The organism is Paucibacter sp. B2R-40 (assembly GCF_025717555.1).
Lineage (GTDB): Bacteria > Pseudomonadota > Gammaproteobacteria > Burkholderiales > Burkholderiaceae_C > Paucibacter_A.
On the sequence record NZ_JAJIRP010000015.1, the window covers coordinates 1 to 56,027 of the forward strand.

The 56,027-nt window shown below is 62.0% G+C and carries 54 protein-coding genes and 1 riboswitch (1 of these 55 running past the window's edge); of the genes, 23 read left to right on the forward strand and 31 right to left on the reverse strand.

From position 1 onward, the window contains the following. A partial coding sequence (locus tag LNV09_RS23060; protein ID WP_263559413.1) for a hypothetical protein occupies positions 1-187 on the reverse strand: 187 nt, incomplete at its 3' end. Here LNV09_RS23060 and LNV09_RS23065 point away from each other — a divergent pair. Together LNV09_RS23065 and LNV09_RS23070 are read left to right on the forward strand one after the other, a co-directional pair. Continuing rightward, positions 186-1,697 (forward strand): integron integrase, encoded by a 1,512-nt coding sequence (locus LNV09_RS23065; RefSeq protein ID WP_505191001.1) that lies wholly within the window; start codon positions 186-188, stop codon positions 1,695-1,697. The two genes, LNV09_RS23060 and LNV09_RS23065, sit on opposite strands and share 2 nt — an antisense overlap. After that, complete coding sequence (locus LNV09_RS23070) at positions 1,694-1,948, forward strand: MbcA/ParS/Xre antitoxin family protein (RefSeq protein ID WP_263559414.1); 255 nt, start codon at positions 1,694-1,696, stop codon at positions 1,946-1,948. Before LNV09_RS23065 ends, LNV09_RS23070 begins: the two co-directional genes overlap by 4 nt. 455 nt (positions 1,949-2,403) lie before the next feature. On the opposite strand, the gene glmS is transcribed toward LNV09_RS23070, so the two are convergent. Next, the gene (gene glmS, locus LNV09_RS23075; RefSeq protein WP_263559415.1) at positions 2,404-4,275 is read right to left on the reverse strand and encodes a glutamine--fructose-6-phosphate transaminase (isomerizing); all 1,872 of its coding nucleotides are present in this window, start codon (positions 4,273-4,275) and stop codon (positions 2,404-2,406) included. A gap of 166 nt (positions 4,276-4,441) precedes the next feature. Between glmS and LNV09_RS23080 the strand changes: the two genes are divergently transcribed. After that, positions 4,442-4,909, forward strand: coding sequence for an Lrp/AsnC family transcriptional regulator (locus LNV09_RS23080; protein WP_263559416.1), 468 nt, complete (start codon positions 4,442-4,444; stop codon positions 4,907-4,909). 49 nt (positions 4,910-4,958) lie between these two features. On the opposite strand, the gene LNV09_RS23085 is transcribed toward LNV09_RS23080, so the two are convergent. The 6 genes from LNV09_RS23085 to dapF form a co-directional block, all read right to left on the reverse strand. Further along, positions 4,959-6,074, reverse strand: coding sequence for a trypsin-like serine protease (locus LNV09_RS23085; protein WP_263559417.1), 1,116 nt, complete (start codon positions 6,072-6,074; stop codon positions 4,959-4,961). A 193-nt stretch (positions 6,075-6,267) separates the two neighbouring features. Beyond that, positions 6,268-7,449 carry a class I SAM-dependent rRNA methyltransferase gene (locus LNV09_RS23090; RefSeq protein WP_263559418.1) on the reverse strand — a complete coding sequence of 394 codons (1,182 nt, stop codon included), beginning with the start codon at positions 7,447-7,449 and terminating at the stop codon, positions 6,268-6,270. A gap of 16 nt (positions 7,450-7,465) precedes the next feature. Continuing rightward, positions 7,466-8,998, reverse strand: coding sequence for a hypothetical protein (locus tag LNV09_RS23095; protein WP_263559419.1), 1,533 nt, complete (start codon positions 8,996-8,998; stop codon positions 7,466-7,468). Further along, positions 8,995-9,987, reverse strand: coding sequence for a tyrosine recombinase XerC (locus LNV09_RS23100; RefSeq protein WP_411969338.1), 993 nt, complete (start codon positions 9,985-9,987; stop codon positions 8,995-8,997). Before LNV09_RS23100 ends, LNV09_RS23095 begins: the two co-directional genes overlap by 4 nt. After that, positions 9,965-10,693 carry a DUF484 family protein gene (locus LNV09_RS23105; protein ID WP_263559420.1) on the reverse strand — a complete coding sequence of 243 codons (729 nt, stop codon included), beginning with the start codon at positions 10,691-10,693 and terminating at the stop codon, positions 9,965-9,967. The genes LNV09_RS23100 and LNV09_RS23105 overlap by 23 nt, the downstream gene beginning before the upstream one ends. Continuing rightward, positions 10,690-11,553: a diaminopimelate epimerase gene (dapF, locus tag LNV09_RS23110; protein ID WP_263559421.1), complete on the reverse strand. Its 864-nt coding sequence runs from the start codon at positions 11,551-11,553 to the stop codon at positions 10,690-10,692. The genes LNV09_RS23105 and dapF overlap by 4 nt, the downstream gene beginning before the upstream one ends. A gap of 120 nt (positions 11,554-11,673) precedes the next feature. Here dapF and LNV09_RS23115 point away from each other — a divergent pair, with 120 nt between their 5' ends. The 3 genes from LNV09_RS23115 to LNV09_RS23125 all read left to right on the forward strand — a co-directional run bounded on the left by LNV09_RS23115 (position 11,674) and on the right by LNV09_RS23125 (position 16,568). Continuing rightward, a complete protein-coding gene (locus LNV09_RS23115) occupies positions 11,674-13,428 on the forward strand; it encodes a hypothetical protein (RefSeq protein WP_263559422.1) in 1,755 nt (584 codons plus the stop codon). A gap of 72 nt (positions 13,429-13,500) precedes the next feature. After that, complete coding sequence (locus LNV09_RS23120; RefSeq protein WP_263559423.1) at positions 13,501-14,664, forward strand: phosphatase PAP2 family protein; 1,164 nt, start codon at positions 13,501-13,503, stop codon at positions 14,662-14,664. Continuing rightward, positions 14,661-16,568 carry a S8 family serine peptidase gene (locus LNV09_RS23125; RefSeq protein WP_263559424.1) on the forward strand — a complete coding sequence of 636 codons (1,908 nt, stop codon included), beginning with the start codon at positions 14,661-14,663 and terminating at the stop codon, positions 16,566-16,568. The genes LNV09_RS23120 and LNV09_RS23125 overlap by 4 nt, the downstream gene beginning before the upstream one ends. Before the next feature lie 104 nt (positions 16,569-16,672). On the opposite strand, the gene LNV09_RS23130 is transcribed toward LNV09_RS23125, so the two are convergent. Together LNV09_RS23130 and LNV09_RS23135 are read right to left on the reverse strand one after the other, a co-directional pair. Then, on the reverse strand, positions 16,673-17,560 hold the full coding sequence (locus LNV09_RS23130) for an LpxL/LpxP family acyltransferase (protein ID WP_263559425.1): 888 nt from the start codon (positions 17,558-17,560) through the stop codon (positions 16,673-16,675). A gap of 2 nt (positions 17,561-17,562) precedes the next feature. After that, the gene (locus tag LNV09_RS23135) at positions 17,563-18,447 is read right to left on the reverse strand and encodes a lysophospholipid acyltransferase family protein (protein ID WP_263559426.1); all 885 of its coding nucleotides are present in this window, start codon (positions 18,445-18,447) and stop codon (positions 17,563-17,565) included. Positions 18,448-18,623: 176 nt separating this feature from the next. Here LNV09_RS23135 and metK point away from each other — a divergent pair, with 176 nt between their 5' ends. After that, complete coding sequence (gene metK, locus LNV09_RS23140; RefSeq protein ID WP_263559427.1) at positions 18,624-19,805, forward strand: methionine adenosyltransferase; 1,182 nt, start codon at positions 18,624-18,626, stop codon at positions 19,803-19,805. A 196-nt stretch (positions 19,806-20,001) separates the two neighbouring features. Here the strand turns inward: metK and LNV09_RS23145 are convergent, their stop codons facing one another. Continuing rightward, on the reverse strand, positions 20,002-20,373 hold the full coding sequence (locus LNV09_RS23145) for a response regulator (protein ID WP_263559428.1): 372 nt from the start codon (positions 20,371-20,373) through the stop codon (positions 20,002-20,004). A 47-nt stretch (positions 20,374-20,420) separates the two neighbouring features. Beyond that, on the reverse strand, positions 20,421-21,386 hold the full coding sequence (locus LNV09_RS23150) for a chemotaxis protein CheX (protein WP_263559429.1): 966 nt from the start codon (positions 21,384-21,386) through the stop codon (positions 20,421-20,423). Between the two features lie 239 nt (positions 21,387-21,625). On the opposite strand from LNV09_RS23150, the gene LNV09_RS23155 reads away from it, so the two are divergent. The 3 genes from LNV09_RS23155 to LNV09_RS23165 all read left to right on the forward strand — a co-directional run bounded on the left by LNV09_RS23155 (position 21,626) and on the right by LNV09_RS23165 (position 24,983). After that, positions 21,626-22,639, forward strand: coding sequence for a GGDEF domain-containing response regulator (locus tag LNV09_RS23155; protein ID WP_263559430.1), 1,014 nt, complete (start codon positions 21,626-21,628; stop codon positions 22,637-22,639). After that, entirely contained in the window at positions 22,611-23,711 is a 1,101-nt protein-coding gene (locus tag LNV09_RS23160) for a DNA glycosylase AlkZ-like family protein (protein WP_263559431.1), read from the forward strand. Before LNV09_RS23155 ends, LNV09_RS23160 begins: the two co-directional genes overlap by 29 nt. Positions 23,712-23,909: 198 nt before the next feature. Further along, positions 23,910-24,983, forward strand: coding sequence for a PEP-CTERM sorting domain-containing protein (locus tag LNV09_RS23165; protein ID WP_263559432.1), 1,074 nt, complete (start codon positions 23,910-23,912; stop codon positions 24,981-24,983). A gap of 17 nt (positions 24,984-25,000) precedes the next feature. On the opposite strand, the gene LNV09_RS23170 is transcribed toward LNV09_RS23165, so the two are convergent. Next, positions 25,001-25,795 (reverse strand): HAD-IIB family hydrolase, encoded by a 795-nt coding sequence (locus LNV09_RS23170; RefSeq protein ID WP_263559433.1) that lies wholly within the window; start codon positions 25,793-25,795, stop codon positions 25,001-25,003. A gap of 69 nt (positions 25,796-25,864) precedes the next feature. Continuing rightward, positions 25,865-25,984, forward strand: a riboswitch (S-adenosyl-L-homocysteine riboswitch). A gap of 110 nt (positions 25,985-26,094) precedes the next feature. Between LNV09_RS23170 and ahcY the strand changes: the two genes are divergently transcribed. The 4 genes from ahcY (at position 26,095) to LNV09_RS23190 (ending at position 30,091) form a co-directional block, all read left to right on the forward strand. Beyond that, entirely contained in the window at positions 26,095-27,525 is a 1,431-nt protein-coding gene (gene ahcY, locus LNV09_RS23175) for an adenosylhomocysteinase (protein WP_263559434.1), read from the forward strand. A gap of 142 nt (positions 27,526-27,667) precedes the next feature. After that, entirely contained in the window at positions 27,668-28,444 is a 777-nt protein-coding gene (locus LNV09_RS23180; RefSeq protein WP_263559435.1) for a TlyA family RNA methyltransferase, read from the forward strand. Further along, positions 28,441-29,292 carry a methylenetetrahydrofolate reductase [NAD(P)H] gene (gene metF / locus LNV09_RS23185; RefSeq protein WP_263559436.1) on the forward strand — a complete coding sequence of 284 codons (852 nt, stop codon included), beginning with the start codon at positions 28,441-28,443 and terminating at the stop codon, positions 29,290-29,292. The genes LNV09_RS23180 and metF overlap by 4 nt, the downstream gene beginning before the upstream one ends. A 130-nt stretch (positions 29,293-29,422) precedes the next feature. After that, the gene (locus tag LNV09_RS23190) at positions 29,423-30,091 is read left to right on the forward strand and encodes an OmpW/AlkL family protein (RefSeq protein WP_263559437.1); all 669 of its coding nucleotides are present in this window, start codon (positions 29,423-29,425) and stop codon (positions 30,089-30,091) included. Positions 30,092-30,151: 60 nt separating this feature from the next. Here the strand turns inward: LNV09_RS23190 and pepQ are convergent, their stop codons facing one another. Beyond that, a complete protein-coding gene (pepQ, locus tag LNV09_RS23195; protein WP_263559438.1) occupies positions 30,152-31,459 on the reverse strand; it encodes a Xaa-Pro dipeptidase in 1,308 nt (435 codons plus the stop codon). A gap of 10 nt (positions 31,460-31,469) precedes the next feature. After that, positions 31,470-32,033, reverse strand: a complete 564-nt coding sequence (locus tag LNV09_RS23200; protein WP_263559507.1) for a 5-formyltetrahydrofolate cyclo-ligase — start codon at positions 32,031-32,033, stop codon at positions 31,470-31,472. Positions 32,034-32,163: 130 nt separating this feature from the next. Between LNV09_RS23200 and LNV09_RS23205 the strand changes: the two genes are divergently transcribed. Continuing rightward, positions 32,164-32,538 (forward strand): TfoX/Sxy family protein, encoded by a 375-nt coding sequence (locus tag LNV09_RS23205; RefSeq protein ID WP_263559439.1) that lies wholly within the window; start codon positions 32,164-32,166, stop codon positions 32,536-32,538. A 26-nt stretch (positions 32,539-32,564) separates the two neighbouring features. Continuing rightward, positions 32,565-33,494, forward strand: coding sequence for a class I SAM-dependent methyltransferase (locus tag LNV09_RS23210; RefSeq protein ID WP_263559440.1), 930 nt, complete (start codon positions 32,565-32,567; stop codon positions 33,492-33,494). On the opposite strand, the gene LNV09_RS23215 is transcribed toward LNV09_RS23210, so the two are convergent. Continuing rightward, positions 33,463-33,750, reverse strand: coding sequence for a DUF2917 domain-containing protein (locus LNV09_RS23215; RefSeq protein WP_263559441.1), 288 nt, complete (start codon positions 33,748-33,750; stop codon positions 33,463-33,465). The genes LNV09_RS23210 and LNV09_RS23215 overlap by 32 nt on opposite strands. A 113-nt stretch (positions 33,751-33,863) precedes the next feature. Here LNV09_RS23215 and LNV09_RS23220 point away from each other — a divergent pair, with 113 nt between their 5' ends. Next, positions 33,864-34,847: a LysR substrate-binding domain-containing protein gene (locus LNV09_RS23220; RefSeq protein WP_263559442.1), complete on the forward strand. Its 984-nt coding sequence runs from the start codon at positions 33,864-33,866 to the stop codon at positions 34,845-34,847. Here the strand turns inward: LNV09_RS23220 and LNV09_RS23225 are convergent. Further along, positions 34,844-35,458: a 5-formyltetrahydrofolate cyclo-ligase gene (locus tag LNV09_RS23225; protein ID WP_263559443.1), complete on the reverse strand. Its 615-nt coding sequence runs from the start codon at positions 35,456-35,458 to the stop codon at positions 34,844-34,846. The genes LNV09_RS23220 and LNV09_RS23225 overlap by 4 nt on opposite strands. Positions 35,459-35,565: 107 nt before the next feature. On the opposite strand from LNV09_RS23225, the gene LNV09_RS23230 reads away from it, so the two are divergent. The 3 genes from LNV09_RS23230 to LNV09_RS23240 all read left to right on the forward strand — a co-directional run bounded on the left by LNV09_RS23230 (position 35,566) and on the right by LNV09_RS23240 (position 39,304). Continuing rightward, positions 35,566-37,557: a lytic transglycosylase domain-containing protein gene (locus tag LNV09_RS23230; RefSeq protein WP_263559444.1), complete on the forward strand. Its 1,992-nt coding sequence runs from the start codon at positions 35,566-35,568 to the stop codon at positions 37,555-37,557. Continuing rightward, positions 37,557-38,528 (forward strand): complex I NDUFA9 subunit family protein, encoded by a 972-nt coding sequence (locus LNV09_RS23235; protein WP_318023320.1) that lies wholly within the window; start codon positions 37,557-37,559, stop codon positions 38,526-38,528. The genes LNV09_RS23230 and LNV09_RS23235 overlap by 1 nt, the downstream gene beginning before the upstream one ends. Positions 38,529-38,623: 95 nt before the next feature. Then, positions 38,624-39,304, forward strand: coding sequence for a glutathione S-transferase family protein (locus LNV09_RS23240; protein WP_263559445.1), 681 nt, complete (start codon positions 38,624-38,626; stop codon positions 39,302-39,304). Positions 39,305-39,401: 97 nt separating this feature from the next. On the opposite strand, the gene LNV09_RS23245 is transcribed toward LNV09_RS23240, so the two are convergent. Continuing rightward, positions 39,402-39,905 carry an FxDxF family PEP-CTERM protein gene (locus LNV09_RS23245; RefSeq protein WP_263559446.1) on the reverse strand — a complete coding sequence of 168 codons (504 nt, stop codon included), beginning with the start codon at positions 39,903-39,905 and terminating at the stop codon, positions 39,402-39,404. A gap of 171 nt (positions 39,906-40,076) precedes the next feature. Here LNV09_RS23245 and LNV09_RS23250 point away from each other — a divergent pair, with 171 nt between their 5' ends. Next, the gene (locus LNV09_RS23250; protein ID WP_263559447.1) at positions 40,077-41,315 is read left to right on the forward strand and encodes a multifunctional CCA addition/repair protein; all 1,239 of its coding nucleotides are present in this window, start codon (positions 40,077-40,079) and stop codon (positions 41,313-41,315) included. Here the strand turns inward: LNV09_RS23250 and LNV09_RS23255 are convergent. The 9 genes from LNV09_RS23255 to purE form a co-directional block, all read right to left on the reverse strand. After that, positions 41,301-42,419: a class I SAM-dependent methyltransferase gene (locus tag LNV09_RS23255; RefSeq protein WP_263559448.1), complete on the reverse strand. Its 1,119-nt coding sequence runs from the start codon at positions 42,417-42,419 to the stop codon at positions 41,301-41,303. The two genes, LNV09_RS23250 and LNV09_RS23255, sit on opposite strands and share 15 nt — an antisense overlap. Further along, the gene (locus LNV09_RS23260; RefSeq protein ID WP_263559449.1) at positions 42,416-44,473 is read right to left on the reverse strand and encodes a sensor domain-containing protein; all 2,058 of its coding nucleotides are present in this window, start codon (positions 44,471-44,473) and stop codon (positions 42,416-42,418) included. The genes LNV09_RS23255 and LNV09_RS23260 overlap by 4 nt, the downstream gene beginning before the upstream one ends. Next, positions 44,470-45,288, reverse strand: coding sequence for a uracil-DNA glycosylase (locus LNV09_RS23265; protein ID WP_263559450.1), 819 nt, complete (start codon positions 45,286-45,288; stop codon positions 44,470-44,472). Before LNV09_RS23265 ends, LNV09_RS23260 begins: the two co-directional genes overlap by 4 nt. After that, positions 45,285-45,779 (reverse strand): ribosomal protein S18-alanine N-acetyltransferase, encoded by a 495-nt coding sequence (rimI, locus tag LNV09_RS23270; protein ID WP_263559451.1) that lies wholly within the window; start codon positions 45,777-45,779, stop codon positions 45,285-45,287. The genes LNV09_RS23265 and rimI overlap by 4 nt, the downstream gene beginning before the upstream one ends. After that, a complete protein-coding gene (gene tsaB / locus LNV09_RS23275; RefSeq protein ID WP_263559452.1) occupies positions 45,776-46,504 on the reverse strand; it encodes a tRNA (adenosine(37)-N6)-threonylcarbamoyltransferase complex dimerization subunit type 1 TsaB in 729 nt (242 codons plus the stop codon). Before tsaB ends, rimI begins: the two co-directional genes overlap by 4 nt. An 82-nt stretch (positions 46,505-46,586) precedes the next feature. Then, positions 46,587-47,555, reverse strand: a complete 969-nt coding sequence (locus LNV09_RS23280; protein WP_263559453.1) for an SGNH/GDSL hydrolase family protein — start codon at positions 47,553-47,555, stop codon at positions 46,587-46,589. Positions 47,556-47,588: 33 nt separating this feature from the next. Then, positions 47,589-48,566 carry an L-threonylcarbamoyladenylate synthase gene (locus LNV09_RS23285; protein ID WP_263559454.1) on the reverse strand — a complete coding sequence of 326 codons (978 nt, stop codon included), beginning with the start codon at positions 48,564-48,566 and terminating at the stop codon, positions 47,589-47,591. An 18-nt stretch (positions 48,567-48,584) separates the two neighbouring features. Further along, entirely contained in the window at positions 48,585-49,835 is a 1,251-nt protein-coding gene (locus LNV09_RS23290; protein ID WP_263559455.1) for a 5-(carboxyamino)imidazole ribonucleotide synthase, read from the reverse strand. Further along, a complete protein-coding gene (gene purE / locus LNV09_RS23295; protein WP_263559456.1) occupies positions 49,835-50,338 on the reverse strand; it encodes a 5-(carboxyamino)imidazole ribonucleotide mutase in 504 nt (167 codons plus the stop codon). The genes LNV09_RS23290 and purE overlap by 1 nt, the downstream gene beginning before the upstream one ends. A 138-nt stretch (positions 50,339-50,476) precedes the next feature. On the opposite strand from purE, the gene LNV09_RS23300 reads away from it, so the two are divergent. Further along, positions 50,477-51,430 (forward strand): tetratricopeptide repeat protein, encoded by a 954-nt coding sequence (locus tag LNV09_RS23300; protein ID WP_263559457.1) that lies wholly within the window; start codon positions 50,477-50,479, stop codon positions 51,428-51,430. 3 nt (positions 51,431-51,433) lie between these two features. Here LNV09_RS23300 and LNV09_RS23305 read toward each other — a convergent pair whose 3' ends face one another. From LNV09_RS23305 to fba, 3 genes are all read right to left on the reverse strand, one after another. Continuing rightward, a complete protein-coding gene (locus LNV09_RS23305; RefSeq protein ID WP_263559458.1) occupies positions 51,434-52,534 on the reverse strand; it encodes a hypothetical protein in 1,101 nt (366 codons plus the stop codon). Continuing rightward, a complete protein-coding gene (locus LNV09_RS23310) occupies positions 52,531-53,433 on the reverse strand; it encodes a phosphoribosylaminoimidazolesuccinocarboxamide synthase (RefSeq protein ID WP_263559459.1) in 903 nt (300 codons plus the stop codon). The genes LNV09_RS23305 and LNV09_RS23310 overlap by 4 nt, the downstream gene beginning before the upstream one ends. A gap of 103 nt (positions 53,434-53,536) precedes the next feature. Further along, the gene (gene fba / locus LNV09_RS23315) at positions 53,537-54,601 is read right to left on the reverse strand and encodes a class II fructose-bisphosphate aldolase (protein ID WP_263559460.1); all 1,065 of its coding nucleotides are present in this window, start codon (positions 54,599-54,601) and stop codon (positions 53,537-53,539) included. Positions 54,602-54,857: 256 nt separating this feature from the next. Here fba and LNV09_RS23320 point away from each other — a divergent pair, with 256 nt between their 5' ends. Beyond that, positions 54,858-55,877 (forward strand): ATP-binding protein, encoded by a 1,020-nt coding sequence (locus LNV09_RS23320; RefSeq protein WP_263559461.1) that lies wholly within the window; start codon positions 54,858-54,860, stop codon positions 55,875-55,877. Between the two features lie 11 nt (positions 55,878-55,888). On the opposite strand, the gene LNV09_RS23325 is transcribed toward LNV09_RS23320, so the two are convergent. Then, positions 55,889-56,027, reverse strand: the 3' end of a protein-coding gene (locus LNV09_RS23325) for a substrate-binding periplasmic protein (protein WP_263559462.1). Its footprint extends 671 nt past the window's final position; only the last 139 of its 810 coding nucleotides appear in the window; its start codon lies off the right edge, out of view; it ends in the stop codon at positions 55,889-55,891.

A 56,027-nucleotide genomic window follows, 5' to 3' on the forward strand; every position in this document is an offset into this window, starting at 1 on the left:
GGCAATCATTGTGGCGAATGCTTGCATTGGAGACGGCTATGCGCCCATAACTGAAAGTGGGCGCAGCAGATTCCTGCTTGGCGTCAAATTTCACAATCGTGCGCGGCAAAGTCTTTTCTTGAAGAATAACTTGGCATCTCATAGACTGTATAAATAAACAGCTATTGAATTTGGCATGTAAGACCATGTCTACCTCACCAAGCCCGACATTTGGATTTTCCAAAGCAAAAGTCCGCCGTAGCCTGCCGCCGTTGCTATCTAGTCGTCTCATCGATCAGGTTCGTGAGCGAATCAGATATTTGCACTACAGCGACCGAACGGAAGAGGCCTATGTCCATTGGATTCTAAGTTATGTCCGATTCCACCACAAACGACACCCGGCTGAGATGGGCCAAGCTGAAGTCGTGGCCTATTTGACGTGGTTGTCCAATGAGCGAAAAGTAGCAACCAATACACACCGCTTGGCCCTGGCGGCCTTGCTATTCATGTACCGGAGCGTGTTGGGACAGGAATTGCCATGGATGCTGGATCTTGATCGACCAAAGACCAATCGCCGCTTACCGGTGGTGCTGGACCGGGATGAAGTCGCAAGGATTCTTGGCGCATTGCCAGCCGAGCATCGCCTCTTTGCTTGTTTGCTGTACGGAACGGGGCTTCGGCTCATGGAGGGCTTGACGCTACGCGTCAAGGATCTCGATTTTTCGCGTCTGACGCTCTACATTCGCCATGGCAAGGGCGACAAGGATCGGGTCGTGATGCTTCCGCAAAAGCTTGTGCTGGAGCTTCGACTCCAGTTGCAGAGGGCTCGCGGCTTGTGGGAGTTGGATCGTATGGAAAGTCAGAGCGCTTTGAAGGTGAAGGCGGAGCGCGAATTGGCTCAGCCTGCATCTTGCCGGCCCCCTGTCCGGACCTGCTCATGGGCTGACTTTTGGGTGTTTCCTCAGGCGCAGAGGTCAGTGGATTCGCAAAGCGGCGAAGCATCCCGCCATCACGCCTTTGACCAAGCTTTCCAGCGAGCGTTCAAGCGGGCTTTGGCGCAGGCCAAGATCGACAAGCCGGCAACACCCCACACTTTGCGCCACGCATTTGCGACTCACTTGCTGCAAGATGGGTATGACATCCGAATCGTTCAGACACTTCTTGGGCACTCCGATGTCGGCACCACAATGATTTACACCCACGGACTGGCGGTAGAACGGGGTGCCATAAGCAGCCCGCTGGATCAACTACGCGCGGCTGAGCGGAACATCTCCACCGGCCTGCGATTCGAAGACGGCTTCACCTGGCTCGGCTACCTGGCCGCGCAGGCGTATTTGGTCGATGCATGCATCCTCCGCGACTACCTTGCCGAGTTCTTCGTAGCGTTTGTGTGCCCAGAGCCGGACCGCCCGAAAGTGCACATCGCAACGATGGCCGGCGCCAAGAAGCACGTACTGGACAAAGTCAGGTCATCCGACCCGCTGTTCGCCGAGCTGGTCTTTGCCTCGTCAAAAGGAGGGTGGCTTTTCCAGCTTGGCGCCTATCGAGACCTTTGCGTGCCACTTCTTGAGGAGCGGCAGCTCAAAGAAGCCGAAGATGTGCGTGCCGGGCGCCGAACGGCATGGATCCTTTTGGCTATCCAAAAGGGCAATTTGAAGGGTTATACCTTCACGCCCAATCAGTCTGCAGAGTTTGACAAAGCGGGAAGCGGCTGGTGAACAAGGGACACTTGGCGAACGACAGCGTGCGGCTGGTGGGCAAGGCCCGGCTGGTTGGCCAAGTCCAGCAAATGGTGGCGGAATCAGGCGACCAAGAAGGGTTCGACGCTGCGGCTTGGGTCGAGCAATGGCTGGAAAGCCCGCTGCCAGCCCTGGGTGGAAGGAAACCCGCGACATTCATGGATACGACCGATGGCCAGGCCCTCGTGGCCACGTTGTTGGCCCGCATGCAGACGGGGGCCTACTCTTGATCGCCATCGAGGCCTTGCCTGTACACCTTTGCTAACTCGCCAGCCCGCAGAGCCACGCAAGCGCGAAGCGCTACACACCGCCGAAGCCAACATCAGCCAGCGCGCGCGCGAAAACAGCATCGATGCATTTAAGTCGATTCCAGCACACGCATTTCGACGCGAATCGCGGCGGCGGTATCGCCCACGGTGGAATGAATGACCTAGGTGTGGCCTGGGCCGGCTAAGCCCTGCCAGCTACGAACTGTCATCGGAATCAGTTTGCGCAATGCGATGCCCCCTCTGAGACCTACAAGGCAAAGAGTGAGGAGCAGCCTGATTGACAGTCTTTGTTTTTATTGGCCTTTGCCAATTTGCTGAAACAGGGCACTTTGACACTCTTTAGAAATCACGAGCCGCCTAGCCAAAACCTGACAGTCTTTGTTTATCGCATCAACAGCAGCACAAGAGCGTGCCGCTCATTCAACTGTCACGCTCTTTGCCAAGTTGCGTGGCTTGTCAACATCCGTCCCCCGTGCGCAGGCAGTGTGATAGGCCAGCAACTGCAGCGGAATGACGTGCAGAATAGGGCTTAGCGCACCGTAATGCTCAGGCATGCGGATCACATGCAAACCCGGCTCCGACTCAATCTGCGTGTCGCCATCGGCAAACACATAGAGTTGCCCGCCGCGCGCACGGACTTCCTGCATATTGCTCTTGAGCTTCTCCAGCAAGGTGTCGTTGGGCGCCACCGTGACCACGGGCATCTCGGCCGTCACCAGCGCCAGCGGGCCATGCTTCAACTCGCCTGCCGGATAGGCCTCAGCATGGATGTAGCTGATTTCCTTCAACTTCAAAGCACCTTCCAGCGCGATCGGATAATGCAGGCCGCGCCCTAGGAACAAGGCGTTTTCCTTGCGGGCAAACTCCTCGCTCCAGGCGATGACCTGTGGCTCAAGCGCCAAGACCGCCTGCACCGCCACCGGCAAATGCCGCAGCGCTTTGACATGCTCGGCTTCTTGCGCTTCGCTCAGGTGGCCGCGCGTTTGTGCCAAGGCCAAGGTCAACAGGAACAGGCCGACCAACTGGGTCGTGAAGGCCTTGGTTGACGCGACGCCGATCTCGACCCCGGCTCGGGTGATATAGGCCAACTCGCATTCACGCACCATCGCACTGGTGGAGACATTGCAGATGGTCAGTGTGTGCTTCATGCCCTGCGCGCGGGCATGCTTGAGCGCGGCCAGCGTGTCCGCGGTCTCACCACTCTGGCTGATCGTAACGACCAGCGTGCGCGGGTTCGGAACGCTGTCACGGTAGCGGTATTCGCTGGCGATCTCGACGCTGGTGGGGATCTTGGCGATAGCCTCCAACCAGTATTTGGCGGTTGAGCCAGAGTAGAAGCTGGTGCCGCAAGCCAGGATCAGCACCGAGTCGACTTCCTTGAAGATGCCGTAGGCGCCGTCACCGAACAGTTCCGGGCTGATGCTGGTGATGGCCTCGAGCGTGTTGGCAATCGCGGTGGGCTGCTCGAAAATTTCCTTCTGCATATAGTGGCGGTATGGGCCCAACTCGGCCGCGCCGCTGTGCGCGTGCACGGTGCGAACTTCGCGCTGCTGGGCCTCATAACGGCCAGTCTGAGCGCTCAGATTGCTGATCCAGTAACGACCCAACTGCAGGTCAACGACGTCACCCTCTTCCAGATAGACGATCTGGTCGGTGACGCCGGCCAGCGCCATAGCGTCCGAAGCGACGAAGTTCTCGCCCTGCGCAGCGTCCAGCCCTAAGCCTAGCACCAGCGGCGAGCCTTCGCGGGCGGCAATCACGCGGTGCGGTTCATCACGGCAGAACACCGCCACCGCGTAGGCGCCCTTCAAGCGCGGCAAGGCTTGCTGCACCGCTTCGAGCAGGTCGCCACTGTAAAGGTGATCAATCAGATGGGCGATCACCTCGGTGTCGGTCTGGCTGGTGAAGGCATAGCCGCGCGCCTTCAGCTCATTGCGCAGTTCTTCATGGTTTTCGATGATGCCGTTGTGCACCAGCGCGATCCTGCCAACCGCGTCCGCAGTCGCATTCGGGCCGCTTGAAAAATGCGGGTGGGCATTGTGAACGGCCGGCGCGCCATGGGTGGCCCAGCGGGTATGCGCAATGCCGGTGCCGGAGGCGATACCGTCTTCCTCGGCCAAGCCGGTCAACTCGGCCACCCGCGAGGTGCTGCGCGCACGCATGAGGCCGCCGTTTTGATGCACGGCCACGCCGCAAGAGTCATAGCCCCGGTATTCAAGCCGCTTCAGGCCCTCGATCAGAACGGGGACGATATTGCGCTGACTGACGGCACCGACGATTCCACACATGATTGATTGCTCCGACGACAAGGGTTTAGGCTGGAACGCATCGTAGGCATTCAAATGAAATCATTGCTTTCAAAATTCACATAGAAATGAAATAATCAACCACACCATCAAATTCATGGGTCAATATTTCACGAAACACATGGATATGAATGAATCAATCACCACCATGACTTTGGACTCCGCCGACCTGCGCATCCTCGATTGTCTGCAGGATGACGCCTCCTTGTCGAACCAAGACTTGGCGCGCCACGCTCATGTGTCGCCGGCGACCTGCTTGCGGCGGGTCAAGCGGCTGTTGGACGGCGGCATCATCGAGCGCCGCGTGGCTTTGCTGTCGGCGGAGAAATTGGGTGCAGGGCTGAGCGCCATTGTTGAGATCACGCTGGACCGCCAGGGCGCCGAGCATCTGATGGCCTTTGAGTCCAAGGTCTTGACGGAAGCGGCGGTGCAGCAGTGCTACCAAGTCTCGCCCGGGCCGGACTTTGTGCTGATCTTGCAGGTACCCGATATGGTGGCCTATCAAGCACTGGTGATGCGCTTGTTCACGCAAGACGCCAATGTGCGCAATGTGAAGGCGTTTTTCAGCGTGCGGCGCGGCAAGTTCGAGCCGCGCATCGCCTTGCCGAGGGCCTGAACGCAAAAGCGGCCCAGTCGGGCCGCTTTGACTTTACTCAGAACAAAACTCAGGCCTTGCGACGACGCACCATAGCACCCACGGCAAACAAGCCAAGCGCCATCATGGCGTAGCTCGATGGCTCAGGCACTGCGGTCACACCGAGGATCCAGGCCGTTTGGTCAAACACGGCGGTGGAGCCCGACAGATCGCCGTAGCTGGAGCCGTTGTTGAACTTGGTGTCGCACAGCGTCAACTTGAACACATCGCAAGCGCCATCGGTACCATTTGCGGCATTGCCCTGCCAGCCCCAGGAATGCACGGCGCTGAGTTGATATTCGCCGTTAACCAGCACGAAGTCACCGCCGCCCGAGTCGCCGCCGGCAATCAAGGCTTCTTTGGTACCCAGACCGGTGCTGCTGGTCCACTGGTTGCCCGTCACGCCGGCCAAACGACCCAGCGTGTTGTTGGCAACGCTGCCGCTGTCAAAGTCCGACATATAGGTCGTGCCGGTGTAATAGGCCTCGCTAAAGCCCCAGCCGGCGACGTTTTGGTCAATTGCCCTGTTGAAGGTCTTGCTGTCCACGTCGACCGTGTTGTAGCCATAGTGACCATAGCTGCCATCGTTCCAGGACGGGCCACTGTTCGATGTCGCGGTGCCGCTGGTGCCATAACCGGCCATCAAAAACTGCTTGCCGACGTCATTGGTCGTGCTCAGCTGATAGCCCTTGATGGTGGTGACCGGCGCGCTCAACTTCAGGATCGCCATATCGGAGCCGGCGTCGGCCGAAGCATTGAAGCCCTTCCACAGCGGATGCAAGCTCGCATCGCTGACCGCCACCGTGCGGGTCTGCTGCGCGGCGCCACCGAAGGCACCGAACTCGACCTTCATCGAGGTGAAGTCGTCGGCGCAGTGTCCGGCCGTCAACACATATTGGCCGCCGGCCAGCAAGGAGCCCGAGCAACCGTAGCTACCGCCACCCGCCGTGGTGAAGCTCAGGCGCGCCACGCCGTCGAGGGCGCCGGCAACACCATCAAACACCTGGCCGGGCGCGAAACGCCAGTTGGACGGCGACGAGGTGTTGCCGGTATCCGGGGTCTGAGCCCCACCGGCTTGCGCGCCGCCGGCCAATGCCAGCAGGGCGGCAGCGGCCGCGATGGATGTGAATTTTGAGTGCTTCGCCATGGTTCTAACTCCCTCCGTTTGCGGCGGCACATTTTTTGATGCCGCCGCCTCTACCTTTTGACACCCGCCGTTTTGCCACGGGGCCGCGCTTTTTTTCGACGTTCCCGCAACCATCGATGGCGTGAATATGCCACGCCCTCAGCGTGCGACTCACTCCTGAAAAGCGCGTAGAGGTAAACCATGAGCCTAGCCATCAACGCTTCAAAATCAACAGCCCTTTCAGGTATTCGCCCTCGGGAAAACAAATGGTCTGCGGGTGGTCTGGCGTGGCGCCGACGCGGTCAATGATGAAGCCGTCACAGGGTGCGTCCAAGCCGGCACCGGCGACTATTTTGTGGAATAGCTCGGGGCCCACGCCGCCTGAACAGGAGAAGGTGAACAGCAGACCGCCCGGCTTCAAAAGCATCAGGCCCAAACGGTTGATATCTTTATAGGCCCGAGCGGCGCGCTCGGCATGTGCGGCGGTAGGGGCGAACTTGGGCGGGTCGAGCACGATGGCGTCAAACTGTCGACCTTCCTTGATGAACGCACGCAAGGTCGCGTTGACGTCGGCATCCAGTGCCTGATGGCGGGCCGTGTCAAACCCGTTCAAGACCACATGAGCCTGGGCTCGTGCCAGCGCCGGCCCGGATGAGTCAATACTGATCACCTGCTCGGCCCCGCCGGCCAGCGCGGCGACCGAGAACCCCCCCGTGTAGCTGTAGCAATTCAGCACAGTCTTGCAGCCAAACTGTCGCACGCTTTCAGCAAATTTCTTGCGGTTGTCGCGCTGATCCAGGTAGTAACCCGTCTTGTGACCCTCGGCCACGTCGAGCGTCAGTTGCCATTGATGTTCGCTGATCGCCACTTCTGTCGCGCCGCCGCCACGCAGCCAGCCGGTTTTTTGCGCCAAGCCTTCCAGGCCGCGAACCTGCGCGTCAGAGCGTTCGTACAAACGCGTCAGGCCGGTGGCGGCCAGCAGCTGATCGGCGATCAGCTCCTTCCAGCGCTCAACGCCGTTGGCCAAGAATTGCGCCACCAGGGTGTCACCGTAGCGATCCACGACCAGGCCGGGCAGGCCGTCAGCTTCACCATGGACCAGGCGCAGCGCGTCGGATTGAATCGCCAGCCTTGTTCGCATGGCCAACGCTTGCGCAATGCGCTGCTCGAAGAAAGCCGCGTCGATGCGCTGGGCCTCGTCGAAGCTCCAGGCGCGCACGCGGATCTGCGAGGTCGGGCTGAATGCGCCCCAGCACAGAAAACTGCCGTCGGCCGCCTCGACCCGCACCGTTTCGCCGGCGTCGGCGCCGCCGCGCGCGATCGAGCTTTCAAATATCCAAGGATGGCGACGCTGCAGAGAACGCTCTTTGCCCGCACGTATGACGATTGTTTTCATGGTTTCCTCTCGGCCCTCAGCGGGCCAGGCTGCCGAAGGCATAGCCGACCGACAGATTGAAAATCTGGGCCGTCTGCGCGCCATTGCGCATGGTGCGCCACTGGCCCAGACCGGCCCGCACGCGCAGGTGCTCGCGCTCCCATTGGCCGTAGGCTTCGGCCTGCCACAGGGCACCGCTGCCAACATCCACCCCGCCGCCGCCAGCTACGCCCGCCAACAACTCGGCGCCAAAGCGCGCGCCGCCGAGCAACTGCGGTGACTGCAGGCCCGCACCGAAGAGGCCAAAGGCATAGGCGCCGGCCTTGCCGGTGGCCGCACTGCCGGCCTGCGCAACACCGTACAGGCTTGGCGTCAGCTCGCGCGTCATCACAAACGCGATCTGGCCGATCGCGTCCTCGCTGCCGTCTTTGAAGCGAACCTTGGGCAGGTACTGGTAGCTGGCGAACATTTGCTGGGTGCGCACGATGCCGGACTGCTGCTCCAAACTGCTGCTGATCGAAGGCGTTTGATCCAAGGGCAGTGCCAGACCCAGACGCACAAAACGGGTCGAGAACTGACCATCCGGCGCGTAGCTGAAGCCGCCATCCAGCCGCACGGTGGCACCCCAGGGGCTGATCCAGCGCAGCGTCGGGCCGGCGCGCAGCAGCCAGCCATTGCCGGTATCGACATTGCCTCCGCCGGCCAAGCCAAGGCCTAGCTGCCCACCCAGACGCAGCTTGGGGCCGAACAGCGGCCAGTCTTGGCCGGCCGTGGCCAGCACCTCCATATAGCCATCAACGCCGCCTTGCGCCGCACCGGCGGCCTCCACACCCCACCAACTGCCGTCGGCAATGTATTGGCGCAGATCGGCGCCTGCAAAGCCGATGCGCCCGGTGTTGGGCTTGCCGCTGCGATCGCGTGTACCGGCGCGTGGGTAGGCAAAGCCGCCCTGCAAGGCGATCTCGTCAAAGCCCAAGCCGGTGCGTTGGCTGGTACGGCCGGGCTTGCCGGCATCACTGGGCGCAAAACTGACAAAGTCGCTCGCCCGCCCCAGCACCAGTCCAAGGCTGGTGTCGGACACATTGCCGCTGGGGAAGCGCACATGAGCAAGTGCTGCGCCGCCGTACCAGCTGCCCGATTCCACCCGCAGCGACAGCTCGGGGCGAAGCATCAAGCCGCCACCAAAGCGCACCTGATCCGACCCGACTCCGCCGCCCGCGCCGGCATACAAACCGGCCGCCAGATGGGTCGATGAACTCAAGCGCCAGCGCCGCTGGCCGGTGAAACCCATCGTGAACAGCCCGCCGTAATTGCCCTTGGCTGCGCCGTAGACGCTGGGGCCAAAGCCCCAATCTTCGTCCACCGCCATCAAATAGCTCAAGCTCAGCAGAGCAATGCGGTCGCCATTGGGCAAGCGCACGGGCGTCCAACTGCTTTCAACGGTGGCCGGACGGACGGAGCCGGGTCGCACCAGCTCGGTGGATGAAGTTTGGGCCAGCACAGGCATTGCTGCGGCCATCGCAAGCGCGAGCACGCTGGCCGGGAAGATAGAAAAGTGTTTAACCGTCATTGTTTTTTCTTTGCCCGCGGATGGGCGGCGTCGTAAATTTTGGCCAAGTGTTGAAAATCCAGCTGCGTATAGATCTGCGTCGTGGTGATATGCGCATGGCCCAGCAACTCCTGGACCGCGCGCAAATCCCCACTGGACTGCAGGATGTGCGAGGCAAACGAGTGCCGCAACATATGCGGGTGCACATGGGTCGGCATGCCAGCCGCCAAGGCCCGTGCCTTCAAACTCGCACGGATCTGCACCGCCCCCAAACGGGCGCCGCGCTGGCCCACCAGCAGTGCGGGCTCATCACTGCGCGCCAGCTGCCCGCGCACCTGCAACCACTGCACCAAAGCGGCCATGGCGGCGGCACCGATCGGCACCGAGCGGCGCTTTGACCCCTTGCCCAAGACCGTCGCTTCGGCTGCCTGAAGGTCGATCCAACCCAGGGAAGCAGGTCCGGCCTGTGCGTCCAGCCCGACCAACTCGGACACCCGCAAGCCACAGCCATAGAGCAGCTCGACCATGCAACGGTCGCGCGCTTCGAGCCTCGCGTCCACGGCCTGAGCGGCATCGGCTGAGCTGCTGCTGAAATTCGCCAGCTGCACCGCGTCATCCACGGCCAAGGCCTTGGGCAATGGCTTGGCCGCCTTGGGTGCGCGCAGGCCATCAAAGGGATTGATCTCGACCAAGCGCTCGGCGCCGAGCCAACGGTACAAGCCACGCCAAACCGAGAGATGCAGCGCCATGCTGCGCGGGCCCAATTCAATCTCACCGTGCAACTTGGCCGCCAGGCTCCGCGCTTGATGGGGGCGCAGCGTCAGCAAGGCCATGCCGCTTTGCCCGGCCAGGTCTTGCAGGCGCAGCAAGGCGTCCGCGTAGATGACCAGGCTGCGCGGCGCCAAGCGCCGCTGCACCCGCGCATAGTCTAGGTAAGCATTCAGAGGCGCCGCCAGGGGCTGCGGCTCCTCGCCTTGCGCGCCCTGCTCAGACCGGTGTGCTGGCTTCACCACTGGGCGCCAGCAATCTGGCCAAGGCGGCGCTGGCGATGTCTCCCACGCGGACCAGGAACTCGGTGCCCATCTCGGCCGTGTAGCGGGTCGGGTCGGGCGAGCCAAGCACCAGCAAGCCAAAGCTCTGGCTGGGTTTGCCATGAGTCAAAGGGATCAAGGCCAGCGAGGTCGCCGCGCCGTGACTGCCGCCCTCGTCCGCGCGCAACCACTGCGCCGCCTCGAAACCCGAGTTGATGCCGCAATAGGGCTGACTCAAACTGAGGGCGAAACTCCTTACATCGGCGCTGACGGTCTGCGCAAAGTCGGCCTGCGCATGTTCGGGTGCCACATTCCACAGACGCAGCCCGGCCTGCGGAATCATGAACTGGTGGCGCAACTCTTGCAGCAATACGGCCGGCAGCTGTGCAGCGTCGGCGGTCAGCATCAGGCTTTTGGTCCAGCGGTGCAGGCGATCGGCGATGCCGACGTTCTCCTGGCCGTTACGGATCATCTCGATGATCTTGGACTCCAGGCCCTTGATCTTGTCGCGCAGCATCTCGGCCTGGCGCTCCTGCAGCGACACCGCCCTGGCACCATGCGGATGGCTCAGCTGCACGGTGGCCAGCAACTCGGCATGGCGCTCGAAAAAGCCCGGCGTCTTGGCCAAAAAATCGGCGATATCTTGCTCGGTAATCACTTGCCTTGGCTCTTGTTGGTTGCTCACAGCGCTATCTCTCCTTCAAATACGGTTTGTGCCGGGCCGGTCATGAAGACCGACGCGGCCAAGCCGGCACTCAGGCCGGCCCATTCAATTTTCAAATCGCCGCCACGCGCGTGCACCTCCACGGCCTCGTCCAGCAGCCCCAAACGAATGCCTGCGACCGCTGCCGCGCAGGCCCCGGTGCCACAGGCCAGCGTTTCACCGGCATCGCGCTCGAACACGCGCAGGCGAACTTCGCTGCGCGACACGACTTGCATAAAGCCGGCATTGACCTTGCGCGGGAACCGGCGATGCGTCTCGACCAAAGGGCCCAGCGTCAACACCGGCGCCGCGTCCACATCGCCGGCCACCACCTGCACCGCGTGCGGATTACCCATCGACAGAACGGCCACCTCACAGTTCAGACCGTCCAGCGGCCAGAGCTCAAAGCCATTCAAAACCCTGGCACTCAGCCCGTTTGAATCGAAGGGCAGCAAGGCGTGCTCGAACAGCGGCGCGCCCATGTCCACAGTGACGCGGCCGTCATCGCGCAAATGCAAGTCCAGCACCGCATTGACCGTCTGCACACGGATGCTGCGCTTGCACGACAAGCCATGCTCGGACACGTAACGCACAAAGCAGCGGGCCCCATTGCCGCAATGCTCAACCTCCTCGCCGCTACTTCCATTGAAGATGCGGTAGCGAAAATCCACGCCGGCTGTCTCGCTGGGCTCTATCACCAGGATCTGGTCGCAGCCGACGCCAAAACGGCGGTCGCCCAGGCGGCGAATCTGTTCGGGAGACAGGGTCAGCGGGTGTTGCAGCGCATTGATGACCACAAAGTCATTGCCGGCGCCCTGCATTTTGGTGAAGCTCAGTTTCATCCCCGACATTATCAGGGCGTTGTTGCCCAGCAGCATTCCCAGCCTTGTCACGCATTGAGGGCTGCACTCATAATGCGCTGCACCAAAAAATCCTGCTCCGACTTCGTCGCAAGGAGATTTATGGCCAATCTGGAACACGAGTGGCTGAGCTCGGGAAACAAGGGCTCAGGCGCAGTCTTGCTGGCAAGTTTGGATGCTCGTCATGTATTGACGCCCTTGCACGCTCAAACTGCTTGCCGGCAAGCCTCGGAGGCCTTGCTGAGTTGTTTGCCCAAACCCCCGCGTCGGCTCTTGCTGGACCTGCCGGGCGAGGGCTTTGCGCTCACCTCCTCCGACACGCAATCCCTGGTCGAGGCCGCGTCCCGCCTGATGCAAAAGCAGGCCGTTGCAGCCCCGGAACGAGCACTTCGCTTTCGCCTCGGTGTGCATGCGCTTGCCGATGCGCAGAGCCCACAAACCGATGAATTGATGGCCGCCAAACGCATTGCGGCCGGCGCGCAGTTCGGCGTTCTCAGCCTGAGTGCCGCTGCGGTGGACGGGCTGACTCAGCCCTGGCTGTTGCCCTTGCAAGACCAGATCCGGCCTCAGGACGGCACTGAACAAGGCCCCCATCTATTCAGCCTCAACGCCGACGCGCCCACGCATGCTCCAAGCTACTCGGATCTGGGAGCTACCTTGGCGGTGCTGCCGCCCGAATTCGGCGGCAGCAGCAACGCACGTCATGCGGCCGTCGCGGACATGGTGCTTGATGCGTTGATCGTGGCGTTGTCAAGATCTTCGCAATTGCATGTGCTGTCGGCACGGTCCAGCCAGGGCCTGCGCCATTCGCGCGAAATCCTCAGTGATGCCTTCAAACACCTGGGGGCGCAATACGTACTGCATTGCAGCGGCACCCTGGGCGTGAACGGACGCGTGTTCTTGCAATTGAGCTTGCACTCGCAACATCAGCAGCAAGTTGTCTGGCAGGAGCGCACAGAGTTTGAATTGGTGGACTTGCTGTATGCCGACGTCTTCCCTTTGTCGCAGGCATGCGAGGACATTCATACCGTCTTGCAAGCGAGCAGCATGCAGGCGGCTCGCCGGCATGCCTGGGAAAAGCTGGAGCATTTTCAACTGCTCAATGCTGCTACGCAAATGATGCACAAGCTGGTGCCGGCCTCGTTTGAGCAGAGTCGTGCCATGCTGGAATACCTGCGACAACAACTGCCCCGGCATCCCGAGCCCTTGGTTTGGCTGGCCCAATGGCATTTGCTCGAGATTGCCCAGGGTGCGCGCGCGACAAAAGTCGCACCGACGATCTTGAATCTGTGCCAGCAGGCGCTGGAATTTGATCAACATCACTCGCTCGCGCATGCACTGACCGGCCATGCCCAGTCCATGCTGGCGCAGACATTAGGGCCGCAGTCCATGGACCTCAGCGCGGCTCACCATCAAAGCGCCTTGGCCGCCAATCCAAGCAATAGCTTGGCCTTGGTTTTCTTTGCCCTTCACCAGACCTACCGAGGGCAGACCCAGCAAGCCTGCGAGTCTGCCAAGCTGGCGCTTGCCTTGTCGCCACTCGACCCCTGGCGCCATTTCATCGATTCGGTCTGTGCCCACGCCTTGCTGGCCAATCGGCAAGCCGAGGCCGCCATCCTGCATGCCCAGAACGCCATGCGTTTGAACGCTGGCCATGCACCAACGCTGATCTATCTGGCCATCGCGCATGCTCGGCTGGGCCACGGCCCCCAGTCCAGGGAGGCGCTTGCGCGTTTGCTGGAGTTCTGGCCCGACTACACGGTGGGTGAGTTCCGGGCCAGCTATTGGGGGCGCGGCACTGCGCATGCCGAAGAGTTTGCCCTTGACTTGCAGCAAGCGGGCTTGGCCGAGGCTTGACTTGAGCGAACGCTTTTGCCGAGGGTGCGGGCAGTAACGCTGGCACGCCAACTTTGGACGTTAGGGAGCAGTATGAAAAACTTGAATGCCTTAGACCCCCAAGGGGGGATTGGTCGCAACGGCGGCATTGGTCGAAATGGCGGCATCGGCCGCAATGGTGGCATCGGCAGGTCGAGCGACGCCTTGCCGCTGACCGCAGGCGGTGACCCGGAATTCAGCGCTTGTTTGGTTGCCATCCGCGGGTACCTGACGCTTGGGCTAGATTCGCCCGGCGCGCCGCCCGAATATGAACTCGGCCAAGCGCCTTGGCGAGACATGGGTGAGCGCTACCGGGCCGAGTCTTTGCTGGCCGAGGCCTTGAGCGGTTTGCGTGTCGAAGTTGATGCGCAGGCGCAAGTCGTCAGCTTGCGCTACCTGCAAGCTCTTGCGGCCGAACAGAACAACGCGCAACAGACTTCGCAAGCGAAAGCAGGCAAGTCGGCCCCTGCATCGACAGCTTGGGAGTGGGCCGATTTGATCAGCCTGCGGCGCCCGCCGCGCAAGTATTTCGAGGCTCAGGCCAATTTGGTCGACGAGTTGCTGCCTTTGCGTGAAACGCGCTTGTTGGAAGTGCATGCGCAGGCTGACTCGGCCTTGGCATTTCTATTGACGGCGGCTCAACTGCCCGTTCACCGCATGCCACGCACGCTGGAATTTCTGGGCTCGGCCCTTGCCTTGCAGATGTCGCTGCAGATGCGCATCAAGCAACAGTTGGCCTGCGCACGGCCGCAGTTGATCTCGCCACGGCTCATGCCCATGATCGATGTGCCCTCACATGGCAGCCTGCCGAGCGGGCATGCCGGCGAGTCTGCGTTGATTGCCGCCTTGTTGAGCCATCTACTCGCCAGCGCAGGCGCTGGCGCCGACATTCAATTGATGCTGCGCCGGATGGCTTTGCGCATTGCGGAGAACCGGGTGGTCGCCGGCGTTCATTTTCCGGTCGACAGTCTGGCGGGCCGATTGCTGGGTGAAACCGTTGCCGACTACCTCTTGGCCGGGGTCAAGGCCATAGAAGCGCCGATTGCCGTGCGACGCTTTGGCGCGGCTCCTTGGGGCGCACCGCAGCAGGGCATACCCAACGAAGCAGGCCCAGCCCATCAGAGTCCTGAATGCAGCGAGGACGGCTATTTGCGCATTGCTCCTTTGCAGGACCACAGCAAGCTGTGGTCGCTGGTAATGCAGGAGTGGCAGTCGTGAAATTGCCTGTGGCCATGGGCGATTCGCCGGCCTGGCAAGCTCCGGTCAAGGGGCGGCCACGCGACCCCTATTTGGATTGGTCTTTGGCGACCGCATGGAAGGGCCAAGCCCGTGAGCAAGTGCCGGCCTGGGTGCCCATGCTTGCGCCCCGCGGCCCACGCTGGGATAGTCTGATGGCACGTCTGGGCCCAGCAAAGCGCCTTTGTGCAAGTCCTTGGAATCCTAGCGATACCGCCTGGGGCGTGTTGTGGGCGCATGTGTCGGTGCTGGACGATGTGGCTGCAGCCCTGCCGGAGTCCGAAATGTCTCAGCCTATGCCCTTCGACCCCAACAAGGTGGCGCGAAAACCCAAGTTGCCCGGTTCAGCGCGCAAGCGCCCCAAGCTGATACTTGCCGCCATTGACCGTGGCGGTGCTGTGCTGAATATGTGTTTTTCGGAGGTATCCAAGCCACGGCAAACGCGACTGCTTTCCTTCTGGGACCAAGCAGAAAACGCCCGCAGTTTATTGTGGGCCCCCGCACAGGGCGGGCATGGCAGAGAGTTGGACGCCAAGCGACTGAATCGTCTGCGGGCGATTGCCGCGCAAGGCCCTCATGAGGAATTGAGCATTTACAGGGATTTGGGGCTGGAAGAATTGCTCCTCAACCATGCAATAGGTCGGCCTGACCACGCCACGCATGTCTTGGACACGCTGGCCGGCCGAACGGATGAACGATGTTTTGCTGCCGGGGCAAAGCCGCAAGTCGACGATGCTGCCGCTCATGCGCCTTTGCTGCTGGTGTCTATCCCTGCTGCTCCCGAGGGCCAAACCACAGGCACGGCCACTATCGCCCAAGTTCTTGACGGGCTGCACTACATCCTTGCCCATGCCGACACATATGCGCCCGGCACGCCCATCGTTGTCAATATCAGCATGGGCATGCTGGCCGGACCACATGACAGCAATTCCGCGCTGGAAAAGGCGATTGACGGCTTGATGCGTGCGCGCCGGCACCTGCTGGTAGTGCTGGCGGCCGGCAACAATGGCGCGGACACCATGGTTGACCCGGGCAACGGCACCAACGCAGGCGGAACCATGCAGCCCAATTCAGTGGCAAGCCTGACTTGGCGCCTGCAGCCCCATGACCCTACCGATTCATTTCTAGAGTTTTGGTGGGGCGAGGTTGACCAGCAAGTTGCAGACCTTCAGATCCGTGTTTGCTCGCCTTTTGAGAGTGATTGGGTCGCGGTCGGGGAGCAATGTGATTTGCGTTGCGCGGACCTCTTGTTGGGTCGCTTGATGCTGCAAGCGCGCAGCGAAGAAGGAAAAGGACGCGGCCAATTGTGCTTAGCGCCCGTGACCGGAAAACGAGGCGCCTTGCCCGCCGGACGCTGGCTGGTTGAGTTGCGGAATTCAGGCAAGCACACGCTGACGGTCGAAGCCCGCGTGCAAGGAGATTTGCCGCGCTGGAACGAGGCCGAGTCGGTGCAATCGGTGTTGGCAGACGCAAAGGGCCTGTGCCTCGGCGCCGCTGGCAGCCTGAATGGGTTGGCGACCGGCAAACTGCCATTGGTGGTGGGCGCTGCCCGCCTGTCGGACGGCGCGGATGCGCTCTACTCCTCCAAATCCAATCCCATGAACTCTTCGGCTCGGACCGAGCGAGTCAATGCTCGCGCAGTGGCCGATGAAGGGGCCTTCTCACCGGGCTTGGTGGCAAGCGGCGTACTGTCTGGGAGTTGGGTCCGGATGGGCGGCACCAGTGTGGCTGCACCAATAGCTGCCCGCTGCTGGGCAAACCGTCTGGCACAGGGCGGTCTGCCAGCACAACCCGAACAATGGCTGAACTTTCTGAGTCCACAAGCACTGGCCCGTAGCGGCAGCCAGCAAGGGCAGCCAACATGGCCACTCAAGCCCGGTGACTGAGGGCTATGCCGGCTTGACGCAAGGGATTGATGCCGAGCCCATGCCCAAAGCAGCCGGCCTTTGGGCGATCAAACTGATGCCCCCTCAGGCAAGCACGCCTGAGGTCAATAGAAACCGGGCTCACCCTCGGGCCGCGTTTTGAAGCGCTTGTGCACCCACAGATACTGCGCCGGATTCTCGCGGATGCGCTGCTCCAGCCAGGCATTCATCTGCGCTGCATCGGCCTCCAGATCGCCACTCGGGTAGCCGGGCGGCGCTGCCCAAACCTCCAGCACATAGCCTTGCCCGCCCGGCAACATGGTCGCCACCAGCGGCACCACCAACATGCCCATGCTGTTGGCGATCTTGCCCGGCGCCAACAAAGTGCAGGTGGGAATGCCAAAGAAGGGCACGAAGGCCGAATCCTTGCGGCCGAAATCCATGTCCGGCAAATTGAAGAAGGCATGCCCCTCGCGAATCAACCGCAACACGGGCCGAATACCTTCTTCGCGCATGACCGAGGTGGTGGCGCCAAAACGGCTGCGGCCGGCCAGCATCTGCGCGTCGAAGACCGGGTTGCTTTGGCGCTGATAGACAAACACGCCTGGCGTCTGCTGATTCAGCATCAAACCGTTGCCCACCACATCCAGCCCCGCGAAATGAGGCACCCACCACATCACCGGCGCCGCGCTCTTCTCGGCCACTTTGATGTCGCCCTTGATGCGGATGAGTCGGCGCAGGCGCTCGGGCGAGGCGAACCACAACAAGCCGCGCTCCAAGATGCTGCGGCCCATCCAGCCGAAATGCTCGCGCGCCAATTGATCCCGCTCTGCACTCGACTTTTCCGGAAAGCACAAGGCCAGATTGCGCAGGGCAATGCGCCGACGCTTTTTTGCCAGCAGCCAGAGCAAAGCGCCCAGGCCCTGCCCGAGCGCGGCCAACACACTCAGCGGTAAAAAATGCAGCAGCCACAGCAGCCCGATGGCGAGGTGAGCTGCGATGCGAGCACCCATGCTCATGCCTCCTGTTTGGGCGCGGCAACCGGCGCAGCACCGATGTCCAGGCCTCGCGGATGCTTGTAGCGGTTGTAGCCCCAAAGATACTGGTGAGGAGCGAGTCGGATCATTTCTTCCATGCCTTGATTGATGAGGACAGCGGCGGATTCTGCAGGCAAATCGGCGGCGATCGGCGCTGCCGGCAGCACATGGACAACATAGCCCTGCCCCTTTGGCAAACGTTCACCCCAAATCAGCAAAGCCCTGGCGCCGGTTTGCTGCAATAAACGCGCGGCCAAGGTCATGGTGTAAGCCGGGCGACCAAAGAAAGGTGCCCACACACCCAGTCCATTTGGAGGCACTTGATCCGGCAAAAGGCCAACACATTGGCCTTTTCGCAAAGCCCGAATCATTTGCCGCACGCCCGCCAAACTGGCCGGCGCAGTTTCCAAGCCCGGTCGCCCGCGCGAAGCGTCAATCACCCAGCGCAACCAAGCCTGTTTGGCGGGCCGGAACAAGACCGTGACCGGGCCGGACTCGGCAAATCGCTCGGCAAAAGCTTGGGCACAAATTTCGAAACAGCCCAGATGCGGCGTTAAAAACACCAAGCCGCGCCCAGCCTCCAAGCCTTGCTCAATCAACTCGGCGCCGCGCCACTGCAGTTTGTCGCCCAAGGCCACGTCATGCGGGCGCATCCACAGCCAGGGCACTTCGGCAATCATGCGCCCGGCCTCTTTGATGCCGCCTCGCGCCGCAGCCCAGGGCAGACCGGCAATCTGCACATTGGCCCGATAACGCTGCCGATAGCTGCTTGATGCGGCATAGGCCAGCCAACCTGCGGCGGCCCCCAAGGCATGGAGTACCCGCAGGGGCAAACGGGACAGCATTCGAAACAACATCAACATATTTCTATAATCCAAACATCGCCGAGTTAAATTGGACAACTTGCGGGGCGATGCGGGCTTTATTCACAAGAATGAAACACCCGCCGGGCAGCGATGCTCAACAAATGCTGCTAAAGCGTTCGCCGCGTCTCCCGACAGCACGGCAACGCCGATCAACTGTTAACTGGAGTGTAAAAGTGGCGAACAACGATTTCTTATTTACTTCTGAATCCGTTTCCGAGGGTCACCCGGATAAATGCGCGGACCAGATATCGGACGCGATTCTCGACGCAATTTTTGAGCAAGACCCGCGCTCCCGCGTTGCGGCCGAGACTCTTTGCAATACCGGCTTGGTGGTGTTGGCCGGTGAGATCACCACCAACGCCCACGTGGACTACATCCAGGTCGCGCGCGACACGCTCAAGCGCATCGGCTACGACAACACCGAATACGGCATTGACTACAAAGGCTGCGCGGTACTGGTCGCCTATGACAAGCAGAGCAATGACATCGCCCAAGGCGTGGATCATGCGTCCGACGATCACCTCAATATCGGTGCCGGCGACCAGGGCCTGATGTTCGGCTACGCTTGTGACGAGACGCCCGAGTTGATGCCCGCGCCCATCTATTACGCGCATCGACTGGTCGAGCGCCAAGCGCAATTGCGCAAGGACGGCCGCCTGCCCTTCTTGCGCCCGGACGCCAAGAGCCAGGTGACCATGCGTTATGTGGACGGCCGGCCTCATTCGATTGACACCGTGGTTTTGTCCAGTCAGCATAGCCCGGAGATGAGCGACGGCACGAAGATGAAGCCTGAGTTCATCGAGGCGGTGATTGAAGAGATCATCAAGCCGGTGCTTCCCAAAGAGTGGCTGAAGGAAACCAAATACCTGATCAACCCGACTGGCCGCTTCGTCATCGGCGGCCCGCAAGGTGACTGCGGACTGACCGGCCGCAAGATCATTGTTGACACTTACGGCGGCGCCTGCCCACATGGCGGCGGCGCCTTCTCAGGCAAAGACCCCAGCAAGGTTGACCGCTCGGCCGCTTATGCAGCACGTTATGTGGCGAAAAACATCGTTGCCGCCGGCCTGGCGCGTCAATGCCAGATCCAAGTCGCTTATGCGATCGGCGTGGCCCGCCCTATGAACGTGACCGTCTACACCGAAGGCACCGGCAAGATTCCCGATGACCAACTGGCCGCCTTGGTGCAAGAGCATTTCGACCTGCGCCCCAAGGGCATCATCCAGATGTTGGACCTGTTGCGCCCGATCTACACCAAGACGGCGGCCTATGGTCACTTCGGCCGCGAAGAGCCCGAGTTCACCTGGGAGAGAACCGACAAGGCTGCGGCGCTACGCGCGGCAGCTGGGCTATAAGCCCACTGCGCGAAGCGCAGCGCCGGTTCGCGGGCGATGCTCATTTCCGCCCAGCGGACGTGAGCAGAGACCAAAGGACGGACAAAGCGGCTGCTCTACGTGCAGCCGCTGGCCTGTAAAACCGCCAAGCCACGACCCGCCAAAACGAAAGGGCCGCACAGTGAGTTGTGCGGCCCTTTTTTACACTCGGAACCCATCAACTCATCCCGCACAACTTCTTGAATGGCCCGAGCACTGCCTCACCCCGAAACGGCTTGACGATCCACCCGGTGACGCCAATGGCCTTGCCGCGCGCACGCATCTGCGGATTGTCTTCGGTCGTCAGCATCACGATGCGTACCAATTGATTGCCCAGCTCGGTACGGATCTTCTCGGCCATGGTCAGCCCGTCCATATGCGGCATATTGAAGTCACTGACCACCAGTTTGATCTCAGGATCGATGCGCAGTTGCGCCAGCCCATCGCGCCCATCGACGGCGACCGCCACCTCAAACCCGTTCTTGCTCAGGAAACTGGAGACGATCTCCCGCATCGTGCTGGAGTCGTCAACCACAAGAACATTCGCCATATCTTCAATTCCTTGCTAAGTCGATCGGACAGCTTGCGTCACTCGTTTCAAAACAGATCCAACTCACCTGTCGGCCCGGCCTTCACCGCATGGGCCTCAAAGTCCGCAAACTCCTCGGGCGACCAATGCAAATTGAAGATCACTCTTTGCACAATCACCAGCGGCGGCATGCCTGGCCGCGCCGGGTCAGACAACTGGTAGCGCAGACACAGCTGCGGGTCTTGCGAGCCGAAGGAAATGTATTTGTGCTGGTGGTTGATGACGATGGGGACTTGGGTTTGCTGCTTGCTCAGTTCCTGAGGGGGAATGTAGCGATTCTTGAACGCGCCCCAGATCAGATTGGTGGTTTCGCCCAACATATTGTTGAGTTCGCGGAAATTCAGATCCCCGCCCACGCCTTCATAGCTGAAACCCTGGATCAAGCCTTGGCGCAGCGCATTCTCCTCGGTCTGCAGCATCATGTAGCCGCGGCACCAGGTGCTTTCGATCGGGATCAAAGTTGAGACCTCACCATGAATGATGCGGTCGTGCACGACATAGGGCGACTCGGCCACCACCTGGGCGTTCGGGAACATCGCCACCAACGATGAGCAGGTCAGCTCGGCGATGCCTTGCACCAGGCTGCGCGGGTAGCTGAGGCTGAAGATCGCGTGATCGATGGCGGCACGCAGGGTGTCGGTGTCACCGGTGGTCCAGTGCTGGCACACCGCCAGCTCCTCGGCAGAATTCAGCACGCGACCGCTGCTACGGCGCAGAAAGATCGGCAACTCGGGGCGCAGCTTGTGAATCGCACAGGCCAGTTGCAGCGCGTCGCCCTGGTCACAGGGCAGATTGTCTGCCAGCAGCACACCGCCCAGATCCTTGTGCTTGCCCAGCGTAGCCAAGGCGTCACTGGCCGAGCGCGGCAACGCAATCAGACCAATCGACTGGCAGAAGTCGGTCAGGACTTGATACTGCTCTGGGTCATGTTCCAACAGCAGAACCTTGGCTTCGAGGAGGGTGGAATTGCTCATGATTTTTCGCAGTGCGCCGCCGCCCTGCCCTGTGCCGATTAGCAAACAACGAATTCGCCTGACTCAAAAGCTAGGCGCTCTTCAGCGTTTTCGGCAAGCCTCCCGAATTCTGTAGCACTCGATGACATGGGCCAATGCCGCCCGCGCTTCTACTCGCAAACCCGCTGGACCTTGCTATCGCTCGCCGCATAATTGCGCTGCTCCAGCTCCCTCGAAGCCCGCCTAACTTACTGAAGCTCATGTCAGAACTTCTACAAGCATCCTCCCTGCCCGCATTGCGGATCTTGGTGGTCGATGACCAAGCGACAGCTCGCCGCATTTTGGCGGCCCAACTGCAGGCCGCCGGCCACTTGGTACTGGAAGCTGACACGGGCGATCGTGCCTTGACCCTGTTCCAAACGGAGTCCCCCGATTTGGTGCTGCTGGACGTCGAAATGCCCGGCCACGACGGCTATTGGGTGGCCAGCCAGCTGCGCGCCTCTGAAGCAGGCGGCTGGACGCCCATTATTTTCCTTTCCAGCCGCGACACGGACCAAGACCTTTGGCAAGGTATTGAGTCAGGCGGCGACGACTATTTGATCAAACCCGTTTCCGCCACCGTACTGCAGGCCAAGCTGCGCGCCATGCAGCGCTTGCGCCGAATGCAAATGCGGCTGATCCAATTGTCTGATGACTTGCGCTTGGCCAACGAGCAATTGACCCGCCTCAGCCACGAGGACGCCCTCACCGGCCTGCCGAACCGGCGGGCCTTTGATGCGCGCTTGCAAGAGGAAATTTTGGCCGCGCAGCGCGACAAGCAAAGCCTGACCCTGGTGCTGTGTGACATTGACTATTTCAAAGGTTTCAACGACAAGCTGGGCCATGTCGAAGGCGATATCTGCCTGCAGCGCATCGCCCGCCTCTTGCAAGAAACCTGTCGGCGTCCACGCGACTGCGCAGCACGCTATGGCGGCGAGGAGTTCGCTCTGATCCTGCCGGGCACGCCGCGCTCCGGCGCGATGACTTTTGCGCGCGCCGTGTTGCGGACCTTGGCCTTGACGGCGATCCAGCACCCCGGCTCGGCTGTCGCTGATCACGTCACCTTGTCGGGCGGCATCACGACCTGCATTCCCGACCCCGCCACCACCGTCGAGGGTCTGCTGCGGCGCGCCGACGACGCGCTCTACACCGCCAAATCGCGCGGACGCAATTGTTTCTTCAGTTTCGAAATGCAAATGGATACCCATGAACAGCGCAGCGGCGCCAAACCTTGAAGATCTGCGGCGCTACGCCGTGGCTCGCAGCTTATTCACCCCGACCACGCTGCCCGCCGCGATCAAGCGCCTCGGCTTTGTGCAGGCCGACCCGATCCGAGCCCCGGCGCGTGCGCAAGACCTGACCTTGCGGCTGCGCGTCAAAGACTACCGTGCCGGTGACCTCGAACGCCGCTACTGCAAGCTGGCGATTGAGGAAGATTGCCTGGTCAACTACGGTTTTTTGCCGCGTGAGCATTTGAAACTGATGCATCCGCGCGTGGCGCGGCGCGCCTGGGACGCCAAGACGCAAGCTCATGCGCAAACGCTGCACGGCTTCGTCAGCGCCCATGGCCCCAGCCACCCGCGCGACATCCAAGCCCATTTGGACCTCGGCAGCACCCGGAATGCCTGGGGTGGCAGCAGCAGCGCCACCACGCATTTGCTCGACGGCATGCATTACCGTGGCCTGCTGCGCGTGCAGCGGCGCGAGGCCGGCCAGCGCATCTATGCGGCGGTCACGCATCACGAAGACGAACGCAACCCGCAGGCCAAGGCCGATGCCTTGCTGCAGTTGGTATTGGCCAAATACGCGCCGCTGCCCTCTCGCAGCCTTGGGTCTTTGTGTAGCTTGTTGGGCTACGGATCCCCTCACCTTGGCGCCGAAATCAAGCGCTCACTGAACCAAGCACGGCAGACGCTGCCCAGCGCCGAGATCGACGGCATCCGATGGTTCTGGCTCGAGGGCGAGAACCCTGCGTCCAAACGCTGGCGCCTGGATGATGAGCTGCGCCTGTTGGCGCCCTTCGACCCCATCGTTTGGGACCGCCTGCGTTTCGAGTTATTTTGGGGCTGGGCTTACCGGTTCGAGGCCTACACGCCGGCTGCCAAACGCAAGCTCGGCTATTACGCGCTGCCCATGTTGTGGCGTGGCAAGGTGTTGGGGTGGGCCAATTTGTCGGTTGAAAATTCCGAGTTGCGGGCGCAATTTGGCTTTGTCGAGGCTTCCGCTCCACAAGATGGTGAACTGCTATCGGCGCTGCGCAGCGAGTTGGCACGCATGTCCTCGTTCCTTGGTCTGCCTCCCGGTTGACACAGGTCAAACGCCTCGTCATTGGGTAATATTTCCCACCCCTAGATCATGGGAAATAAGGGGTTACCCGGTGACAAGCCGCTGACGCCAATGCTGTACTTGAGCCTCTGGCTCAGCGCCAGCTCTATACGGCCAACTGCCTCGCTCAGCTCATCCGGAGTTGTGAATTGTGGCGGGCCACCGACTTGGGAGTTCTCTATGTTGTCCTCAGTAAAACTTCGACTTGTTCGCCCGAGCACCCTGAGTGCCACCCCCTTTGCCGTCAGCCTGTTGGCGCTGGCTGCCGCCTTGCCGGCAGCCGCCGACCCGCTCTATTTCTCCAGTTCCGCGCAGGTTCAAGGCAATATTCGCACCACCTACTCGAGCCCGCTGCTCGGTGACGTCAGCTTTACGCTGCAAGGGCCAAGCGATTGGAAATCATCCTGGAACAACCAGGGACAAGGTAGCGGCGTGGCCAGCGTCAACTACAAAATCGACGCAGGCCAAACAAGCAGTGACCCGATCTACAACATCGTCACCAACAATGGCCAATATGGCTTTGGCTACGTCGGTCAAGCCGAAGCCGATGGCCTGCTGTTGCGCACCAAGACCACATCAACCACCGTCAATACCGCGGGGGAAGCGGTAACTTCACCTAACAGCCAGCTTTGGAGCTACGCCAGCGCCAACTGGAACCAGCAGTTCTTAATCAACGAAACGCCAAACCGCCAGAAGGGCAGCTACGGTGCCATCCTGGTGGGCTTCACACTGGACGGCAGCACCAGCGCATCAGTCGGCAACAACTGGAACGACGGATACGCCTACGGCGAGGGCCAACTGGGTTCCAGTTTTGTGGACTCTTTTGGCGTCAACTTTTCCAGCAGCTTTGGGATCAACACCAGTTCATCGGATCCGACCTGGACAGGTAGCCGCACCACCTATAAGAAACTCCTCTTCCAATACGGCACCGCCTTCAACATCAACTTGAACCAATGGTCACAGGCTTACGTCAACGCCGAGTCGGACTTCTCCCACACCGGCTTTATAAGCTCGATCGAGTTGCCGTTTGAGTCCACGCTGCAGTCAGGTGCCGAGCAAGCGGGCCTGGGTGGCATCAGCCAGCTCTACGGCAATGTGACCCATTCCGCCACGGCCGACGACATCAACACCAACTGGGACTTTGGCAACGGAGGCGGCGGGTTCAACCCACCGGTACCAGAGCCATCAAGCTATGCGCTGATGTTGGCAGGCTTGGCCGCGATGGGCTTTTTGATTCGGCGTCGCCGCAGCTAAAGCCCCTGGCTGATCGATCAGGAGTTGCCGGCGCGCGCGAGCAGTAGCGCGCGCGCCACTTCGGCAAAACCATCGCCCCGCGCGGCCTCCGTCACATAGACGGGCAGATGCTGCATACGGGGCGCCCACTGCGCAATATTGGCCACACCGACCGACAGTGGCATGCGCTCGAACATCAGTTGGTCGTTGGCCGAGTCGCCGATATAGAGCCATCGCTGGGCGTCAAATTTTTCGCCCAGCAACGCCTGCACGGTCCAAGCTGCGGCCGTCCATTTGTTGTGCTCACCGATCCAACCATTGATATGGATGGAGCTGACCGTGGCGACCAAGCCATGCTCGCACATCACGGCGCAGACCGCTGCGATCTGGGCGGCGTCGAGTTGCGCGAACTCGCGGTGATCAATGGCAATGTCTGTCAAGCGCCCGCCCGAATCAGTTGCCAAGCGTGTGCCCGGCACGCGCTTGAGCACATTGGCTGCGCAAGTCTGCAGGCGCAAAAAGTTGGCCCGCCGGGTCGGCGCGTCTTGGCTGAACTCGCGCCGCAACAAGCCCGCTTCATCACGGCGCAGCATCACGGCACCGTTCTCGGCCACGATGGCGAGCAGCGGCCAAGCCAGGGCGAAGGGCTCGCTCCAGCCGCTTGGCCGACCCGTTATGGCGATCACCGGTACGCTGGCGTCACGCAAGGCCTGCAAGGATGCCAATGCGGCCGGCGCAATTTCGCCATGGGCCGTCAGCGTGTCATCGATATCGGTCAACACGCCGCGCAAATTGCGCAGACGCTCGGGTGGGCATAGGCTGAAAGGATGCATACGCGGGATTGTCCGCAATCTTGGCCCTGTTCCGCGCATTGAAATTCCGCTTACGGCTAGAATTGCACCTGTTCCGAGGAGCGTTGCAACCTGAGTTCTTATCCCCTCAGGCCAGGCTCGGAAAAGTTTCGCAGCGTCGGCCGCTTTGGCCACCAAGACCCGCAAAACCTGCAACCGCGCTCACCCGCTGACGTTTTCGCGTGGGTGAACGCTGCGAGCCAAGTCCTTTGGCTCGCCATCAGATCCCCCATACGGCGACGGCAGCGGCTTCATAGATTGCATGAAGGAAAGAGCTCGCCATGACTGCCACCACATCCCTGTCCAAAGACCAATACCATATCGCCGACCTGAGCCTTGCCGCCTGGGGCCGCAAGGAAATCAATATCGCCGAGCATGAAATGCCTGCGCTGATGGCGATCCGCAAGGAATACGCGACGACTCAGCCGCTCAAGGGCGCGCGCATCACCGGCTCGCTGCACATGACGATCCAGACTGCCGTACTGGTGGAAACGCTGCAGGCGCTGGGCGCCGAAGTGCGCTGGGCCTCGTGCAATATCTACTCGACCCAGGACCAGGCCGCCGCTGCCTTGGTCGCCGCCGGCACACCGGTGTTTGCCTACAAGGGCGAGACCCTGGCCGATTACTGGGACTACACGCATCGCATTTTTGACTTCGGCGCCAAGGGTACGGCCGGCGAAGGCCCGAACATGATTCTGGACGACGGCGGCGACGCCACGCTCTTGATGCACCTGGGCCAAAAAGCCGAGAAGGATCTGAGCGTGCTGGACAAGCCGGGCAGCGAAGAAGAACGCGTGCTGTTCGCCTCCATCAAGGCCAAGATCGCCGTCGACGGCACCTGGTACACCCGCAAGAGCGCCGAGATCCTCGGCGTGACCGAAGAGACCACCACCGGTGTGCACCGCCTGCAGGAAATGTCGGTCAAGGGCGAGCTCCTGTTCCGTGCGATCAACGTCAATGACTCGGTCACCAAGAGCAAGTTCGACAACCTCTATGGCTGCCGCGAGTCCTTGGTGGACGGCATCAAGCGCGCCACCGATGTGATGATCGCCGGCAAGGTCGCCGTGATCGCCGGTTACGGTGATGTAGGCAAGGGCTCGGCACAAGCGATGCGCGCGTTGTCGGCGCAAGTCTGGGTGACCGAGATCGACCCGATCTGCGCACTGCAAGCAGCGATGGAAGGCTTCCGCGTCGTGACGATGGAGTACGCGGCCGACAAGGCCGACATCTTCGTCACCACCACCGGCAACAAGAACGTGATTCGTCACGAGCACATGCTGGCGATGAAGCACAACGCCATCGTGTCCAACATCGGCCATTTCGACAACGAGATCGAAGTCGCATCGCTGGAACAGTACGAGTGGGAAGAGATCAAGCCACAGGTCGATCACGTGATCTTCCCGGACGGAAAACGCATCATCTTGCTGGCCAAGGGCCGTTTGGTGAACTTGGGCTGCGGCACCGGCCACCCAAGCTATGTGATGTCGTCGAGCTTCGCGAATCAGACGATCGCCCAGATCGAGCTGTTCGCGCACAAGGACGCCTATGACATCGGCAAGGTCTATGTGCTGCCCAAGCATCTGGACGAGAAGGTGGCGCGTTTGCAGTTGACGACGCTGAACGCGCAATTGAGCGAGTTGACGGATGAGCAGGCGGCTTATATCGGGGTGCCCAAGACCGGTCCCTTCAAAGCCGACACCTACCGCTACTGATAGCCTTAGGGCTACTGCGCGGCGCTCAGGCGTCGTTGGGCGGTGCTCGGAATCCTCACGTACAGGAAGTACGTTCCGGTTCCTGTGCTCCGTCCGCCTAGCCTGAGCACCGCTCGCTACGCCCCGTGAGAATCGAATATTTATGCGCGCAGACCAACTGTTAGTTTCAAAAGGCCTGGCGCCGACCCGGTCGGCCGCCGCTCGCCTGATCACGGCGGGCGCTGCTGAATGGCAGGGCCCGGCGGGCTGGCAGGCGATCCGCAAGGCGGGTGAAGACCTGAACGAGCATGGCGAGTTGCGCGTCAGCGATGACGCGGAACTGCGCTTTGTCTCGCGGGGCGGTCTCAAGCTCGAAGGCGCGCTGAAGCACAGCGGCCTGGACGTGAGCGGCTTGTGCGTAATGGACATGGGACAGAGCACCGGCGGCTTCAGCGACTGCCTGCTCAAGGCCGGCGCGGCCAAAGTGGTCGGCGTTGACGTTGGTCATAGCCAGTTGCATGAAACCCTGCGCCAGCACCCGCAGGTAGTGGCGCTGGAGCAACTGCACGTGCGCGAACTGGCTGACTCAGCGCTCACCGAACATGCGCCCAAGGGCGGCTTTGCGCTGATCGTTGGCGATCTGAGCTTCATCTCGATGCTGGGGGCCCTGCCCCATCTGGCGCCATGGCTGGCATCCGAGGGTCAGGTCTTGCTGCTGGTCAAACCGCAGTTCGAGTTGGGGAAAAAGGCGCTGGCACGCGGTGGCTTGATCAAGGACGTCAAGCAATATCCGCTGCTGGAGACCCAGGCCCGCGATGCCGCCAAAGCCCTGGGCTGGAAGGTACTGGGCTATTTTGAGAGCGCCATCACCGGCGGTGATGGCAACAAGGAATTTTTTCTCTGGGCGCAAGCGCCGCAGACCAAGAAAGACAGCGCATGAGCAACACAAGATCAATTCCGGTCAGCTTCGAGTTCTTCCCGCCCAACACGCCGGTCGGGACAGAGAAGCTCAAGACCGTGGTGCAAGACCTCAGCGTCTTGCACCCGCATTACTTCAGCGTCACCTATGGCGCCGGCGGCTCGACCCGCGACAAAACACTCAGCACGGTGATGGACATCGCCCGCGCGGGCTTCGAGGCCGCGCCGCATCTGTCTTGCGTGGGATCCACGCGCGAGAACATCGCCGAAATCCTGGCCACCTACCGCGCGCAAAATATTCGCCGCGTGGTCGCTTTGCGTGGCGATTTGCCCAGCGGCACGGCGACAGCCGGTGAATTCCGTTATGCGGCCGAGTTGGTGGCCTTTATCCGCGAGACGCAAGGCAGTGACTGGCAGATCGAAGTAGCGGCCTACCCCGAGTACCACCCGCAGCAACGCTATGCGGCCAAGGACTTGCAGCATTTCGCGGACAAGATGGCGGCTGGCGCCAGTTCGGCCATCACACAGTTCTTCTTCAACCCGGACGCTTACTTCAACTTCGTTGACGAAGCCCGCAAGCTGGGCGTTACGGCGCCCATCGTGCCCGGCATCATGCCCTTCCACAACTACGCTCGCATCGCCCAATTCGCGGCGCGCGACGGGATAGAGATTCCGCGCTGGGTGGCGCTGAAGATGGAAGGCTATATGGACGACGTTGCCTCGATCCGCGCCTTTGGGCTCGACGTGATGACACGGGTCTGCGAGCGCCTGATTGCCGGCGGCGCGCCCAGCATCCACTTCTATACGCTGAACCAATCGGGTCTGACGCTGGAGTTGTGTAAACGCCTCAAGCTAGGCGAAGTTTCTTGAGCCAAGTCAAAACCCTATGGCCCTCCCAGCGAGGGCTTTTTTGACTTTGCGTTAGATCAAGGGTTTACCCCCTCGGCAGCATTCAAATCTCTTTCATCGGGGCTATTCCCGGCTTTTTGAAAGTAGATCCATGAACAAGAATTTTGCTGCAGCAATCGCTGGCGTCTGCACAACGGCTGCCCTGGGTTTGGCCAGCTTCTCGGCACAGGCCCAGAGCGCACAAGAAGGCCCTTGGCTGGTGCGCGTGCGCGCCGTGCATCTGCAATCGGCCAATGACAATAGCGACAAGTTGGCCGCCACGCTGACTAGCGTCGTCGGCAAGCCTGCCGAAGCATCGATCAATGACAAATGGCTGCCTGAGCTGGACATCAGCTACTTCATCACGCCCAATATTGCGGCCGAGTTGATCCTGACTTACCCGCAAAAGCAAGACCTGTCGGTCACCGGCGTGGGCAAGATCGGCAGCTTCAAGCATCTGCCCCCTACGCTGAGTGCGCAATACCACTTCAGCCCCACCAGCATGTTCCGCCCCTATGTCGGCTTGGGCGTGAACTACACCAATATCTCGGACGTGCAGTTTGACGCCAATGTTGCCGCACTGAAGCTGGGCCTGAAGCACAACAGCTGGGGTCTGTCGGCACAGATTGGCGCCGACATCGAAGTCGCCAAAAATCTGTATCTGAACGTGGACATCAAGAAGGTTCAGATCAAGACCACCGTTTACTCCAACGGTGCTGATATTGGCGAGTTCAAGGTTGATCCGCTGTTGGTCGGCGTTGGCCTGGGCATGCGCTTCTAAGCCTGCCTCACCAAGCAAAGCCGCTGTGGCCCAAATTGGGCGCAGCGGCTTTTCGCTTTCTCAAAGCGCCGCGAACGCATCTCTCGTCATATTCTCCGGCCCACCTTCGGCCCGACACACCACATCATCCTCGATGCGAATGCCGCCAAATCGGCTCAGGTGCTCGACCAAAGGCCAATTGACCGCAGCTGCTGCAGGACTGGCACGCAGCTGGCGCAACAGCGTCGGGATGAAATACAGGCCCGGCTCAATCGTCACCACCATGCCGGCTTGCAGCTTGCGAGTCAGCCGCAGATAAGGGTGGCCCTCGGGCTTGGGCGCCACAGCGCCGCTCTCATCGGCCATGAAGCCGCCAATGTCATGTACTTGCAGGCCCAACAAATGGCCGATGCCGTGCGGCATGAAGATCGAGGTGACGCGCTGCTCCAGCATAGCCTCGGTGCTCATGTTGACAATGCCCTGCGATTGCAAGACCGCTGCCAAGTGGCGATGCGTGCTGAGGTGGATGTCCCGGTAATCCACGCCGTCGCGCACCTCATCCACCAGCGCCAGCTGAGCGACTTCCATTGCCGCCAGCAGCGCGTCGAAGTCGGCGTCGCCACCACGGCTCCAGGTGCGCGTGATGTCAGAGGCATAGCCATTGACCTGCGCTCCGGCATCAATCAGGAAGGAGCGGCTTTCGGCCGGGCGCTGCACATCCTGATACTGGTAGTGCAGCACGGCACAGTGTTCGTTCAGCGCCACGATATTGCCGTAAGGCAAGTCCCGATCGGTGTGACCGGCAGCGACCAAATAGGCCCGGTGAATTTCGGCCTCTGAGACGCCGGCCAGAAAGGCATCACGCGCGGCCAGGTGCGCGGGTGCGGCGCGGCGTGAGGCGCCTCGCATCTGGTCCAACTCATAGCCGTTCTTGCGTGCACGCTGGAAATGCAGCAGGTTCAGCAGGTCGGGCGGGTTATTCGGCAGCAGGCCATCCAAGCCTGCATCCGCCTCGCCGATGATGGCCAAGCGACCGGCCGCTTTCAGATGCGCGGCCGCATCTTCAGCCCGGCTGATGATGATCAACTCGACCAGATCGACCCATTCGCCGGTCGGGCTGCTTGGCGGCACATGCCAGTAGTCGTCGGGTTGGTAGTAGACGACACGCGGTTTGTGGCCAGGCCGCACCAGCACCCAGCTGTTCGGGTGATTGGTCAAAGGAAGCCAATGTTTGAAATGCGGATTGGCTTGAAACAGATAGGGCCGGTCATCCATAAACGCGTATTTCTCGATGCCCGAGGCAATCAGCATCGCGTCGAAGCCCGTGCGTGCCAAGGCGCTTTCGGCCTGGGCCTGCAGCAAGGTCAGGTGTTGTGCGTAAGTATTCATACCCGCATTCTCAACCATTGCGGTCCCATACCACGCCTTCCTCGGTCAGCATCGCATCCAGAGGAACATCATGCGACTGCGCCTTCAGCATCGGCTGAAAGCCATGCGCATAACCAATGCCCGCCGTGGCCGGGCGCGGCTGCAGGGCCGCCAAGGTGCGGTCCATAAAGCCGCCGCCATAACCCAGCCGCAGGCCACAAGGGCCGAAGCCAATACAGGGCACCAGCAGCAGTTGAGGCTCAAACACCTCGGTGTCCTTGGGCTTGGGGATGCCATACGCGTCCTCCTCCATCGGGCAGCCCGGATACCAGACATGAAAGCGCAGCGTGCCTTGGGCCTTGTCCACCACCGGCAAACCTATCCTGCGCTCGGGATGGTCCTCGCCCCAGCGGTAGAGCGCCGGCAAGGGGTCGAACTCGCCCTTGATGGGCCAATAAGCGCCAATCGTGAGCTCGGCTCGCCGTAAGAGCCAGACGCGCAACACTTCCTGCAAATGCTCGGCCAGCTCTAGACGATTGGGCAAATCCAGGCGCGCCTGGATCAGCTTGTGGCGCAAAACGCTGCGATCATTCATATCCACGGACAATTCCTCCCACAAGAAACTGCTGGCCAATATTGACTCAATGAAACCTGTCGGCCGCTGCCCCCGATTGTGTGGGCAGACCGGCGGCAACTACCGTCCGTTCAGACCCTATATTTGACCCATGTCCAGTAAAGAACTGCTCCATCACAGCCTGGAAATGCTGGCACCACTTGGGGCGCTGCGAAGCCGCCGCATGTTTGGGGGCTGGGGCATTTACGTAGACGACTATTTCATCGCCATCATCGCCTTCGATCAACTCTATTTGAAGGCCGACGCGCAAACCCGCCCGGAGTTCTTGGCGGCCGGCTGCGCGCCGTTTCAATACGAGCGCGAGGGTCAGCTCATGACTCTGGGCTATTTCGTCGCACCCGAAGAAGCGATGGAGTCCCCGGCGCTGATGGAGGCCTGGGGCCGCTTGGCCCTCGGCGCGGCCTTGCGAGCCAAGACCGGCGCGGCGAAGCCAAAGGCGAGAATGAGGGCCAAGAACAAATCGTAGCGCCACTCACGTTTGGCCTCGCCCCTATGCACGCAATGCTGAACGCCATCGCCACGATGGCCCTGCCCGCTGACGCCCAGCGCATCTTTCATGGCCGGGGCGGACTCTTCCCGGGCTGCGAGCAATGGGCGCTGGACAGCTTCCCGCCAGTTTTTTTGTTGACCAGCTTTCAGCCCGCGACGGGGCATGAATTGGGCCTCATTCAGGCAGCCCTGGCAGCCCGCTGGCAAGAACTGGCCCCCGATCAGCCGCTCAAGCTGGTCTTTCAATACCGCGACGAAGGCCGCAGCGAGACTCGGCTGCTGGCCGGCAGCGTGCCCGAGCCACATTCGGTATCCGAACAAAAAACGCGTTATCTGGTGCACTTGCTGAGGGGTCAAAACCACGGCCTCTTTCTCGACATGGCCGCTGGACGGCGCTGGGTCAGCGAGCATGTGCAGACGCGCCCCGGCGCCCAGGTGCTGAACCTTTTTGCCTACACCTGTGCCTTCTCGGTGGTGGCGCTGCAGGCCGGAGCCGGCAGCGTGGTCAACGTAGACATGAGCAGCGGCGCCCTCAATATCGGGCGGCAAAACCACCGTCTGAACGGTTTGGAAGATTCGTCCAAACGAGCCAGCTTCCTGGCCCACGACATTTTCAATTCCTGGGGCAAGATCATGCGCAGCGGCCCCTATGACCTGATCATCCTTGATCCGCCCAGCTTCCAAAAAGGCAGCTTCGTCGCGACCAAGGATTACGCCCGCCTGCTGCGCCGCCTGCCCGCTCTCTTGGCGCCGGGCGGCCACGCAATGCTCTGCCTGAATACGCCCAAGCTGGGCCTTGCTTTTCTGCAAGATCAAATGCAAGAGTTGGCGCCCGAGCTCAAGTTCGTGCAGCGCGTGGCCAACCCGGCCGAGTTTGCCGATATTTCCGACGACCGCTCGCTCAAGGTGCTGATTTACAAGGCGGCCGATTAGTTAGGCAGCCGGCCGGCGGCACCAGCAATTGAAAGGCGGCCTGCGGCCAAGCCTCCAGCACGACCCGGCTGCCGCTGGCCAGCGCCACGCTTTGGCCGGCCTCCAGCCACACATCTTCGGCCGGCGCTTGCGCCCTGCCCTGGCGCGTCAACCAAACCCGCCCCTTGGCAACAGCCAACTCGCGCGCGCCCGGACCGATCTCCAGGCTCAAGGCCTCACCCTGCGACAGGGACCACAATGCTTGCGAATGGCTCATTATTTCAACTCCGGTTTTGGCGACCCACGGTTGCCGCCTCTGGAGATGAATACTAGGGATTGCCCGCGCCGGCGTCCAATGAGATGGGCGCACAGCATTGATACCATTCACGCATGAATCAAGCCACGTCGCCGCCAAAGCCAACTCGCCAACGCCCACTCTCGGTCGGTCCACTACGCGCCTTCGAGGCGGTGGCGCGGCTTTTGAGCTTTCGCGGCGCGGCGGATGAGTTGTTCTTGACTCAGTCAGCGATCAGCCGGCAGATCCGCTCGCTCGAAGAGGAACTCGGCTTCAGTTTGTTTTTGCGCGGAACCCGCCATGTCGAATTGACCAGCGACGGTGCGGCGCTGCAAACAACCACGATCGCCGCGCTGGAACGGCTTGACCAAACGGTGCGCCAGTTGCGCCAGGCGCGCGGCCGCCGAGTCGTCAATGTGACCACTTTTGCATCCTTCGCCTCGCTCTGGTTAATTCCGAGGTTAGAGGCCTTTCAACGCGAGCATCCGGACATCGACATCCGCGTCTCGGCCAACGATCAGGTGATAGACCTGGACGACAGCGAGTTCGACATCGCCTTGCGCTACACGGCGGCTGGCAATACTCCGCCAGGGGCGGAGCGCCTGTTCGGGGAGACGCTGACGCCGGCCGTGAGCCGCTGGTTGTCGTCCCAAGGCGAGCAGGGCGAGCGCCCGCCACTGCGCCAGCCGGCCGACTTGGCCCACTACACCTTGGCAGAGGAAGACGATCAGCGCCCGACGGCGGAGTTTCTGGGTTGGCGTCGCTGGTTGCGCGAACACGGGGTGGCCGATTTGCAGCCGCGCCGCTGGATGTATCTGAACTTCACCTACCAGCAGGTTCAAGCGGCCCTGGGCGGACAAGCGGTGGCGCTGGCCCGGGTCGCCTTGGTCAGCGAGCAGCTGCAGCGTGGCGACCTGATCGAACCCTTCGGCCCGGCCGGCCGCATGAGCAGCCCGATTGCTTACTGGCTGCTGCTGTCGCGGCACAGCAAAAATCGGCCCGAAATCGTGTTGTTCAATGACTGGCTGCTGGCACAAGCGGCGCAAGCGCGCATCGATATCGGCGAGACAAGGCCCTAAGGTGAGATGACTTCGCGCTCGGTCAACACCAAGGTCAGCGGCTGGTCATGCGGCTCGGCCGCGAAGTGACACTCTGCAAAGGACCAAGCCAAGCCAATGCTGGTGACGCCCGGATGCGCCGCCAGCCAGCGGTCGAAATAGCCGCCGCCATAGCCAAGGCGGTAGCCTTCGCGCGTGAACCCCACGCAGGGCACCAGCACCACGTCCGGCACCACCACCGCGCCCTTGCTGCTGCCGATGCCGCATTCATCTTGCGCGCTCGGCGTTTGCCCATCCCAACGCCGATAGTCCATGCGGCGCGGCGACTTGTAGGCAAAGGGCAGCGCCCATTGCATGGGCTCGGGCGGCGCGGTTTCGGAGTCCGCCCAGTCCTCCTCAAGGGCCGGATTCGATGGTGAACCTTCATGGGCCCCAAGGTTTACTGGCGCCAATAGTGCCAACAAGTGCTCGGCTGCGTTAAATTCCCCCTCAAGCGGCCAAAACAGGCCCAGGCATTGCGGCTCCAGCTGTTCCAGCAAGTGGCGCAAATGCTGCCCCAGACTGCCGGCAGCGGCATGCGCTGCGGGGGTGGCGGCCCAGGCAGCTCGCTGGGTCAGCAAATGGGTCCGCAAAGCCGGGCGCTCGTGCGGAAGCGATGGAGATGTTGATTGAAAACTGGACACGGTACCCTTTGATGCGCAAGCGGAATTTTTTAGCAGTATATGGAGCGCTAGGCGCAATGGCACTGACCTTGAGCCTGTCGCTTGGAACTCATGACCGCGCCCAGGCGCAAACCACCGCTGCACTGACCCAGCCTGATCTCGTCCTGGAGGCCCACGACGCCCAGCGCCGCAAAGATCGCAAACGCTTGAGTGCCATCAACGAGCTCGCGCAAGCGCAGCGCCACCCGCTGGCACCTTGGATCGCCTATTGGGAGTTGGGCCTGCGCCTGGGCGAAGTCAGCCAAGCCGAGGTGACGGCTTTTTATGCCCGCTGGCCGGGCACATATGTCGAGGACAGGCTGCGCAATGACTGGCTGCTGGAGTTGGGGCGCAGGCGTGACTGGAAGAACTTCGCCATTGATCATCCGCGTTTCCAGATGCGCGATGACCGCGAGGTGGCCTGCTATGCCTTGCTGATCGAACACCTGAACGGGCGCAATGTGATCGAGCAGGCGCGTTCAAACTGGCTGGCTCAGCGCGACGGCGACGACGGCTGCCAGTTGCTGGCCGCTACCCTGCTCGACGCCAAACAGCTTGGCCAAGCCGATGCTTGGCTGAAGTTGCGCCTGAGCGTCGAGGCGCAGCGTCCGCGCGCCGCCAAACAAGCGGCCAGCCTGCTCGGCAAACCGGTCGAGCTGGCCTTGGCCGAGCTACAAGACAATCCCGCGCGCTACATCAACCGCAAGGCCAAAGGCGGCCCACGCACCCACACCGAATTGGCGAGCTTGGCACTGATGCGCGTCGCGGCCAGTGATCCGGCCCAGGCGGCGGAACTGATGTTCAAGCGCTGGGAGGCCGAATTGCCGCATGATTTGGCCGCCTGGACCTGGGCGCAAATCGGTCGCCAGGCTGCATTCAAACTGCAACCCGAAGCTAACGACTATTTCGAGCGCGCATTCAAGCAGCAGGCCAAACACCAGCAGCAACAGCCGCCCGAATGGAGCAGCGAGACCTGGGCCTGGGCCGCCCGCGCCGCCATGCGCGCCGGCGATTGGCCACAAGTGCTGCGCGTCTTGGGCAAAATGAGCCCGGCCGATCAAGCCGATCCCACCTGGCAGTTCTGGCGGGCGCGGGCGCTGCTGGCAAGTGCTGCCGACGGTGCGCCTGGGGAGGCGATCCGCGCCGAAGCGCGCAGCCTGCTGCAAGCCACCGTTTCACCGCTGACTTTTTATGGCCGCTTGGCCGGCGAGGAACTCGGCCTGACCCTGCAGATGCCCGCCACGCCAAGTCCCTTGACGGCGGCCGAGCGCAAACAAGCTCAAACCCATGCCGGCTTGAACAGCGCGCTGCTGCTGATCGATATCGGCCTGCGCAATGAAGGCGTTAGAGAATGGAACTTCAGCCTTATGCGCATGAGCGACCGCGAGTTGCGCGCCGCAGCCCAAGAGGCCTGCGATCGCGAAATCTGGGATCGCTGCATCAACACCAGCGAGCGCAGCCGCGTTGAGATCGATATGAACCAACGCTTCCCGACGCCGCATCGCCAGCAATTGCTGGCCAAGTCGCGCGAGGTCGGAGTTGACCCGGCCTATGTCTACGGCTTGGTCAGGCAGGAATCGCGTTTTGTGATGGATGCGCGTTCGCATGTCGGCGCCTCGGGTTTGATGCAGGTGATGCCGGCCACCGCGCGCTGGACGGCCAAGAAAATTGGCGCCGAGTTTCGGCCCGAATACATGCTGGAGCGCGACTTCAACATCAAGATTGGCGCCAGCTACTTGAAGCTGGTGCTGGATGACTTTGGCGGTTCGATGGCGATGGCGGCTGCGGCCTATAACGCAGGTCCTGGACGCCCCCGGCGCTGGCGCGAAGGCGCCGTTTTGGAGGCCGCAGTCTGGGCCGAGAACATCCCCTTCAACGAGACCCGTGACTATGTCAAAAAAGTGCTGACCAATTCGGCCCTCTATGCCCAAGTTTTGGGCCTGGACAACACCAGCGTGCGCAAGCGACTGGGTCCGCCAATCGGTCCGCGCGAGAGCAGCCCCAACATCACACCGGAGGAGCAACAATGATGGTGAGCATGACAAATCCGAATATCCTGATTTTGGGCGGCAGTGGTTTCATCGGGCGCAGCCTGTGTGAGCAGCTCATTCGGGCTTACGGCGGGCGCGCTCGCATCACCGTGCCGACGCGTCGCTTGAGCCATGCGCAAGCAATCCAAGGTCTGCCAGGGCTGACCGTGTTGCAGGCCGATGTGCATCAAGCCGGTCAGCTGGAAAGCCTGCTGACCGGCCATGATTTGGTGATCAATCTGATCGCTATTTTGCAAGGCAGCGAGGCCCAGTTTGAGCGCGCGCATGTGGCTTTGCCGCGCCACTTGGCCAAGGTTTGTGCGGCGACTGGCTTGCGCCGCTTGATCCATGTCAGCGCCCTTGGCGTCGCTGACGATGGCCAGCCTGCACCATCGCGCTACTTGCGCTCCAAGGCTGCGGGCGAGGCCGTGTTGCGCGGGGCGAATTTGGACCTGACATTGCTGCGCCCCTCGGTGGTGTTCGGCGCCGGCGACCACTTTGTCAATCTGTTTGCCAAGTTGCAAGCGGTCTTCCCGGTCTTGCCGCTGGCAGGGGCGCACGTCAAATTCCAGCCGGTCTGGGTGGAGGATGTGGCCGCCGCCATCGTCGCCTGCGTGCTTGACGGCAGCACGGCCGGCCAGACCTTCGAGCTGGCCGGGCCACAAGTACTGAGTCTGGCAGACATTGCGCACCTTGCCGGGCAGATCAGCGGCCATGCGCGGCCCATCTTTGCGCTGCCCGCGCCTTTGGCCTGGGCGCAGGCGGTGGCGATGGAATTGATGCCGGGCGAGCCGTTGATGTCACGCGACAATCTTGCATCCATGCGGGTTGCCAATGTCGCCAGCGGCTTGTTGCCGGGGCTTGAAACCTTGGGGCTAAGCCCTCAATCGATTGCCGCCGTCGTACCCAGTTACCTGAGCGCAGGCCAAGGATGTGCTCGCCTGGAGGCTTGGCGGGCGGCAAGGCATTGATGCTCTTGCGACATCAATGCCTTGCATAAACCTCACCCATCAGAGGTCGCCACTTGACTATGCTCAGCCTTCTATTTTTTGAGAGGTGACGGGACATGAAACTCTATATCGGCAACAAAAATTACTCGTCCTGGTCGATGCGGCCCTGGGTGCTGCTGAAGGCCTTCGGCATCCCCTTTGAGGAGGTCAAGCTGCGCTTTGACTTCACGCCGGGTTCGGCTTTTTACCAAGCGCTGAACCCGGTCACACCGACGGCCAAGGTGCCGGTCCTGGTCGAAGACGACGGTTTTGCGGTCTGGGACACCTTGGCGATCACCGAAGCGATCGCCGAGCTGCACCCCGAGCATGCGATCTGGCCGCAAGACGCCCGCCAGCGCGCCCGTGCCCGCAGTCTGTGCGCCGAAATGCATTGCGGTTTTGGCAAGCTGCGCGGTCTGTGTCCGATGAATATCGACGCCGATCTGCGCGAAGTCGGCGCCAAACTGCTGAGCACCGAGCCGGGGCTGCACAGCGACCTGGCGCGCATGGAAGCAATCTGGAGCGAGGCGCTGGCCGCCAGCGGCGGACCCTATCTGTTTGGCGCCTTTGGGGCCACCGACGCCTACTTCGCCCCGGTCGTGATGCGCATCACGCGCTACGGCCTGCCGCTGAGTGCTACGGGCGCGGCCTATGCAAAGGCTGTCGAGCAGCATCCGGCCGTCGCTGCCTGGGTCCAGGATGCCCTCGCCGAGCAGGATTTCCTGGACTTCGAAGAGCCCTATCGGCAACAGGCCTGACCCCATTTCTATCCGCCAAAGACAAAGAGCGCCTCTAGGGCGCTCTTTATTTCACATCCATCGAGCCTTGCGGCCCGATATCTGTTTTATCTAATGCTTAGTCAGCCTTGCGACGGCGGGCCACGAAACCAACAACACCCAGGCCACCCAACAGCAGGGCGTAGGTGGTTGGCTCAGGAACGGCCGTCACGGCGATCGAGCCTGTGAACCCAACGGTAGAGCCGCCAATGGCTTTGCCGGTAACAACAATGGTGTGAACCGTGTTGGTCACGGTTGGCACCAGGTATTGCCAGACGTCAACGCCGAAACCCGGTACGGAGAAATCGATCACCGGAGTGAACAGATTGCCATCAAAGGTCACGCCGGTCACATCGTAACCAGCTCCGGAGAAGTTGGCGGTAACGAAGCTATTCAGCTGAGTGATTGGGCCCAGACCGGTCAGGTCCAAAGTGAAGGTATTGATGGCTTGGTTGCCGCCAAAGCTGCCAGCAAAAGTCGTTGCGTCAATAGGCGACAAGACGATAGGAGTGGCGGCCTGCGCTGCTGCAGCACCGATCACAAACAGAGCCGCAACAGCGGACTTAGCAAAATTCAGTGTCATATTATTTCCCTTGAAGTAGCCGCACCTCAAGTGGAGGCACGAAACTGTTAAAACGCTCAGGTCACAATGTAGCCGCTGCGCCTAGTTCGGGCACCCCCTAGTTGGGGGGGATTCGGCTTATAAATCACTTTAGCGCTTGAATATGACAATATTCCCACTACCGGAGTCTCCGTGAATCAATATTTGGTCGGCGGTGCGGTGCGCGACCGCTTGATGGGCCTGGCCGCCAAAGATCACGACTGGGTCGTCGTCGGAGCCGATCCGCAAGCGATGCTGCGAGCCGGCTATCTACCGGTAGGCCGTGATTTCCCGGTTTTTCTGCATCCGCAGACGCATGAGGAATACGCCTTGGCGCGCACCGAGCGCAAGACCGCCCCCGGTTACCACGGCTTTGACTTTCAGGCTTCACCCGAGGTGACGCTGGAGCAAGACCTGGCGCGGCGTGACCTGACGATCAATGCGATGGCGCAGGACGACGCCGGCACCGTCATCGACCCTTATGGTGGTCAGCAGGATTTGATCGACAAGGTTTTGCGCCATGTTTCGCCGGCCTTTGCCGAGGATCCGGTGCGCATCTTGCGCCTGGCACGCTTCGCGGCACGCTTTGCCGACTTCAGCGTCGCACCCGAAACCCTGGCCTTGATGCGGCAGATGGTGGTGGATGGCGAGGTCGATGCCTTGGTGGCCGAGCGGGTATGGCAGGAATTTGCGCGCGGACTGATGGAGGCCAGGCCATCGAGAATGCTGGAGGTCTTGCGTGACTGCGGCGCGCTGGCGCGACTCAGCCCCGAAGTGGACGCTTTGTTCGGCGTGCCGCAGCCCGAGGCGCATCACCCTGAGATCGACACCGGCGCCCATGTGCTGCTGGTACTGAACCAATGCGCCACCCAGGCCGCGCCGCTGACCGTGCGCTACGCCTGCCTCTGCCACGACCTGGGCAAGGCGCTGACGCCTGCAGAGCTGTTGCCGCGCCACATCGGCCATGAGGGCCGCAGCGTGCCGCTGCTCAAGCGCCTGAGCGAGCGCTGGCGTGTGCCGACCGATTGCCGCGAACTGGCCGAGTTGGTCGCACGCGAGCACACCCATGTCCATCAGAGCGAGGGCTTCAGCGCTGAGGCGCGGCTGCGGCTGCTGGAGCGCTGCGACGCTTGGCGTCGGCCGGAGCGCTTCGAGCAAATGCTCTGGGCCTGCGAATGCGATGCCCGGGGCCGACTGGGCCTGGAGCAGCGCCCTTATCCGCAACGTGAGCGTTTGCAGCGGGACTTGCAGGCGACGCTGGCCGTTGACCTGAGCGCAGTCAGTGCCGCCGCTTTGGCCGAAGGCAAGCGCGGGCCGGCGATTGGGCGGGCCGTGCAGACGGCGCGCCTGAACGCCCTGCTGGCCCTACCAGCCGAACTACAGGCTGTGTGAGCGGTCACCGGCGCTGAAGCCCATAGCGTCAAAACCGTCACCGGTCGCAAAGCCTATGACCTTGAACAACTCGCCCATCTCGTGCTCGGCGATCAATTTGTGCGCCATCACGCGCTCGGCCAAGCTGGCTGTTTCCAATAAAGCCGCCAGGCCGCAGTTGAACAAGAAGTGAGCCTGATTGGTGTAGCCAAGCACAGTCAAACCGGCATCTTGGCCGGCCAGCGCAATGCCACTGAAATTGACATGGGCGGTGATATCTTTTTGCCCCAGCAAGACCAAAGGGTCCGCATCGGCGCGGTGTTCGTGGTGGCACATCAAGGTGCCGCCTGAGCGTTGCGGGTGGTAATACTCGGCCTCGGGGAAACCGTAGTCGATCAGGAACACCGCGCCACGCCGCAAGCTGGCCGCCAATGTACGAACAAAAGCTTCCGCCTGGGCGTGAATTTCGGTCACGGTGCCAGGCGCGAAGTGCAGGACATCCGCCACCGGAGGCAGCGCCGCGCCCGGTCTGTCTGCAAAAGCGAGGGCGCCAGTTTGCTCATCGACGACAACGCCGCGCTCGGCCCAAGCCCGCCCATCAAAAGCCAAGAGCTGCACCGGCATGGCGTCCAGGACTTCGTTGCCCAGCACCACGCCCTCGAAGGCCTCGGGCAGTTGGTCCAGCCAGCGCACCTTGCCGCTCCAGGCGCTCAGGCGCTCGGCTTGGCGCTGGCGCAGGCTGCCGGACAGATCGACGATGTTGTAACTGCTAATTTGCTGGCCTTGCTCGTCAAGTGCCTGCAGCACTTGCGCGGCCAGCGCGCCGGTGCCGGCCCCGAATTCCCACACCTCGTCAGTGGCGGTGGCCGCCAAGGCCTGGCCGACCTGAGCGGCCAGTGCGCGGCCAAACAGGGGTGACATTTCGGGCGCGGTGACAAAGTCGGAGCCCCCCTCTTTGGCGCTGGGCATGAGCCCGAACTTGCGCCGCTGGTTGCTGTAGTAACCCAGACCAGGCGCATACAGCGCCAGCGCCATGAACTGATCAAAGCCCAGCCAACCGCCAGCCTCATTGATGGCCTGGCGTATCTTTTGATCCAGCAGACTGTCGGATTTGCTGACGGTCATGAGCGCTGCACCAACCAATGTTCAAAGGCCTGCGCCGACATCGGCTCGCCGATCATTTCGCCCTGCAGGCCATCGCAACCCCACTCAAGCAACAAGTCGCGTTGCGCGACGCTCCTGACACCCTCGGCACTGACCTGCAGCCCCAGGCCCGAGGCCATCTGAATCACGGCCCGCACAATGGCCGCCGCGCCTTTGTCCGCCGGCAAGGGGGCCACAAAGCTCTGATCGATCTTGAGCTTGTCCAGCGGCAGCCGGGTCAGGTGCGCCAAAGAGGTGTAGCCGGTGCCGAAGTCATCGACCGACACCGTCAGGCCCAAGGCCCGCAAGGCCGCCAGCGTTGCCGGCGCACTGGCAATTTCATCCATCAACATGCGCTCGGTCAGCTCCAGCTCCAGCCAAGCGCCGGGCACACCCACGTCACTCAAGATCTTGGCCACCAACTCGGCGAAACCATCTAGGCGGAACTCCATGCGGGAGAGGTTGACGGCGATGCGCACCGGGGCGATGCCGCTTTGATGCCAGGCACGCGCCTGCTCGGCTGCCGCACGCATCACCCAAGCCCCCAGATCCAACATCAGCCGATGCCGCTCGGCCACGTCGATGAAAGCATCGGGGCCGAGCAGGCCGCGCTGCGGATGCCGCCAGCGCAGCAAAGCCTCGGCCCCAACCAGCGCGCCGGTGGCCGCAGCCACCTGCGGCTGAAAGTACAGCACGAACTCATTGCGTTCGATCGCCTGCACCAATTGACTCTCCAGCACCAACTCCGCATAGGCGCTGTCGGCTTGGCTGGGCTCATAAAAACAATAGCTGGCGCGCCCCTTGGCCTTGGCCAGATACATGGCCATATCGGCATGTTGAATCAGGTCCTCGGCCCTGGCGCCATGGGCCGGATACATCGCCACGCCGATCGACGGCGTGACGGTCAGCACGCAGCCGTCGGCGGTGACCGGCACTTCGACCACGGCCAGCAGCGCCATCAGCACCACCAGCACATCGGAGCGCGACTGCACATCGCCCAGCAGAATGACAAATTCATCGCCACCAAAACGCGCCACCAGATCGGTCGCGCGCAGGCATTCACTGATGCGCTCGGCCACCGTTTTCAAGACCTTGTCGCCTTCCAGATGCCCAAGCGAATCATTGACACGCTTGAAGTTATCCAGGTCGATGAAGAGCAGCGCCAGCTGATGCGGCGCCTGCGCTGCCGCGTAGATCAAGGCCTGCACCTGCTCCATAAAGGCACTACGGTTCAACAAGCCGGTCAGATCATCGTGATGGGCAAGATAATGGATGCGGGCCTGTGCGGCCAGACGCTCGCTGATGTCGCGCACGATCGTCATGCGCAGGCGCTCGCCCTTGCGCACCAAGGTGCGAACGATGAATTCGACCGCAATCCTATGCCCATCCCGGTGCAGCATCGCGGACTCATAGCTGAGCTCATGGCCTGCGCTCATCACCGCGCTGACTTTGGCTCGCTCCTCCGGGCTGACGAAATCCAGCGCGGTTCGCCCGATCAATTCCTGCAGACCGTAGCCCAGCAACTGGCACAGCGGCGGGTTGACGTCAGTAATCAAACCGGCACGGTGAAAGACGATGCCTTCGACCGAGGCCCGCATGAACTTCTCCAGCCGGGCTTCGGACTCAAGCGCCGCGATATCGGACAGATCGCGCGGCGAACTGTCCGATAGCTGCACCAGACATAGGGCCACTTCGCCGTCCGCATCTAACTGAGGAATCAAACTGACCCAAGTCCAACGCCGGGCAGCATCGACAGGCAACAACTCCCGCTCATAGTGGACCGGCAGCCGCTCGTGCAACAGGCGCTCGACATAGGGCTGAATCAACTGCGCTGCCGCCGCACCTATGACCTCGGCAAAGCTCAGGCCCAGCACCGATTGTTCATCGAAGCCAAAAGCCTTCGCATAGGCTTGATTGGCAAACAAACAGCGCAAACTCTTGGCGTCGTACAGCGCCAACAGCATGCCGGCATTGTCGGCGATGAGCCGCAGCCAATGCCCGGCTTGGGCAGGCTGAGGCACGAGCGCTGCGCTCATGGTGGACCCAGCCCTTGCAGCGTCGCCCGCGCCAGGCACAGATCCTCCCAAGCGCGCGCCTTTTCGCCCAGATTTCGCAGCAAATAGCTGGGGGCCAGCGTGACGATCACCGGCGTGCCTTGGTAGTCATGTACACGCCCGCGCAGCCGGCCCAGCGGCTCGCTGCTGCCCAGCAGGGTCTGCACAGCCATACGCCCCATGGCCAAAATGATGCGCGGCTTCAACAATTCGATTTGCCGCGCCAAGAAGGGGTGGCATTGCTGCAACTCCGTCGCACCGGGCGTGCTGCCGGGCGGCGGTCGGCACTTCAAGGCCGAGCTCAGATACACCTGCCGCTCAGGGGGTAAATCGGCATCCGGGCCTGCGTCAATGGACAGATTGATCGCGCGCAACATATTGCCCAGCAACTGGGCGGCCTGGCCGGCAAAGGGCTGGCCTTGCGCATCTTCTTGCTCACCCGGCGCCTCGCCCACGACCAGCCAATGTGCGCTGCTCGGCCCGGCACCAAACACGCTATTGCTGCGCCCAGCGCACAAGCCGCAGGCTCGGCATGCGGCCGCGCTGCTGCGCAACTCGTCCCAGTCCATGTGCGCGATGGCGGGCAAACGCGTCGTCTGAGCGGCAACAGGCGGCTGCACTTCAAGCACCGCAGGTGGCCGCAAAGTCGCCGGCAAGGCCTGCACTGCCGCGACGGCTGGGGGCGCCTCGGCGGGGGCCAACACCGGCTCCGGCTCAGCTGGCAGCGTCGCGACTGGCGACCACACCCGCAAGCCCATCTCGGCCAACATCGCGCGTTGCCGCTCGTCCCAGCTCACGGCGCCACCGCCAAGCTCATCAGCAGCGCATCTTCACGCGGACCCTGCAAGACCGGGTAGTAGGCACGCCGCAGGCCCATCTCAACAAAGCCATAGCGACGATAAACCTCGCGCGCACGCAGGTTGCTGACGCGCACCTCCAACCACAGCTGCGGGCAAGCTTGCTCGCGGCAACTGGCACACAGCGCGTCCAGCATCAAGCGCGCCAAACCCCTGCCCTGCTGCTCCGGCACCACCGAGAGATTGAGCAGATGCATCTCGTCCACGCCCTTCATGGCGAGAAAATAGCCGAGCAAATGAGTCTGTGAATCGCGCAGGGCCGGCACATTGCGCAGCACAAAGGCTTCATAGCCCGCTGCCAGCGAATCTATGAAATTGCCCTCGGTCCAGGGCATTTCATAGACCCGGCGCTCAACTGAAAGTACTTCGGCCACATCCGCGACGCGCATGCGGCTCAAGCGCGAGACTGCGTCCGCCAGCTGGGCGCTCATGGGCTCACGCGCGCCGCCAGACGCTCCGCCGTGGTTTGCGCGACTTTGTCGCGGACATAGACCGGCATCGCTTCAGCTGCATCGACTTGCGCGCCGGCAGCCCAAGCCTGCGCCGCCAAGGTGGCCAAGGCCGCTGCGCGGGATTGGCTGCGGGGCCACAAACGGCAGCTGGGCTGTTCGGCCAGCGCAAGCTGATCGGCAAACACCGCCAGGGCCGAGCCCGCCACGGCCACCGGGGGCTGAACCAGCCACGCGTCGCAAAGACGGGCCGGCGTGTAAAGCGCCGGTTCTACTTCAGTCGACCAAACGCCTAGCCTCCACGCATAGCATGCCGCATAAATTTCGCCCATGCGCGCATCCATGGCCACCCAGACCGAGCCCGTCAGGGCTTGCCCAGCAGTTTCGGCCTGCTGGCGCGCATCTTCGGCAACCAGCATCAAACTATCGATCGCCAGCACCGGCTTCACCGCGCCAAACGCCAAGCCCTGCACCACCGCGCAGGCCGCACGCAAGCCGGTGAACGCGCCGGGACCACGGCCGAACGCAATCGCGTCCACAGCCGCCAAACTCAGACCCGCAGCGGCCAGCAAGGCCAATGCTTCAGGGACCAAACGGGCCGAGGCCTGTGCGCCGCCTTCAGCCTCAAACAGCCAGCGCCCCTCCGGGCTTGTCAGCGCCAGGGCCATTGTTTCGGTCGAACTATCCAGGGCCAGCAATATGCTCATGTCGGCAGTGTAAATGGGGGGCATCCAGAACGAAAAAACCCGGCCGATTTAGCGCGGCCGGGTTCGTTTTCCTTGCAAAGAATCAGAACGGATTGTTGCGGGCGCGGGTGGCCGCCATCCGGCCTATCTGTGAATGCCCGGCTGGCGCATACAAGCGGTCGGTCGCCCATAAATAACTGTTCCAGCTATTGTCTTTGGTGGCCTCAGGCGTCAGAGTCTTGACCGTGCAATCCGGCAAGGCAGGGGTCGTCAGACAGGCCGCATCGGTGAAATTGGAAATACCAAAACTGCTCGGATAGCGTGCAATCACTTGGGTGTTTTCATCGGTCAATACCAAGCCGATCAAGCGGCCATCATTGATGATTTCGACGCGCATTTCGAGATTGAACTCACGCGTCAACTCACTCAAAAAAGCGGGGCGGGTCGAATCCAGCTTGGCGTCCGCAAAAGCCAGCGGCGAGAAACCCATATCCGGCAGCGTCGACAAAATAATCCGCCCATTGGCGTCGGCGAGACGATTGACCTGTGCGCCCAAGGACTTGCCGCGAGCGCGGGCCTCGGCGAGCAAAGCATCCTTGCTTTGTGCCGGGTATCTGGCGTACAGCTCCAAGACGTCATTGACGCCGACCAGCACCGTGATCAGATCACGCGGGCCGATGCCTGAGGCCAGTAAGCTGTCGATCTGCAACTTAACCTCGGCCACCTTGGCACCCGCCTGCGCACGTATCAGCCCTTGCGGCGCGGCCACCTTGTTCGGGTTGCATTCGGCAAATACCAGGCCGAAGGACGAAGCCAATGTCTGCACCCAAATCGGGTTGTTCTCGCATTCCAACGCGCCGGTCGTGGCATTCAGAAAATTGACTGTGTGCTTCTTGCCCTCGGGCGTGATCAAGCTCGACTCGTCACCAAGCGCAATGATGCGGGCAGGGTTGAAGGGCTCGATCTGTTCGGTGCCGCCGCCACAGGCTGCCAGTACGCCCAAGGTGGACAAGGCGGCCAAGGCCAACAAGGCACGACCGTAGCGGCTTGCGCTACGCTGAATACTCTTCATGAAAACTCCGTCCAATAATTCCAAAACTCAAGCCTAGGCTTCAAACGCCGCTGCAGCACGGGTCAGCCGATCCCTGACCCCATCCCACTCATTGCCAGGCGGCGGCAATTCAATCCAAATTTCTTGTGCGCCGGCCGAGTCCAAGTCGCGCAGCGCGGCAAACAACTGTTGCGCAGCCGCAAGCGCATCCGCCGGCATCTGCCGCCTCAGACTCACCTTGGCAGCATCCACCGTACGGGAATATACCGCCAGGCCCAAAGGGAGCGGCCGCGCCAACAGCGCCGCCAAGTCTTGCGTACTGTGCAGGCGCACTGTGGCGCGCGGCGCGTAATGGGCGACCAAGGTCCCGGAGGCTCGCGGCGCTTGAGCGTCGGCGGACTGCAAGCCTTGGCCCAGGGCCGCCTCGATCTGCGCCAGCGTCAACACGCCTGGACGCAACAAAACCGCGCCTCCCCGGCTGCAATCGACGATGCTGGACTCGATGCCGACGGTGCATTCGCCGCCATCCAAGACCAGCAAATCGGACTCAAATTCGCTCACGACATGCTGCGCCTGGGTCGGGCTGACACGACCAAAGCGGTTCGCACTGGGCGCCGCCACGCCGAGCACGCCCTGTGCTCGCGCTGCCGCCAGCAAGGCGCGGGCCACCGGGTGTGCGGGGCAACGCAGGCCGATGCTGTTTTGTCCGCCGGCTGCAGCTGCAGCCATCAAGGGTGCTCGCGGCACGATCACCGTCAGCGGACCGGGCCAGAACGCATCCATCAAACGCTTGGCCAAAGCTGGCATCTCAGAGCTGAAGGCGGCAGCATCGGCTGCGTCCAGCACATGCACGATCAGTGGGTGATCGGAAGGCCGGCCCTTGGCGGCAAAAATCTTCGCCACTGCGGCGTCGTCATCGGCGCGCGCGCCCAAGCCGTAGACCGTTTCGGTCGGCAAGGCAACCAATTCACCGACCGCCAAGCGAGTAGCAGCCAAGGCAATGGCTTGAGGATCAGCGCCGTTCAGCAACATTTCAACAGACTCAAAAAATCACCACGCAATCGACAAACCCAGCAAAGCGGCGGCTCGCCGCGCGGTGCTTTCGGCTTGCTCAGGCGTGCCTGCAGTGATGTTCAGATGGCCCATCTTGCGACCAGGCCTGGCATTGGCCTTGCCATAGAGATGCAGATGCGTACCGGGCAAGGCCAGCACTTGGTCCCACGCCGGTGTGCGCTCGACACCGGGAGCGGCGCCCTGCGCCGGGCCGCCCCCAAGCAGGGCTGCGCCCCCTCGGGGGGCAGGCTGCGTACCCGCAGCCGTTGGGGCTTGCTCCATAAACCACAAATCACCGAGCAGATTCAGCATCACCGTCGGCGAATGCAAGCGCGGCTGCGTCAGCGGCAGGCCAGCCATCGCGCGCACCTGCAAGTCAAACTGCGACAGATCGCAGGCATTCATCGTGTAGTGCCCCGAGTTGTGCGGGCGTGGCGCCATCTCGTTGACGATCAGGCGGCCGTCTTGCAGCACAAAGAACTCCACACAGAGCACGCCGACATAGTTCATTGACGCCGCAATGCGTGCGGCCGAGGCCAAGGCTTGAGCCTGCAATTCCTGGCTGACATCTGGAGCCGGCACTTGCGTGACGGCCAGGATGCCGTCGATATGCAGATTCTGCTGAACCGGGAACTGGACGATGTCGCCTCGGTCGCTGCGGGCGCTGATGACCGAGATCTCCAGCGCCAGCGGCAGCATCTGTTCCAACACACAGCGGACCTGTTTGAGCTCGGCCCAGGCGGCAGCCAAGTCGGAGCGGCTGCGCACCCGCACCTGGCCCTTGCCGTCGTAGCCCATGGTGGCGGTCTTCAGGATGCCCGGCAGCAAGTCATCGCCGACGGCCAGCAAATCGGCCTCGGTGGTGATCACCGCATAAGGCGCGCAAGCGACTGCACTGGCCGCAAAATGGGCTTTCTCGGCGGCGCGGTCCTGGCAAATCGCGACCGACGCGCCGGCCGGCGCCACAAACCTTGTCTGCGCCAATTGCTCCAAGGCCTCGGCCGGCACGTTCTCGAATTCGGTCGTGATGGCCGCGCATTGCTGCGCCAATTGATTCAGCCCGTTTGGGTCCAGATAGTCGGCGCGGATATGTTGGTGGGCAACCAGCCCGGCCGGGCTGTCGGTATCCGGGTCCAAGACCACGGTGCGAAAGCCCAGGCTTTGCGCGGCGTGCACGAACATGCGGCCCAACTGGCCGCCGCCCATCACGCCCAGGCTCGATTCACCCGGCAGCAAGGTCGCCCGCATCAGATCAATTCCTGCGTCATGGCGCGGGCCGCCTCGGTCTGGCGAGCCCGGTAAGCGGTCAATCGCGCGCGCAAATCGGCGTCGTGATTGGCCAGCATCGCGACGGCAAACAATGCCGCATTGCCCGCGCCGGCATTGCCGATTGCAAAGGTCGCCACCGGAATGCCCTTGGGCATCTGCACAATCGAGTGCAAGGAATCAACCCCTTGCAGATGGCGGCTGGCAACCGGCACGCCCAGCACCGGCACCTCGGTCTTGGCAGCCAACATGCCCGGCAAATGCGCGGCACCGCCGGCGCCGGCGATGATGGCCTGCAGGCCACGCGCGGCCGCAGCCTCGGCGTAGGCGAACATATCGTCGGGCATGCGGTGGGCTGACACCACCCGCGCCTCAAAGGCGATACCGAACTCGGCGAGAATATCGGTCGCATGCTTCATGGTGTCCCAGTCACTGCTGGAACCCATCACCACGCCGACCAAAGGAGTTGCTGCTGCTATGTTCATTGAGACGCTCGGCAAGTCCTATACGCTTGTATGGCTCGCTTGCAAGACTAGAAAGCCTTGAATTGTAGGCGGCGAGCGCCATTTGCTCGCCATTCCCCCGTTTGCTCGGACACCGACCCGCCAAAAGTACCCGCCGCCATGATCGACATCACGCTACAAAACTTCGAAACCGAACTGATCAACGGCTCCATGCAGCAGCCGATGCTGTTGGACATTTGGGCCCCCTGGTGCGGCCCCTGCCGCACACTCGGCCCGCTGCTGGAGAAGCTGGAAGTCGCCTATGCGGGCCGCTTCAAGCTGGCCAAGGTGAATGCCGATGAGGTGCCCGAAATCTCCACCCAGCTGAGCCAGATGTTCGGCGTGCGCAGCATTCCGTTTTGCGTGATGTTTGTCGGCGGCCAACCGGTCGACGGCTTCGTCGGCGCGGTGCCCGAGGCGCAAATCCGCGAATTCCTCGACAAGCATGTGCCCGCCGGTGAGGTCTTGGAGGCACAAGAAGAAGTCGCCGAGGCCGAGGACTTGATGGCAGAGGGTGACCTCGAAGCCGCGCTGAGCAAGCTGCAAAGCGCCTTGGAAACCGATCCTGCCAATGAATTGGCGCGATTTGACTATGTGAGGGCCTTGCTGGAGTTGGGTCTGTTGGCGGACGCCAAGGCTGCTTTTGAGCCGGTGGCAGCCAAAGCCGTGGACAGCATCACGCCGCACGCCCGCTTCGCCGCGCTGGGTCATTGGCTGGCCGCTTGCGAGCGCGCCGCTGCCGGCTTGAATGGCGCCGAATTGCAAGCGGCCATCGCGACCAATAAGCGCGACTTCGATGCCCGCTTTGCACTCGCGCAGGGCCTGTTTGCCCGCCAGAACTTCACCGAAGCGATGGACGAATTGCTGGAAATCATCATGCGCGACAAGGCCTGGAACAACGGCTTGGCGCGCAAGACCTATGTCGCCATCCTGGAGCTGTTGAGCAAACCGGCGCCTAAAGCGGCGGCCACCGAGCCCAAGGGCACCCTGGAGCTAGCCGGTCAAGCGGCGGTGGTTGCACGCGACCCGCTGCTGGATCAGTACCGCCGCAAGCTGAGCATGGCGCTCAACTGAATTTCAGCGCGGCCGCAAGCCGGACTGACTCAAGGCTTGAGCCCAGACTCGCTGCTGCTCAGCGAACTCAAGCCAGCAGTTCGTGGCTTGATCTTCATGCTTGGCCGCCGCCGTCGTTTCACCCAGCGCAGCAAAGACCTGCGCCAAACGGCTGTGGGTGGCGGCTCTGTCGTCCATATCGCTGAGCCCATCCAACTCAGACTCGGCCTCGCGGGCCTGTTGCAAGCCCAACTCCAACTGCCCAAGTTGGACCCTGCACCAGGCCAGATCGGCCAACAAGCTACTACCCCAGCGGGCCAGGCCGGTCACCATGGTCTGCGGTAAATGAGCTTCAAACAGGCTGCGGGCTTGGCTGTAGTCACCCTCCACGGTCAGAATTTGTGCACGCAAGACGGGCGTCAGTTCCGACAGCACCGCCCCCCCCACTGCGGCGTCGTAATGCCTGATCGAGTCGGCCCCGAGCAAAAGCCCCAAGCCCTGCACCAAGCCTTGGGACAGAGCGTCGCGGCGCACCTGCGCCGTGCGAGTCGCGGCCATGTTGTACATCAGCGCCGACAGCGACGCGTCATCGCCCTCGGCCTGCGCATGAGCGCGGGCCTTGGCATACCAATCGCGCGACAAGTCTGCACGGCCGGTCAGATCATGTGCCAACGCCAGCACGGTGCAAAGCCGAAACCGTGCATCATGATCGTCAGGCCTGGCCCTTGCATCGCAATCTGCCGCCTGCGCCAGCATCTCTGGCAGATCGTGGCGCAGATAGGCAAACTGCGCCAACCAAGCCGAACACAAAGACTCCAACTCGTTCAACGCTGCAGCCTTGGCCATCGCTTGCGCGCGCGCGACCTTCTCCTGCGCAGCGCTGCTGAAGTCGGTGTAATAGCTCATCAGCCCCTCGGCGTAATGCAGCCAGGCCGCAATCTCGGGGTGAGGATGTTGAAAGGCCAGCAGATGCAAAGCCGTCAATTCCTCGCGGCCTTGGCTCATATGCCCATGCCGCACCCGCAGCACGGCGCGCTGTACTTGCAAGCTCGCGCTCTGGGTGGCGCCAGCCGCCGCCGCGATTTCGGCATCTAACCGTTTCAGCAGGCGGCTTTTGATACTCATGCCTGGGTCAAGCGCTGCAGAGCTTCTAGGTATTTGGCTGCCGTGTTGGCGATCACCGCGTCCGGCAAGGCTGGCGCCGGCGCGGTCTTGCCCCAGGGCTTGCCGTCCACTTCGGCCTGCTCCAGCCAGTCGCGCACAAACTGCTTGTCATAGCTGGGCGGATTGATGCCGACCTGGTAGCTTTCGACCGGCCAGTAGCGCGAGGAGTCGGGCGTCAAGACCTCGTCCATCAGCGTCAGCGTGCCGTCGGCATCCAGGCCAAACTCGAACTTGGTGTCGGCAATGATGATGCCTTTGGTCAATGCAAAGTCGGCGGCACGTTTGTAGAGCTGGATCGAGATGTCGCGCACGCGGGTGGCCAGATCCTGGCCGATGATGCCGACCATCACGTCAAAGGATATGTTCTCGTCATGGTCGCCCATCTCGGCCTTGGTGGCGGGCGTGAAGATCGGCTCGGGCAGTTTGGAGGCGTTTTGCAAACCGGCCGGCAGTTTGACGCCGCAGACTTCGCCCTTGTCCTTGTACTCGGCCCAGCCGCTGCCAGCCAGATAGCCACGCACCACCGCCTCGACCGGCAGCGGCTTCAGGCGCTTGACCAGCATGGCCCGGTCTTTAACCTGAGCTTTTTCGGCCTCGCTGCTGACCGCCGACATGGGATCATCTCCAGTCAGATGGTTAGGCACGATGCCGTCCAGCTTGGCAAACCAGAACAGCGCCATCTGCGTCAGCAAAGCACCCTTACCTGGAATCGGCTCGCCCATGATGACGTCAAAGGCTGACAAGCGGTCGCTGGCGATCATCAGGATGCGGTCTTCGCCAACGGCGTAGTTCTCGCGCACCTTGCCGCGGGCAATCAGGGGCAAGGAGGTGATCGTGGAGTTCAATAAGGCTGCGGTCATGACGGTCATCCGTTGGGTAGGGCGCGATTTTAGGCGGCAATCCACGCATAAAAAAACCCGCCGGGCACAAACCGAGCGGGTTGAAACCGAAAGTTTCGCGCGATTACTTGATCATTTGATTCAGCTCACCCCGCGCATAGGCCGCGGCCACATCGACCAGGCTGCGCGCCTTGATCTTGCCGGCCTGGCCCTCGCAGCCGAACTCCTGAAAGCGCTGGCGCACGATGGACTTGGCCGCATCGCGGGCTGGCTTCAGGAACTCGCGCGGATCGAACTTGCTCGGGTTCTTGACGAAGAATTCGCGCACCGCCGCCGTCATCGCCAGGCGAATATCGGTGTCGATATTGATCTTGCGCACGCCGTGCTTGATCGCTTCCTGGATCTCTTCGACCGGCACGCCGAAGGTCTGGCCCATATCGCCGCCGAACTCGCGGATTTTGGCCAGCAGATCCTGCGGCACGCTGGACGAGCCATGCATCACCAGGTGGGTATTGGGCAGGCGGGCGTGGATTTCCTTGACCCGGCCGATCGCCAAGATGTCGCCGGTGGGCTTGCGGGTGAATTTGTAGGCGCCGTGGCTGGTGCCGATGGCAATGGCCAGCGCGTCGAGCTGGGTGCGCTGCACAAAGTCGGCCGCCTGCTCGGGGTCGGTCAGCAACTCGGCGTGCGTCATCACCGCGTCGGTGCCGTGGCCGTCTTCCTTGTCGCCTTGCATGGTCTCTAGCGAACCCAGGCAGCCCAACTCGCCCTCGACCGTCACGCCCAAGGCATGCGCCATGTCGACGACCTTGCGGGTCACGTCGACGTTGTACTCATAACTGGCGATGGTCTTGCCGTCGGCTTCCAGCGAGCCGTCCATCATCACCGAGGAGAAGCCCAGGTCGATCGCGCCCTGGCACACGGCGGGGCTTTGGCCATGGTCCTGGTGCATCACGACGGGGATATGGGGGTAGCTTTCCACCGCTGCCTGGATCAGGTGCTTGAGGAAATGCTCACCGGCGTATTTGCGCGCACCGGCGCTGGCCTGCATGATCACCGGCGCATTGAGTTCGTCGGCCGCCATCATGATGGCTTGCACTTGCTCGAGATTGTTGACATTGAAAGCCGGGATGCCATAGCCATTGACGGCGGCATGGTCCAGCAGTTGGCGCATTGAAACGAGAGCCATGAGAGAGTCCCTTGGGAAGTTAAAAAATCTTGCGAATCCTTGCTGATCCCTGCGAACGCAGCCTAGCGCCAAAATCAAGTTTTGGGTGATGTAACCGCGTTGTAACTGGCGGCGATTCTAGCGGCGGCTTTGCGTTGGCAAAGCAAGGGCTGCCTCGCTTGTGCACCTGGCCCTGAGCATTTAGGCTCGCAGTGCCCCATTTTTCACGGCTTAGCGAACTTTGAAGCCATGGACACTGCGGTCAAGGGAGCCTTGCATGACACGTTTAGCCATTGATCAGTTGACACTCTGGATCACCGCCGCCGCGCGCGAACACTCGCACGATCTGGCCAGCCATCTGGAGGAACGCACCGGAGCCAGCCGCCGCGCATCGCTGGCAGCGCTGCGCAGGCTGGTCGACGCCAACTGGCTCAGCCGCAGCGGCAGCGAACGCCGGCCGATTTATGGCCCGGGCCTACTGCGCCAAGTGGCGCGCAGCTATACGCTGCACGGGCTGCAAGAAGACATCCCCTGGCAGCGCGACTTTGCGCCGAACTTCGATCTGCCGCCCCATGTGGCGCGCATGATTCAGCATGGCTTCACCGAGTTGGTCAATAACGCCGCCGACCACAGTGGCGGCAGCAGTGTCACCGTGTCGCTGCGCCAAACCCCCAGCCACGCACAGCTCTTGGTGTCCGACGACGGCTGCGGCGTGTTCGACAAGATCTGCTCGGCCTTTGACATCGCCAACGCCCAGCACGCGATGCTGGAGTTGAGCAAAGGGCGGCTGACCAGCCAGCCCGAGATGCACACCGGTCGCGGCCTGTTCTTCAGCTCGCAGCTGGCCGATGTGTTCGACATTCACGCCAATGGCACCGCCTTTCAGCGCCGCGCCTGGGAGAGTGGCGGCTGGCAACCGGGCCGGCCGATGCCGCGCCAAGGCAGCTCGATCTATATGTCAATCTCGCTCGACACCAAGCGCACGCTGGATCAGGTCTTGGAGGCCTGGAGCCTGGACGGCAGCGGCATCGAGTTTGACCACACCACCATCGCCCTGAGCCTGCTGGCCGGGCCGGGCCAGCCGCTGGATTCGCGCGCGCAAGCCCGCCGGGTGGCTGCACGCCTGCCCATGTTCAAGCGCGCAGAAATCAATTTCGACGGCGTGGTCGATGTGGGGCACGGTTTCACCGATGAGCTGTTCCGCGTCTTCGCCAAGGCCCACCAGGAAGTCGAGTTGCTGCCCACGCACATGACGCCGCGTATCGCGGCGCTGGTAAAGAGCGCGCAAAACGCTTGAGTCAGCGGGCGTCAAAGCTCACTGCTGATCAGCGCCTTGATGGCCTCGGATTGAGCCCGCATGGCGGCGTTCAAGCGCGGCAAGGCCTGCGCGAGCTGATGGCCGCGCGCGGCCACAAAATGCACCGGATCGACCTGCATGGGCGCCGGC

Bases quoted from the DNA above. Each gene is read 5' to 3' on its own strand.
- LNV09_RS23065 (WP_505191001.1), top strand. From the start codon at position 186: ATGTCTACCTCACCAAGCCCGACATTTGGATTTTCCAAAGCAAAAGTC.
- glmS (WP_263559415.1), bottom strand. From the start codon at position 4,275: ATGTGTGGAATCGTCGGTGCCGTCAGTCAGCGCAATATCGTCCCCGTT.
- LNV09_RS23080 (WP_263559416.1), top strand. From the start codon at position 4,442: ATGACTTTGGACTCCGCCGACCTGCGCATCCTCGATTGTCTGCAGGAT.
- LNV09_RS23085 (WP_263559417.1), bottom strand. From the start codon at position 6,074: ATGGCGAAGCACTCAAAATTCACATCCATCGCGGCCGCTGCCGCCCTG.
- LNV09_RS23090 (WP_263559418.1), bottom strand. From the start codon at position 7,449: ATGAAAACAATCGTCATACGTGCGGGCAAAGAGCGTTCTCTGCAGCGT.
- LNV09_RS23095 (WP_263559419.1), bottom strand. From the start codon at position 8,998: ATGACGGTTAAACACTTTTCTATCTTCCCGGCCAGCGTGCTCGCGCTT.
- dapF (WP_263559421.1), bottom strand. From the start codon at position 11,553: ATGAAACTGAGCTTCACCAAAATGCAGGGCGCCGGCAATGACTTTGTG.
- LNV09_RS23115 (WP_263559422.1), top strand. From the start codon at position 11,674: ATGGCCAATCTGGAACACGAGTGGCTGAGCTCGGGAAACAAGGGCTCA.
- LNV09_RS23120 (WP_263559423.1), top strand. From the start codon at position 13,501: ATGAAAAACTTGAATGCCTTAGACCCCCAAGGGGGGATTGGTCGCAAC.
- LNV09_RS23130 (WP_263559425.1), bottom strand. From the start codon at position 17,560: ATGGGTGCTCGCATCGCAGCTCACCTCGCCATCGGGCTGCTGTGGCTG.
- LNV09_RS23135 (WP_263559426.1), bottom strand. From the start codon at position 18,447: ATGTTGATGTTGTTTCGAATGCTGTCCCGTTTGCCCCTGCGGGTACTC.
- LNV09_RS23145 (WP_263559428.1), bottom strand. From the start codon at position 20,373: ATGGCGAATGTTCTTGTGGTTGACGACTCCAGCACGATGCGGGAGATC.
- LNV09_RS23150 (WP_263559429.1), bottom strand. From the start codon at position 21,386: ATGAGCAATTCCACCCTCCTCGAAGCCAAGGTTCTGCTGTTGGAACAT.
- LNV09_RS23155 (WP_263559430.1), top strand. From the start codon at position 21,626: ATGTCAGAACTTCTACAAGCATCCTCCCTGCCCGCATTGCGGATCTTG.
- LNV09_RS23160 (WP_263559431.1), top strand. From the start codon at position 22,611: ATGAACAGCGCAGCGGCGCCAAACCTTGAAGATCTGCGGCGCTACGCC.
- LNV09_RS23165 (WP_263559432.1), top strand. From the start codon at position 23,910: ATGTTGTCCTCAGTAAAACTTCGACTTGTTCGCCCGAGCACCCTGAGT.
- LNV09_RS23170 (WP_263559433.1), bottom strand. From the start codon at position 25,795: ATGCATCCTTTCAGCCTATGCCCACCCGAGCGTCTGCGCAATTTGCGC.
- ahcY (WP_263559434.1), top strand. From the start codon at position 26,095: ATGACTGCCACCACATCCCTGTCCAAAGACCAATACCATATCGCCGAC.
- LNV09_RS23180 (WP_263559435.1), top strand. From the start codon at position 27,668: ATGCGCGCAGACCAACTGTTAGTTTCAAAAGGCCTGGCGCCGACCCGG.
- metF (WP_263559436.1), top strand. From the start codon at position 28,441: ATGAGCAACACAAGATCAATTCCGGTCAGCTTCGAGTTCTTCCCGCCC.
- LNV09_RS23190 (WP_263559437.1), top strand. From the start codon at position 29,423: ATGAACAAGAATTTTGCTGCAGCAATCGCTGGCGTCTGCACAACGGCT.
- pepQ (WP_263559438.1), bottom strand. From the start codon at position 31,459: ATGAATACTTACGCACAACACCTGACCTTGCTGCAGGCCCAGGCCGAA.
- LNV09_RS23200 (WP_263559507.1), bottom strand. From the start codon at position 32,033: ATGAATGATCGCAGCGTTTTGCGCCACAAGCTGATCCAGGCGCGCCTG.
- LNV09_RS23205 (WP_263559439.1), top strand. From the start codon at position 32,164: ATGTCCAGTAAAGAACTGCTCCATCACAGCCTGGAAATGCTGGCACCA.
- LNV09_RS23210 (WP_263559440.1), top strand. From the start codon at position 32,565: ATGCACGCAATGCTGAACGCCATCGCCACGATGGCCCTGCCCGCTGAC.
- LNV09_RS23215 (WP_263559441.1), bottom strand. From the start codon at position 33,750: ATGAGCCATTCGCAAGCATTGTGGTCCCTGTCGCAGGGTGAGGCCTTG.
- LNV09_RS23220 (WP_263559442.1), top strand. From the start codon at position 33,864: ATGAATCAAGCCACGTCGCCGCCAAAGCCAACTCGCCAACGCCCACTC.
- LNV09_RS23230 (WP_263559444.1), top strand. From the start codon at position 35,566: ATGGCACTGACCTTGAGCCTGTCGCTTGGAACTCATGACCGCGCCCAG.
- LNV09_RS23235 (WP_318023320.1), top strand. From the start codon at position 37,557: ATGGTGAGCATGACAAATCCGAATATCCTGATTTTGGGCGGCAGTGGT.
- LNV09_RS23240 (WP_263559445.1), top strand. From the start codon at position 38,624: ATGAAACTCTATATCGGCAACAAAAATTACTCGTCCTGGTCGATGCGG.
- LNV09_RS23245 (WP_263559446.1), bottom strand. From the start codon at position 39,905: ATGACACTGAATTTTGCTAAGTCCGCTGTTGCGGCTCTGTTTGTGATC.
- LNV09_RS23255 (WP_263559448.1), bottom strand. From the start codon at position 42,419: ATGACCGTCAGCAAATCCGACAGTCTGCTGGATCAAAAGATACGCCAG.
- LNV09_RS23260 (WP_263559449.1), bottom strand. From the start codon at position 44,473: ATGAGCGCAGCGCTCGTGCCTCAGCCTGCCCAAGCCGGGCATTGGCTG.
- rimI (WP_263559451.1), bottom strand. From the start codon at position 45,779: ATGAGCGCCCAGCTGGCGGACGCAGTCTCGCGCTTGAGCCGCATGCGC.
- tsaB (WP_263559452.1), bottom strand. From the start codon at position 46,504: ATGAGCATATTGCTGGCCCTGGATAGTTCGACCGAAACAATGGCCCTG.
- LNV09_RS23280 (WP_263559453.1), bottom strand. From the start codon at position 47,555: ATGAAGAGTATTCAGCGTAGCGCAAGCCGCTACGGTCGTGCCTTGTTG.
- LNV09_RS23285 (WP_263559454.1), bottom strand. From the start codon at position 48,566: ATGTTGCTGAACGGCGCTGATCCTCAAGCCATTGCCTTGGCTGCTACT.
- LNV09_RS23290 (WP_263559455.1), bottom strand. From the start codon at position 49,835: ATGCGGGCGACCTTGCTGCCGGGTGAATCGAGCCTGGGCGTGATGGGC.
- purE (WP_263559456.1), bottom strand. From the start codon at position 50,338: ATGAACATAGCAGCAGCAACTCCTTTGGTCGGCGTGGTGATGGGTTCC.
- LNV09_RS23300 (WP_263559457.1), top strand. From the start codon at position 50,477: ATGATCGACATCACGCTACAAAACTTCGAAACCGAACTGATCAACGGC.
- LNV09_RS23305 (WP_263559458.1), bottom strand. From the start codon at position 52,534: ATGAGTATCAAAAGCCGCCTGCTGAAACGGTTAGATGCCGAAATCGCG.
- LNV09_RS23310 (WP_263559459.1), bottom strand. From the start codon at position 53,433: ATGACCGCAGCCTTATTGAACTCCACGATCACCTCCTTGCCCCTGATT.
- fba (WP_263559460.1), bottom strand. From the start codon at position 54,601: ATGGCTCTCGTTTCAATGCGCCAACTGCTGGACCATGCCGCCGTCAAT.
- LNV09_RS23320 (WP_263559461.1), top strand. From the start codon at position 54,858: ATGACACGTTTAGCCATTGATCAGTTGACACTCTGGATCACCGCCGCC.